The following is a 57195-nucleotide window of genomic DNA, read 5'->3' on the forward strand; positions in this document are numbered from 1 at the left end:
CTACTGGGGCGGGATCTATCCGAACTCGTGGGCGGAGCCGTCCTGGGGACAGTTGGCGATGGCCTCGGTGTTCGCGGTCATCGCCTGCCTGTCCGCCGGCACCCTCCTCGGATCCCTCGCCGCCACCCACGGCACACCGGCCGGACAGGCCGCACCGCCAGGCCGGGCCCCGGCGGTCAGCCTCGGCATCCTGTCGGCGATGTCCCTGGGCACCGCGATCGCCGCCCTCTACGCGGTGGTCGCCGCCCAGTACCTGCAGATGCAGATCGGCCCGTTCCTCCGCTGGGCCCTGCTCCCCATCCTCCCCGTCGCCGTTCTCGCCCTCGCCGCGGCGGTGGTCGCCGCCCGCCAGTGGCGCACCCCACCCGGCGGCTGGTCGGCCCTGCTGCTGTTCCCGGTCGGCTCGGTCCTCGCCGCAGGCACCGGCATGGGCCTCGTCCAGTACTCGGCCACCGCCGACCGATGGCCCGACATGGTCCTCTGGATCGACCTCGCCGGACGCGCCGGCGGCCTGCTCATCGGCGTCGGAGCGGTCACCGCCCTGACCCGCCCCTGGATCCTGCGCCTGGTCATCGGCGCACCCCTCGCGGTGATCACCGCCGCGATCGCCTCCCCGAACACCATCGGCATCCTCGCCGGCATCTACGCCACCGCCGTCACCACCTGGTGGATATACCGGCTCTGGACCCGCCTCGTCCGCACCCCAACCGCAGCCCATGCCCCACAACCCTGACCCGCAGCCCGCCGAACACCCCCCACCTGGGTGGGGGTGGGAGCGGTGAGATGGCCCCGACAGATCGCCTCAGCCGCAGGAATCCTCGCCATCCTGACCGGCCCACCCGCCGTCCTCGTCTACGGCATCGGCTGGCCGTTGCCCGCCCGCCCCGACCGGCAGCAGTGGGAACAGTGGATCAGCCAACCGCTGACCGAGGACACCATGATGGCCGGCCTGGTCCTCCTCGCCTGGGCCCTCTGGCTGCTCACCGCCACCATCACCCTCCACACCACCGCCGTACGCGCCAAAGCCACTATCCGGCGGCTGCGGCGGATGCCGCTGCCCACCCCGATGCAGGCCACCGCCACCGGCATGGCCGGCGCCGCCGCCCTCTGGACCCCCACCACCACCGTCACCATCGACGAACCCGCCGCCCCCACCACCAGCACCGGCGACCTCCACCACCCGACCCGGACAGCCCAGTCAGGCATCGACGTACCAGGCGGATGGATCCCCACCCACACCGCAGACCAGATCGCCGCCGCCGGCGCCCTGGTCTGGCTCCGACGCCGCCGCGCCTACCAACCCCCACCCGCACCCCGCGACGACCGCGACCTGACACCGCTGCCACCCACCGTCACCGCCGTCCAAGCCACCCTCGCCACCAACCCCACACCACCGGACCACGAACCCGCGGTGGAGTTCCCCCTCGGCGGGATCGGACTGAACGGACCCGGAGCCGCCGACGCCGCACGCGGCATCCTCATCACCACCCTGCTCCAGGCACTGCGCCCCACCGAACACCCCACCACCGTGCTCGTCACCAGCCGCCCCGACCTGACCACCCTCCTCGGGAACCAGCCCCTGGCCCTGGACGGCCTGCCCGGACTACACATCACCGACACCCCCGACCAGGCCCTCACCGCCCTCAGCCGGCCGGACCAACTGCCCGGACCACCGACGCTGCTCACCCACACACCCACCGACCCCACCACCGCCGCCCGGCTCCACACCGCCCTCACCGGAACCAGAGCGGTCCTCATCGGAACATGGGGCCACGGCACCGGCTGGCGGGTCGAACCCGACGGACACACCGAGCGGGGCCGACTCTGCGTGCTCACCACCACCGCCGCCCGCGACCTCCTCACCGTCCTCACCCCAACCCCCGCAGCGTCACCACCGGTGGCCGTGCCCCCGCAACGACCTCCTCAGCCGCCCCCGCCGCGACCACCGGCGCGGAGACCGCTCAGGCTGCGGGTCCTCGGCGACATCACCCTTCACGCCGACAACGAGCCGGTACCGATCCGCCGCAGCGCCGCCCTCCAGATCCTCGTCGCCCTTGCCGTCCACCCCGAGGGCCTCACCGCCCGCGCCCTCGCCACCACCATCTGGCCCGGCCTACCCCCACACACCGTCACCCGCCGCCTCTACACCACCCTCAGCGACCTGCGCACCACCATCACCACCACCGGACAACCCGACCCCATCACCCACACCAACGACCGCTACCACCTCCACCACCAGCACACCGACGTCGACCTGTGGCACCTCAACGCGGCGATCACCCACGCCACCGCCGCACTCACCAACCAGGACCACGCCCACCAAGCCGTCATCGACCACTACACCGGCGACCTCGCCACCGGACACACCTGGCCCTGGCTCGACCCCACCCGCGAAACCCTCCGACGCCACCTCATCGACGCCCACACCACCCTCGCCCACCACACGCCCGACCCCCAGGCCCGACTACGCCGACTCCAGGACGCTCTCCGCCTCGACCCGTACAACGAGCACCTTCACGACCTTGCCGCCGACACCCTCACCACCCTCGGCGACCACCACACCGCGAACGCGCTCCTCACCCGCTACCGGCAACGACTCACCGACGCCGGCCTCGCCTCGGCCCGCCACGGCACCTCACCGACCGGCTTCGTCGTCTGACCGTCTGCGACCATCAACTGCCGCAGTGGCTCGCCGAGCGCCACCTTCACCCACATATTGCTCCACCCGGTCCGGTCCCACCTCGGGAACCACCGCCGCACGTTGCCGCTGAGATCTTGTCGGCCAGTGACTTGGCAAGACGGGGTGTCACCCTGTTTGATGGGACCAGCCCGGCTGCAGGGAAGCCACGTGGGGCTTCATTCTTGCTGTGGCGGCGGTAGGGTACCGGGGATGGTTGTGGACGAGCGTTCTATTCGCAGCGCCCAGGCGGGGAGCGACGACGATCCGCTGACCAGCGTCGAGTTGTTCACCGGCACCGGGGGGCTCGCCGAGGGTCTGCATCTAGCAGGTTTTCGCCACCTCTTGGCCGTTGAGTCCTATCATCGGGCCTGCGAATCTCTCCGGTATAACCGCGCGGTAGATTGCGCTAATCTTGCCGCCGCCGCTAAATCGGTACCGGCGGCCAGCGATCCGTGGCCGCTTTATGAAGGCAAAGTCCAAGATGTAAATTTCCATCCTTTCTCTGGCAAAGTTCATGTTCTGGCCGGCGGAGTCCCATGTCAGCCGTGGAGCATTGCCGGAAAATCACAAGACATTGAGGAGAAGATCGGTGGGGAGCGCAATCTTTGGCCAGAGATGTTCCGCGCCGCACACGAGGCTCGTCCCGACGTCGTCATCGCCGAGAACGTGATTGGCCTAACGCGTCCATCCTTCAAGGATTACTACGAATACATCCTCGATGGCCTTCGCGTACCCCACGAGGAACGTCTCGAAGGCGAGCACTGGCGGCACCATCACGAACGCCTACGGAAGCGGATAAAGGCGAAGGACGTCCCTGACGAGGATCGCTACATAGTGAAGGGCGTTCCCCTCAACGCTGCCGACTATGGCGTTCCCCAGCTGAGGAAGCGCCTTTTCATCGTCGCATTCCGGGCGAGCCTCAACGTGGAATGGATCCCGCCAGAGCCGACACATAGCCGCTCAAGCCTGATCCGAGACCTTCTTAACGGTGAATACTGGGTAAGGCATGGGGTTCCTCCTCGCAAGGGGCTAGCCGATTCATTGACGGAGATGCTGCCTGACGACAAGGCACCATGGCGGACCGTGCGGGACGGAATCAAGGGCCTTGACGAGCCCGCGCTGGACCGGAAGCACTCCGGCGGCCCGCTGCATCACGTCGGATGGCCTGGGGCGAGGATGTATCGGGGCCATCAGCCCAGCGATCTTGACTTGCCATCGAAGACGATCAAGGCCGGTGTCCACGGGGTCGCCGGTGGTGAGCTGACCGTCATCGACCGGCTGGGGCGATACCGGTACATGACCGTGCGTGAGGTGGCACGGTTGATGACCTTCGACGACGAGTGGAAACTTGACGGTTCGCGGGGTCCGCAGATGCGCCAATTGGGGAACGCGGTGCCTGTGGCCTTGGCGAAGGTCGTAGGCGATTCCGTGCGGGCTCAGCTCAGGCCAAAGGGGTGACGAAACGGCTGAAAGCGCGGACTTCACAACCGTGACGCGGCTCGACGCTAGCTCTCTGCCGTCGCCAGCCGCGTCGTCGGATGCGATCACACGGGTAATGCGCGGAAATCGTGGTCGTGATACTCAACCGGAGATGCGCGTTCGCCGTGCGGTCTGGTCGATTGGCCTGCGCTACCGTGTCGGCATCCGCCCCTTACCGTCGATGCGGCGCACTGCGGACCTCGTCTTTACGCGGGCGAAGGTCGCGGTGTTCGTAGATGGCTGTTATTGGCATGGCTGTCCGGCGCATTACCGGCCCGCGCGCCTGAACGCGGAATTCTGGGCGTCGAAGATCGAGGGCAATCGCAGGCGAGACGTAGAGACAGATCTCCGGTTGCGTCAGGCGGGGTGGACGGTCCTGCGGATCTGGGAACATGAGGAGGCCGCAGTTGCGGCTGACAGGGTGCGGGCCGCAGTCGCAACGGCCCGCGCCCTGTCGAATCCTCTTTAGCTTACTAGCCTGAGGTAGCCGTTTGGACCTAAGAGGGTCCCACGGTGAAGGTAGCGGTTGAAGTGCCCACACACCGGTTCGCCCAGGTGTGCGCAGGCGTGGCAGGCACCGCCGTTGCGCTCGCAAGCGGGGTCGAGGGGGCAGCGGTGCTCGGCGTTGACGACGGCGTCGAGGAACGTCTGCAGGTCGTTCTCGAATACCGCCTGCAGACCGCCAAGCACGAAGTCGCCCCGCGCGGCGGCGAACACGAAGAATACTCCGTGACTGGGCAGGAGGTATTCGCCGAGGCTCTCGCGGTCCACGCCCGCGAAGACAGACAGCTGGCGTATAACCCGGTGCGCGTAGGAATGCACTAGTCCCAAAAGTTCCGAACCAGGCGTCGGCTGGCCGGTGTGTTCATTGAATCTATCGGGAAGATCAATGACACTGGCGATCGCGGCGCGTGTGCCCCGGTCGTCGGGAGCGGTGGGCACATCATGTCCCCGTTGACGCAGCCAGCGGGCGACAAGCGTGGGGTTCAGCCGAAACATTAGGGCCTCGGACTGTTGCGGGTCGGCGTAGATTCGGCGACCTCGCTTCCCGCTGAATAGGTTGAGGTTCACCGCGCCCGGCACAGTGCCGCCACGAGTGAAGCCGTAGACCGCGCGCATCACGGGGAAACGGTCGGCGAGCTCGACCGTCTCTAACCCTGCACGCTGCATGGCCTCGGGGTAGACGTTTGTGTATCGGTCCCGCACGGCAACAGGCACGCTGTCGCTGAGCAAGTCCTGTATTCGGACCCGCCCATCGAACGTGGCCAGCGCGAGGTCAACCGCCTCGCGTTCAGCCTGGAGCAGCCGTTCGTGGGGCGCGGCGGCGAGAGGGCCGAGGTCGTCCTCGCTCGTCAGTTCACCGTGGCTGGCGGCCACCCCGGCCATCTGTTCAGCGACCGCACGGGACACACCGCTCGCGACGAGCTGGTCGACCAAGGAACTGGTCGTGTGCTGGCGTTCGCTGGGACGATCTTCCCGCATGCCATTGAGAACCCACGTGAGCGCACGACGCGGGCCACCGGACTCAGTGATCTCGATGATGCGGCGTTTGGTCCCCGGGTTGATCAGTACGAAGCTCTGCGGTGCGTAGACGCTGGCGGATCGGTGCACGGTATAAGCCAGAGCGTGGGAGTCTCGTTGGGGCCAGCGGCGGCCACAGGGACAGCGGCGGTATGAGAAGCCGCGTTGCAAGGTCGCTTTGCAGATTGGGCATTTGAAGAGGATTTTACTCGCGTCGATTGTTGGCTGGTACTCCATGCGCACCTGGTTGTGCTGTTCACAGCGAGGAATGCGGGGGGCCTCGAGACGGCCACACTCGTGGTAGCCGACGAAGTGGCTCTGCTGCCAGCTCTTCTGCCCGCACGCGCAGTTCCTGTCACGTACCGATTCGACGCGCCGGCAGTGACGGCAGATGTAGATTTCGGGATACCGCTCGACCTTGACACCTCGGGAGTCGTTAACCTTCACGACCTCGATGTCGAGGGTGCGGGAGGCATTGACGGCTCCGACGTCTCTGGTCCAGCCGAGGATCTCGGTTTCTAGGCGTCGACGGATCGCCGCCTCATCGACGTCGACCTTGATGGGGTCTCGCCACTCAACCGACTTCCAGATTCCGCCCTGCAGGTCGGCGGTCTGCTCGGGCAGCAGGCCGTAGAGCACCTGGGTGCCGCTGCGCTTGTCCTTCACAGTGGTGTGCTCCCTAGTCGTCGCTGATCGGGATCTGGGTTTCTACATCTCGCAGGGAGGTCATTGGGCGGCGGTGGAGGATGTCGTGGGGCCACTTGGCACCGGAGCCAAGGTCGTTGAGTTTGGCGAAGTAGATCTCCACGGCGCGGCGTAGGTCCTCGTCGAGAAGGTGCTCGTCATCGCGGATGCCGAGCATCTCGCGTAAGGCCTTGGTCTCGTCGTCGACGGTGGTGACGACCGTGCGGTGGTGGGCGCGCAGTAGGTCGGCCGTGGTGAGTTTGAGCCGTTCGGAGCGGGGTTCGTGGAAGAACAGTCGTCGGGCCTCGATCGCTGCGGCACTCGTTAGGTCGAGGACGCGCCGGCTGCTGCGGGTCACGGGGATCGGCTCAACGAGGCGGTCGCCGTGCTCAACGAAGGCCTGGAAGTGGCTATAGACGCTGGCGTCGCGTTCACGTCCGATCTTGTGGACGACATAGACGAGGCCAGGGTGGGTACGGCCGACGCGGGCGGTGGTCTGGATGAACTCGGCCGTGGTGAGCGGCACGCCGAGGACGGTCATGATGTTCAGTCGGTCGATGTCCACCCCGTGCGAGAACATGGATGACGCGGCGACGACGTGGACGCGTTCGTCGAAGTCAGCCGGTGGTCTGTCGAGTTCGGCGATGGCCGTGCGCACCTCGTCGAAGGGGGTCTGTCCGGTCAGGGAGACGGTGTTGAGCGGGTTGACGTCTACCTGGGTACCCATGGATCGGCGCGCGGCCTCGACATCCTTGACGGTGTTGCCGTAGATCACGTTCGTGCCATAGAGATCCAGGAGTTCGGGCACGTGGACTGGCTTGATCCCGGCCTGGGCGCACACTACTTCGGGCTCGCTGAGCAGTCTCCGTACGGATTGCTGCAGGACGGTGATGGTGCGGTCGGACACCCATTCGAGGGTCACTCCGCGAGGCCAGACGGCGACGTACCGGCGCAATGTCCCCGGTGTCGCGGCGCTCCAGTAGCTCTCGTGGACCGACGGTCCGAGCGCCGGGAAGACTCGTCCGCGCCGGCCATAGAGCGTGAAGGTCTGCCTCTGGTAGCCCGACAGGGTGGCCGAAGAGGCGATGATCTTAGGCGGATCGGTGTCAGTGTTCTTGACCTGAAGGTCGTCGAGGATCGACTCGTAGTGTGAATCGACCGCGCCGAGGGAGTCCCGCAGCAGATGCAGCTCGTCCTGCAGCCGAAACGACGGGGCGAACATCGCTCGATCGTGTGCTTTGATGGTCTCGCTCGGATCTTTACAGCCGGGCACGAGGCAGCCCGATGGTCTGCTGCCGCGCTTGGCATAGGTGAAGCCGTGGCCGGGGCGCCGGCATCGTCCGGCGGGGCCGTGTATGAAACCGCGCATGGCGGCTTGCATGGAGATCAGCGCGGCCTTGTCTAGGGTGCCGATCACGACGCTGGGCAGGAAGCGATAGATCTCGCTGTCGACCACGAACAGCGGCAGCGCCTCCCCGGTCGACGGGCAGTCGAGCGCGGAGCAGAAGTGTTCGAGGCGCCAGTGCCGCCGGTTGAATCGGGTGGAAACGTTGCGAGCCGTGCAGAAGGGGCAGCGCAGCAGCACGTTGAAGCGTGCTGGCATGGTGTCGTCCTCGACATCGATGGGGTTGTCCTTGGTTGGCTCCACCGGGATGTCATTAGGGGTGCTGCTCTTGCCGACGTAGTAGCCGAGTGCAATCGGGTCGCCGGGTACGCGGTGCTCTCTACGCACCAGCTCGGCGGCACCGAGCGCGTCGGCGAAACGTTGGGTCTGCTGCAATGACAGCAGGCGTAGGGGGAATCGGGACCAGGCGGTGATACCGGAGTGTTTGCCGCGGAGCCGATCGTGGAAGACAGCGAGGACCAGCAGACCAAGGTAGGTCTCGGTCTTGCCACCGCCGGTGGCGAACCAGACGATCTCGACGATGTTCCAGTCGCGTCGGCCCTCGACGAGGCTGGGTAGTACACCTAGCAGGAAGCCCACCTGGAACGGACGCCAGGACGTGATGCCGCGGCGACTGGCCGTGCGTCCCATGGCCTTGTTCATCAGGCGGTAGGACCGTAGTAGCTGTGGTGAGGACTCCAGGGCCGCTACGCCGCAGCGCAGCCGATCGAGTTCGGCCTCGTACGCAGCCCGTCCACGGTTGGCCTCGGCGATCATTTCCGGTGTCCACGCCGGTCCGTCACCTTGCAGCCGCGCCAGGGCCTCGGGTGACCAGGCGGCCTGGCCCCACTGGGCGTATCCCTCGACGAGCTGGCGTAGCCGGGGAAGGGGGTCATCGGTGAGCCCGATGAACGACAGGTCCAGTTTGTCCTCGGCGGTGTAGCCGAAACGGAACGTAGGTCGCTTGGTCGACACGACCACCGTGTCCGTTGTGACGAACGTCGTGCCCCGCATCTCGACGCCGCAGTTGATGCCCAGTGCTGGCATCTCGCGCTCGTAGCGGAAACTGTCTGGCAGCGATTCGAGGATAAAAGGGGCGCTGGGGAGTCCCTCAACTGCGAGCTCTACCTCGAATAGGTAGCGCTCGCCCTTCGGCTGGCCCGACTCGGTTGTGGTGTTCACCACCGTCACGACGAGTTCCGCAGTGCCCCGCCAGGACTCGTCTGACACCTGCACTACAGCGGTGGCCGTGCCGATGCCAACTCGTCGAAGGGCCGCCGTAAGCAGGTCGGCACCGAAGTCAGTTGGACGCATACCCGCGTTTGCCGTGACGTCGATCGTCGCCTCCGCAGCTGCGGATTTCGCCCACTCCTCAGGGGTGTCGAGATCCTTAGAACCGGCCGTGATCCGGTTCCATCCCCGAGCGCGTACCCGCACCTGGAACGACCACGGTCCAGGGGTCGCGGGTTTGAACCGTATTCCGACGGAGCATGGGTCCATCCGTCGCTCTCTGCGAGTCTCTGCCATCGCCTCCTTTTCGGGCGCGAGGCGCCCCAGCCAGAACACGCCGGAAGGGTCGACGGTGCTGGTCGTATCGTCGGTGCCCAACCCGGCGCCGGTGACCCGCTGGTCCAGCCATTGGACGAAGCGTTCTTTGTGGTCGGTCATTTGCCCTCCCGTGAGGTGGTCGCCTTGGCGCGCGTCGGTCGACCGGACGAGGTCGCGACGGCCGCGCGCTTGGCGGCGGGTGAGTTTGGTTGTGGTCGAAGGCCCCAGGACCGGGCAAGTTCCGAGATCACGTGATCGGATGACAGGGCCATGAGCAGCTTCCGTTCGAGCTGTCGCACGCGTTCGCGGGTGACTCCGTGGACCTGTGCAATCTCCTCGAGCGTCGCGGGCTCGTCGGTGACGAGTCCGAATCGGCGCTCGATGATGTCGACCGAGCGAGGGTCGAAGTTCGCTTGGAGTACACCGGTTATTTGTGCGGAGACGTTTTCGGCGGTAACGACCTCGTCCGGCGCGGGCATTGGATCATTCATCAGGTAGTCACCCAGTGTGCTTACTCCATCGTTATCGCCTACCGGTGTGTCAAGTCGAATGAGGGGGCGTGAGATGTCCAGCAGAGCCTGAACGTCGGCGGCATCCATCTCGGTCCCCTCGGCGAGCTCTGACAGAGATGGAGGACGGCCGTTTCGGGATTCGAATGAACGCGCGTAACCATTAATCTTCCGAACTTTCTCACAGATGTGTACGGGAAGGCGGATAGTGGAGCCGGTCATATCGATCCCGCGACCGATAGACTGCCTGATCCACCACGTCGCATAGGTGGAGAACTTATATCCCAGAGCGGGATCGAACTTCTCGGCCGCGCGCTGAAGCCCGATGGTCCCTTCCTGAACGAGGTCATCGAGTTCGAGATCGCCCGCGCTGGGGCCGTACCTTTGGGCGATGCTGACCACCAGCCGCAGGTTCGAGCGCACCAGCTCGTCGCGAGCCTGACGCCCATCATCGACTAGGCGCCGCGCCGAGGCGTCGTCACCGTCTTCCTCGAGCCGCTGCTTAGCCGCCATACCGAGCTGAATCCGCCGACCGAGGGCCACCTCCTCCTCCGCCGTCAAGATACGGTGACGTCGCATCTCGGCGGGCAAACGCCAAGAGCGTGCGAGCTCGGGCGACTCGTCGAGCTGCCGATCCTCGTCGCGTTCGCGCTCGACGTTCAAGCCGTGGCGCGCGAGCTCGGCGAGGGTGCTGGACACTTCGTGGGCATCGAGCTGTCGCCGACTGGCGATGCCTACGAAGTGGTCCCAGGTCAACTCGCCAAGGCGATCAGCGTCCTCGGCGAGTACCTCGACAGTTCTCGCGACCAGCTCCTCACGCATGGCTAGCCTCCGCATCTTCGCGACTGTCCTTAGGCGAGTGATCAGAGCACACAGGTGCGACAACATTCGCCGGCGGGGTGCCCTGAAGCAGTTTCACTAGCGTTAGTCCAAGGACGGATCGAATTGTCCGATTGAAGGCGTATGGCGCTTTTTGTGGTGAATGCTTGACCAACTCCGACCCGGCTTGTTAGTCTCTAGCCGCAGGCGTGATTCAAGAACCGCATACAATTTTGAGGGCATACGCCTTCGTTGCTGCGGCTACTCTTCCCGCCACCCCGATTGAGATGCGCGCCGACCGGGTATCCGATACGCTCCCCACTGGGTCGGCGTCGATATCGATCGACGCGCCCTTCGTCTCGCCCGCCCCTGCGGGCATGATCAATTCGGGGGTGTGAGTGGCGATCGAGGCCATCGACGTAACACCGGATCCGCGGATCCTTACGGTCCTGGGTGACATCGAGTTCAGCCCGTGGCAGTGCTTGGCGGAACTGATCGATAACGCCTTCGACGAGTTCCTCTCCGCTGGCCACGCTGGCGGTGAGAGGCCGGGGGTGCAGATCTCCCTGCCGCCGAAGGGCAGCGACTTGAAGAGCTCCGAGGTCTGGGTCGTCGACAACGGTCGCGGCATGGACCTTGCGACGTTGAACAACGCGATCCGTGCCGGCTGGACCTCCAACAACGCGCACGGGGCGCTTGGCCTCTTCGGTATGGGCTTCAATATCGCCACTGCTCGGCTCGGTCAGCGCACTCAGGTGCGAACCACCCGCGCCGGGGACCCACACTGGACTCTAGTCACGCTCGACCTGCCGAGTCTCAGCACTGGTAACACCTATGACGTTCCGGTGACCTACGAGCCCAAGGACGACCTGGCCGACCACGGCACGAAGGTCATCATCAGCGCGCTGCGCCCCGAGCGACTGGCCCTGCTACAGGGGCACCAAGCCATCCGCACCAAGCTTGGTGACGTCTACAGCTACCTGTTGCGTGAACACGAGTTCGATCTCACTGTCAACCGGCGGAAGGTCGAACCGCGGCGGCCCTGTATCTGGGGCGAGGATCGGTACGTCACCCGCAACGGTGTCGACATCCGTGCCGTGCAGCGCATCGACGTCACGATGGGCACGATGAAGGCCTGTGCCGTCTGCGGAAAGTGGCAGGCCGCCGACCACGAGGTCTGCGTGTTCTGCCCGAACGGCGGCCGGCTCGAGATCCGCGAACAACGCATCCACGGATGGATCGGCATCCAGCGCTACCTGCACTCCAGCGACTACGGCATCGACTTTCTCCGCAACGGCCGTAAGATCCTCCTGCGGGATCACAACATCTTCGACTGGGTCGACCCCACCGGAAACGAGGATCCCGAGAAGGAGTACCCCGTCGACAACCCTCGCAATGAGGGTCGAATCGTCGGCGAGATCCACTGCGACCACGTCGCCGTCAACTACCAGAAGACCGCCTTCGAATACGACACCCGCGAGTGGAAGAAGGTAGTCCGGACTGTCCGCGGAGAGGCCCCGCTACGACCGAACATCGCGAGAAGGCGCGGCTTCGAGGAGAACCGCAGCCCTCTGGCCCTGCTGTTCACCGGTTTCCGCACCGACAAGCCTGGCCTGAAGTATCTGATCCCCGGCAACGGCCAGACGGCCCTGCGCGACAAGGTCACCGACTGGGTTGACCGTTTCCGCAAGGGCGACCCTGCCTACCAGAGCGATGACATCTGGTATCAGGCGGCCGAACAACATGACAAGGGCCTTACCATACCCACCCCCCGAGAGGCTGGAGACGTCCTCGACGAAATGGGCCTGACCGAGCCCCCGGCGGGTAGCGGCTCAACTGGTACACCGGGGATCTTGAGCAACGACAGGCCCACAGGCTCCACCAACGGTCCTTCGCCGACACCTGCGATGTCTCCCGGTCGGCCGGAGACCGTCGATGAGCGACTGAGCCGTTACCGCGAGGCCGCCACGCTAGCGCCCGCGCTCGGTGGCAAGTTCGACGCCGCCGAGCTCGGAAAGGCTGATGTCACCGTATACGCTGCGGACAAGGCCGAGCTGGTCGACCCGACCGGCCGATCGGTAGCGATCTTCGCTCACCTCACCCGGGCGCCCCGCGTAGAGGTCTACCTCGCCCGCAGACACCCCATGCTGACCGACTTCGGTGTCGACCTCACGGAGCTGGTCCAAGTTATCCTCGCCGAGTTCCTTATCGCCAGGACGCCCGGCGCGCGGCAGCCGCTGATCACGGTCCTCGAGAAGATCAAGCTTCGTGCTTCCAACGATCGTCGGATCACCGTCGACTCTCTCGCGAAGCGATCGCGCGACTTGCTTGACCGCATCAGGAGCCTCATGTTGCAGGAGATCAAGGGTTCGCCAACCGGTTACTGGGAAATGCTGCTGCCCGGTGAGACCGCCGAGGCCGAACGTCGATTCGCCCTGGAACGCGTCAGTGGCGGTTGGGAGGACGCGATCGACACCGGGGAGTTCGTTCATTACGTACCGGCGTCGGCTATCGTGCGTCTCATCGAACGACGACCCGACGCCTTCCTCGACGGCCGTGTGTTCCGCCGGCGCTTCAGCACCCTTACCGACGAGACCGCCCGCGCGCTCGGCCTATCCCGGGTGACTAGTCTCGTCAACGAGATCGCCCTCATGGCCGATCACACACCACGTCTGGAGGTCGACGAGCTGCAGCGCATGCGGCTCAGCTGTGACCTCGTTGAACGTGAACTCGACGCAGCGTAGACGGACCCGTGATGAACTTCATGGACGCCTCCTTCCTGCGCGACGTCGGACCACGTCAGTTCCCCCGTCAGGTCGAACGCCTCCTGATGCACCTCGGCTTCACCGATCTCGCGACCATCGACGGGTCCGGTGACGGCGGCGCCGACGTCCTCGGCTGGCACGGCGGCCGCAGTTGGGTACTGCAATGCAAGTGGAAGCTGAACGGACCCGTCGGCGCCGAGGCCGTCGATGAGGTCCAGCGCGCCCGAGAACTCTACGGAGCCGATGAGGCCGCAGTGGTCACGACCAGTGCACCCGGCCCTAAGGCGATCCGCCGCGCCGACGAACTCGCCGCGATCACCCGCCCCATCAAGTTCTGGACTGGGGAGGTGCTACGTCGCGCGTACGACCGCGCTCCCACCCATCTCGCACCAGTCACACTGCGTCCGTACCAGCACGAAGCTGTCGCGGCCATCAATGCTGACCTGGCTAACCGGCGTCGAGCCATGCTCATCCTGGCCACCGGCATGGGCAAGACTGTCGTCGGCGGCTCCGTCATCGCCGAACACCTGCGGCACGCAACCAGCGCCAACGTTCTGGTGGTCGCGCACACCCGCGACCTGGTCGCCCAGCTTGAACGAGCCCTGTGGACCCACCTTTCAAAGCATGCTCGAACCCGGCTACTCACTGGCGACGATCGCCCCGACGACCTCGGGGGGTTACTTGCGCCACGGTCGCCTCAGCGCTCGCTGTCGTCCGGATCGGCTACAAACCTGACCTTGTCATGGTCGACGAGGCGCACCACATCGGTGAGAACGGCCAGTTCGCCGAACTCCTCGACCGGCTCGCGCCAGCACGGCAGTTTGGCGTCACCGCCACCCCCTGGCGCGGCGACCGTTACGACCTGACCACGCACTTCGGTGAACCCAGCTACACGCTGGGCATCGAAGAGGGCATGCGCCGTGGCTACCTCGCCCAGGTCGACTACCGGCTCTTCGTCGACAACATCGACTGGGACGTCGTCCGCACGGCCAGCGAGTATGGGTACAGCCTCAAAGAGCTGAACGCCAGGTTGTTCCTGCCAGAACGCGACGAGGCAATCCGCGACGAACTCGCTACCACGTGGAACCGCACGCCACGACCCCGTGCCCTGGTCTTCTGCCGCACCATCGAGCACGCCGAACGTATGGCTGACATGCTCAACGACTCACCGCCCTGGGGCAGCAGCCAAGCTATCCATGCCGGCCTGCCGATGCGAGAAAGACAGCGGCGGCTGCTGGCTTTCCGAGCAGGTGAGACCCGAGTCCTCACCGCCGTCGACATCCTCAACGAGGGTGTGGACATTCCCGACGTCAACATCCTCTGTTTCGCCCGCGTAACGCACAGTCGGCGCATCTTCGTCCAACAACTCGGTCGCGGTTTGCGACTACGAGAGGGCAAGGATCGCGTCGCCGTACTCGACTTCGTCAGTGATCTGCGCCGTGTCGCCGCCACCCTGAAACTGCGCCGCGACATAGACGCCAGCGACGTCGAGACGCTGCCGCTGGGCCATGAATCCACGATCACCTTCTCTGATCAACGCGTTGAATCGCTGATGGAGCAGTGGATCAAAGACGCGGCGAGCCTCGAGACCGCGTACGACGAGCATCGCCTACAGTTTCCCGCCACGCTTGAGACAGGCAGTTGAGAGATGCCGACAGCACCGAACATACCGCCTAGCGTCCGCGACGAGGTCGTCAAGCTTCTCTATGCCGACGCTGACCACGTTGACTGGGAGCGCCTGCCCGCGCAAGCCAAGACGGCCCAGTACAACCGCTGGGCCGAGGACCCACACATAGGCGGCCTCCTCGCCCGGTTCATCCCGAACCCACACCTTTGGATCAAGGAGGTTCCCCTCAAGGAATACGCTCGAGCACTTGAGAACATGGGCAGATTCGCACAGTTCACCGTGCTGCATTACTCGCCGCCATCCGATTTCATTGGGCCAGCCTTCGGACGAGACTGGAGGTACATTCCCGGCAGTCAGGCAGACAAGCCGCCACACTGCCTGGCGACGGACGGACGGACCAACCGCTACATCTGCTGGGGATCTCCCAACCATTTAAAGGATCTTCTCTGGGCTTCCCTGACCGTCGGCGTCAGGGAACAGGGGTGTCCTGGCGTCGCCCTATCGGTCCGCACCGATGCTGAAATCGACGCTAGCGACAAGCGGCGGCATCAGGCCATAGGGGAAAGATGTGGCATCGAAGTAAAGTACGTGATCCGACCGCTGCGTCGACGCCCCTAAGGCTCAAGCAACGTGCTGACCGGGCAGGGCGTGGGTGGGGGATTACAAGAAGGGTAGCCGGCCAATGCGAAGCGGCCTGCTGGAGCTCGATCTCCGCTCGACGTAGCCGATCTCCCCAAGGGACGTCTCGTAACTCGTGAAAGCGTTGCCTGTCAACGGTGCTGGTGTCACCCGAGCATGATGATGTTGTGGAGGTGGGCGATGCCGGATGCGGTGTCGGTCAATGTGTGGGCGGCGCGGTGGTAGTCGCGCAGGATCTTGAAGGGTTTCATGCGGGCGAGGGCGTGCTCGACCTGGGCTCGGACGGTGCGGTGGTGCTTGTTGAGGTTCTTCTTCCAGTCGGGTAGTTCGCTGCTGTCGGTGGGTTTGCGGTAGGGAATGATCACGTCGGGGTTGCCGCGGTAGGCGCCGTCGGCCATGACCGTTCTACCTGCGAGTTTTTGGTCGATGCCGGAGGTGCGGTAGACGATGGTGTCGTTGCGGTTGCCGTTGCGGGTCGCCGAGGGCGACGACGAGGTGGGTGTGAGCGTCGATGGCGACCTGCAGGTTCGTGCTGTAGCGGTAGTTTTTGCTCGGGTCGGCGAGGCGGTGGTCGCGGGTCGGGATGAGGGTGCCGTCGACGATCGTGATCTGGTCGACCCGACGCCGGTGTACCGGTGCCAGGGCGAGCAGCGGGCCGAGGGTGTCGATGACTCGGTGCGCGGTCGAGTGCGACACCCCGAACAGCGGACCGATCTGCGTATCGCGTCAGGTTCGTCCGCCAGTACGCGGCTACCAGCAGCACCCGATCGGCGAGGTCAAGTGACCACTGCCGGCCTGGTCGTCCGTCCGCGATCGCGTCCCCGCCGCGCTCGGCGACCAGCCTGACTAGTCTGCGGAACTGGAAGGGCTGCAACCCGGTGAACGGGAAGATCCACTCCGGGCGGGACGCCGAGATCACCTGTACCCGAAAATGCCACCATGGACTCAACACCGAGTTACGAGACGTCCCTTAGGCTCGGGCCACTGTCCCGTGAGAGGCGACTCCAGACTCGCGAGAATGAATCGATTCCTTAAACCCCGTGTTGCAATAGGGGTGAGTTAGCTGCGCGTTTTCGCGCGTTCCGGAGCCCCCATCAGCTCTCCGTACGATATGGTCGAAAGATGCCGCGCTAAGCGGTAGGCGCGCGCCGCATATTCTACACTTGGGGGCCGTATCGATAATTTCTTTCAGAATAATCACGTTCTTAGTCTCCGTTGAGAAGCTTTTTCCACGCCCACCTCCGACGCCATCCACTTCCCTTAGGGCCGTCCTTAGGTCCGGTTGATTTTTGAGAATGTTGACGATCTGCGGCGTATCTTCACCTTGAGTCAAAGATTCAAAGGTGGTTTCCAGCATAACAGTTATGGGCGAAACGGACCGCGTCAGACTACCGTGTCGTCGCACAATATGGTTCAGGAAATACTTATGTGTGACCAGAAATTCCTCGAAGTCGGCCCGAATGGCCATGAATTGGTTGAGGTGCCGCCGGTTTACCAGGTTCGTCACGAAGCTGATTGCAGAAAGGAAAGCGGCGGGCTGAAACCGCCCCGTCGCGCTATAGAAGTAAACGGCAGGGTGGAGTCCAAGCGAGGCGGGATCATTTCCAGCAATGCGCGAGGCAGCCTTTCGGACCGCTCTCATGAAGCGTAGGGTGTTCTCGCCGTCGTGATCGTCAGCTAGTTCAGCTCTACCGGCGGCCTCCGAGCCAGGCTTAGTCGTAGAAACTTTGCCCCTACGCCAAGTTTCTGGCGAAATGCCATTTACGAAGTTTACGAGCTCGAAAACCATCTTCACGCTATCCGATGAGTACCCGCGACCAGCCACAGGAAGATCCGCGCTGCGTATCGAAGTATCCAGCGAGGGCTTAAAGATTAGGTCGTAAACTTCTTTGGCGATTTTCTCGATCTCAGAGCGTGTCTGAGCGCCAAACGATGACCAGTATTTGTGCCCGGTTCCTGCTCTGATAAAGGCGCGAGCCGCTACAGCGTTCGGCTTGCGCCTCGCTTTAATCATTTCCAGCTCAGCCTGATCGATAGGAGTTGCCTGTTGATTGATGCGGAAGAACGAGCTCTCCGCCTTCTCGGCTTCGCCCATCACCCATTGAAGGCTTACTGCGAAGGCGCTCAGGTTGCGCGCCAAGCGAAGGTGCTCCTTGTGGACAGCCTCTGGGTTTCGTAGGGCTACGCTGAGGTCCCGATACGAACCGACTGTTTCCGCGATCAAAGAACGGGTCGCTTCGGCTGCTTTCCGCTGTTCGACCGGAATTACGTTATTGAAAAATTCTGATGAGGTCTGCCGGTCACCATAGTCATCGTGAGCCCAGGCGACCAATGCACTCAAGCGATGTGCTCCATCGATGACGAAAATGCTACCACTGATGGGCGATCGCCACATGATGACGGACGGTATGAGGTCCCCTTCCAGGAAACTTCGGACCAGTTCCGCAACCTTGTCCGGCGGCCAGCTGGCTGTCTCCCGTTGGAAGTCGGGTTTTCTCAGTACATTGTAGATGAGACTCTCAGCCACGAGATCCGTAACCTTTAGACTTGTACTAAGGATCGACGGCTGCGTCAGTGGCTCGTTGCCAGCAAGCTCAAAGTCCTCGCGGGGAATCAGGGCATCAAGGTTTACGTGGTGTGTCGGCATTTAGCGGATCCTCCAGGTCGAATGTAAGCCCGCTCCGCCTGCCAGGCGATGTCGATGGTCTCGCCTAGATTACCGACACAGGGCTCGCTGCGGGGCCCTCCAAGATCGGGCATCCGTGTCCGCAAGTCGACATCCGTGGTCCTCGTGGTCCTCGTGGTCCTCGGGTTCAGGGTTACATGGCTGGCAATCAACAGTCCGCACGACAGGCGGTAGGTCCGCTCGGTACGGGAGCAACCCGAGCTGGCGGTGTTCGACGGTGGCGGCCACCGTCACGTCCGCTCGGGCGGGAGTGGCGGCTGGCGTCTTGACCACGATGGTGAGTTCTTCGTCGCCGATCAGCGGTGCGCCGCTCTCCTCCTGGAAGCGCCATTCGGGGTCGCTGTCGTGCTCGCCCATCCCGACGACGAACAGTTCCTCACCGCTGCCGTCCGGTGCGTACTCGGTGGTTGATTCGATGATCGCGAGTTTGGCGGTGAGTGAGACCCGGCCGGTCCGGGGCACGGCGTGGGAGCGTCGCTTCGGGTCGATGGACCAAGCGATCGGCTGCCGATCCGCGGGCGCGTCCGGTACTTTCAGATGCGCCCCGACGGCCGCGTCGACGATTGAGTCGCTCGACCGTGGCTTCGACCCGCGCATCTTCGCCGACGCTCTCACACAAGCCACCCAGCTCGATCCCGACGACTTCGCCCAGTACAGCGTCACCGGCCGAGCGCTGGACGATCTCCGTAGCAGGTTCGCCGCATGGCGCCGCGAACTGCTCGACGACGAGGAGGGATGATTCGGCGGCAGCGTACAACGGTCCCGTGTTCAACGGCGGCAGTGCCGACGGGGCGCAGTTGGCCTGGAACAACCGGTCGGTGACCCAGAACAACACCCGGGTCGAAAAGATCGCCCCGGGATATGAGGCGCTCGCCAAGGCGCTGACCGAGATGCTGCGAAAGGTCCCGGCTATGGGCCTGTCCGAGGAAGCCCGGGAGACACGGAAATCGCATGAAGGTGACCTGGACCTACGACCGAGGCGACCACCGCGACAACCACGAGACCGACGTGACCGAATCCGCCGCCCTGGAAACCCTCCTGGCCGAGATCCACCAGGCCGGCGAGCCCGTCGTGGTCACCATCCTTTCCGACACCGCCGACGACCCCGACGACCTGCCGCCCGGCCTCCAGGTCGGGCTCGGCCACCCCACCCACGCCTTCGCGGTCCACATCGCCGACGACGGCGGCTACCTTCACGACCGGTCCGTGGAGGCCCCGGCCCGAGGGATCCGCTTCGATTTCGGCGGAGTGCCCACCGAGTACCCCGCCGAGCATCTGCGTCTACGTCCGGGGACGGCCATACGGGTCGCAGGTACCTTCCTTGCCACCGGCGGCGACCCGCCTCACGTGCCCGCCGTCAGCGGGTAGTCGCACGGCAGGCCGGGTGGCGTCGGCCGGCAGCGCAGGATCGGCCGTTCAGGTTCGACCGACAGCACCGCACGATCGACCAATGGGTGTGTCGGAGTGCTGGCAGCATGGCGTACACGGAGTCCGTCATCTGCATACTTGAGTCTGCAGATCTATCCCCGAGCTGCTGGCCGGCGATTCCCCGCCGGGTGCGCTGTCCTGGGTCGCGTCCAGGCGGATCGCGGGGGAGCGGGCGAAGCCCGCCGACGTCGCGGACCCGTCCGTCGCCGACAACCTGGGACTGCTGCTGGCCCGGATCCACGACGCGCCGGCCGGGCTGGACGGGCTCCGGCCATTCCGCCGCCGTCCGCCGAAGGGCACCTTCGGTCTTCCCCCGGCTGGCCTCCGGGACCGCGACGGCGGCCAGGAGTGCGAGGACGGCTTCGTGCACGGTGACTTCTCCGCCCGCAACATCCTGGTCTCGCACGGCGAGATCTCGGGAATCGTCGACTTCGAACGCAGTGGCCGGGGCTGCCCCGTGCACGACCTCGCGTCCGTCTACCTGCACGAGGTGCTGCTCGGCGAGATGGACGGATCCCGGTTCCTCACCGGGTACGCGGCTGCCTGCGGCGCCCGGGAGACGGTGGACGACCGTCATCTGCGCCGGCACCTCAGGGAGTACGTGTGTTGGGTGCTCAGCTGGGCACCGGCCGTCTGGCCATGCAGGTGATGCGGCTGGCTCCTCAGCTCGAACGGGAGGACACGTCCTGAAATGCCGTCGTCCGGCAGTGATTGACTACGGTGCGGAAATGGCCGCGTACCGCAGCGGGCAGAAGGTTCGAGAAGGGAGCGGCGTGGACAAGGACGACATCACCTGGACCGATGAGGCGGGGTCGTTCAAGTATCGAGCGGCGGCCGCTGTCCGCCACGACGACAGATTGCTCGTCTGCGCGGTCGAGCACATCGACGGGTGGTTCCTGCCGGGCGGGAAGGTGCATTTCGGCGAGGGTTCGGCAGCCGCGCTCGCTCGTGAGCTGCACGAGGAGATCGGCCTGGAGTTCGCCGTTGGCGACGAGCCCCTGCTGATCACCGAGGCCATCCGGGATGACGACGGAAAGCCGCACCAGGAGGTCTGCTTCTACTACTCGGTTCTCTGGCCGGACGACGTGCCGCCGGGTGTGGTCGACGACCTGGACGGCCACAGTTTCCGCTGGATCCGATTCGCCGATCTGGCCGAGGAGAACTTCGTGCCGCCGGAGATCGTCAAAATCCTGATGGACGGGAGCTCCGCCCTCCGACACCTGACCTACGACCGTCGCCGGCCGTGACGGGAGACGATCTGGACGCCCGACTCGCCGACATCGCGCGCCGGTGCGGACTCGGCGCTCCCAGGACGATGGCCTGGCCGCCGACCAGAAGATCAGCGTGCTGCGCGGGATGGTCGCCGAGCAACTCACTCGACAGGGCCTGAGTCTTCCCGAGCAGGCCGCACAGTTGACCTGCACCGAGGACCAGGTGGCGGATGCGGTGGTGGACTTCGCGATGTGGTCGCACGCCGGCTACCTGCTGCCACCGACGGCGTCGACCGAGTCGCCGTGCCCGGTATGGTGCGATGGGACGTGTCTTTCGAGGACGGCGTCCGCCTGCACAATCGACACGTCCTGGCCGTGCACGGCCAGGACATCGATGCCGCCGACGACACCGAAGTCGTGACGGTCGACCTTGAGGCATTCAACACGCCCGACGGGGACGGCGACCAGCCGCCGTCGGTGACACTGGCGATCAACAATCCGGAACCACGCACTGCCGACACCGGAAGCTGGACGGGTTGGACCCCGCGATGGTCCGGGGCTTGGCCGCGTCGCTGCTGTCGGGCTGCGGGGAAGGCGCGGCGGTCCGGCTCATCCCCCAGAAAGCGGCGGAACTCGGCGCGTCACTGATCGCCGCGGCCCGCGCCACCTCCGAAAGCGCGACCGCCAGAACCTGACCTCGACGAGGCGGTCAATGGAGTAGCCCGGACCCCGGCACCATGAGGTCCGGGCGGCTCGCCCGGAGTGCGGCCATCAATGGGGTCATTCGGCACGATCTGACCATGGAAGCCCCAGTCGGCGAGGCGGAGCGGGGGCGAGTCAGCGGCCGAAGATGCTCAGTCGACGGGGGACTCGGCGGGCATTCAGCAGCCGATCACAGCAGCGGCATCCATCGATTGTTTTCTCTCTAAGAGACGCTTCGATCCGCAGGTCAATCATATATGCATAGACGCCCGACGATTCTTAGGAAACCGATGCTCTATCCCCTGAGCTACGGGGGCGCGAGGGCCCAGTCTAGCGACCTGCGGGTTCGCCTCGGGTGGCAGGGAGTGACCCGAGTTGACCTCGGGTGCCCGGGCCGGGTTCGGTCGGGGTTGGGCCAGGTGGGAGCACGTCCGGATCACACGTACCCCGGATTTCGACCTGATCTTGGTCGGGGTTGGCTGGTAGTGGCCTGGGTTGTCCGGGGGTGGCTTCCGCTGAAGAGCACACGCCGCACACATCACCCCGCATCCGCCCACTGCGCCGGGCTGTGGGCCTTCAGGTCGGCCCAGAAACGGTCGTGGTGGAACGGGCACCTCATTTCCCTGGTGGTATCAGCGCGACCTCGGCGAGGTTCGATTCGTTGTTCGCCGTGCCGATGCGACCGAGGCGCTGCGTTGGCCGCAGCCCCGTACCAGGGGCAGGAACACTTTGTCCACGATCTCGACGAGCACCTCGTCGGGGACCGAGGGGATACCGCGCATCGCGTACTCGGCGCGTAGCAGCATTATCGGTGTCGTCGCCACCCGGGGATGGGCGGCCGCTGCCGGTGCCTCGCCGCGGGCTGCGGCCCGTTCGAGCATTCCGAGCCAAGCGCGGTCCATGGTGTCTGCGCCGGACCGCTCGCGCATGAGGGTGAGTAGCTCGGGGTCGTCGGCTGCGGCGGCGAGCAGACCGCGCAGGACTGTTCCGTGTGGCGACGACCATGTCTGGTTGGCCTGTCGGAGCATCTCGAGTGCGTCGCCTCGCAGGGTGCCCGTGTCGGGGTTTGGCATGGCGGCGTCGGAGAGGTGGCGATACGCCGCGATGCCGAGGGCTGCCCGGTGCGGCCATCGGCGGTAGATGGCGTTCTTGTTGGTCCCGGCGCGGGCGGCGACCCGGTCCATCGTCATGCCCGGGTAGCCGGACTCGCGTAGTTCGTCCGCCGCGGCGTGCAGGATCGCCCGCTCCAGTTCTTCGCCCCGGCGCCTGCTGCTCATGCCTTGTAGGGTACTGGACGGACCCTATAGGGTACGTTGCGTACCGTAAGAGGGAGAGGAACTCTTGATGCGCGTCTTCGGCATGAACTACGACACCGGCTTCGTGAGCGCCGGATCCACCACTCATGAGCCGTTCGACCCCGACACCGTGCGGAACGACCTGCGTGTCATCCGCGACGAGTTGCACTGCGACGCAGTCCGTATCACCGGCGGTGTCCAAGACCGGCTGGAGCTGACCGCGCGACTCGCGGCCGAGATTGGGCTTGAGGTGTGGTACTGCCCGTTCACCAACGGCCTCGACCGCGACGGGCTCATGGCGTTCGTGCTCGACGGCGCCGAGCGGGCCGAACGGCTGCGGCGCGGCGGCGCCTCGGTCGTGTATCTCGCCGGTTCGGAGATCTCGATGTTCACCGACGGTTTCCTGCCCGGCCGGGACCTGGCGGAGCGGATGGCGCTGTTCACCGATCCGATGCGGATGAGGGAGGCGATCCCGGCCGCCCGGGCCGCCGTGCGCGAATTCTTCGCCGAGGCGGTGCCCGCGGTGCGCGAGCGGTTCGACGGCCTGGTCGGATACGCCTCGATCCCGCTCGAGGACGTCGACTGGGCCCAGTTCGACATCATCGCCAGCGACGCCGGCTACCGCGACGCGACCAACTCCTCGGTGTTCCCGCAGACCCTGGCGGCGGCGGTGGGGCAGGGCAAGCCGTACGCTGCGACCGAGTTCGGCTGCTGCACGTTCCGGGGTGCCCCCGACGTGGCGGGTGGGGCCGAGCCGGTGACCTTCGACGAGCATGGCCGTGCCGTGAAGCTGACTGCGGAGTTGGAGCGCGACGAGGAAGGCCAAGCGCGCTACATCGTCGATCTGCTGCGCGACTACGAGGATGGCGGAGTGGAAGCGGCGTTCGTGTACACCTTCGCGAATCGGCACCTACCGACCACCGGCGATCCTGAACACGACTACGACTTGGCCGCGCGTGGGATCGTGCGAGTGCTGCCGGACGGCTCCTGGACGCCCAAGGCCGCTTTTCGCGCCCTCGCCGAGTACGGGCGTTCCCGCACGCTGAGCCGGTCTGCCTCCTAGACATCGGACTTCAGCATGTCGGTGACGCCTCAGTCCGGGAGTTGGTTCCTGCCAAGAAGGTGAGGTGACCAAGCGGCCTGACCTGGCGGCCGGTATGACCCCCTCGCCGGCACCGTCGCCTGCGGACAGGATGAACACCCGGTTGCCGTCGGGGCGTCTGGCCCCGCGTAGACATTTACCGTCCACCGCGATGGCGGCGCGGCTGGTCGCCCGCGGCGGCGTGGTGGGCGCGACGCTGTTCCCGCTCACCGACACCGTCCGGGGTCAGCGGGGCGGTCGCGGTGCGGGCCAACGCGGCTCCATGATCCACAGGCGTCGTGCTCGCCCCTCACTCGGGCACGGCCCCCAGCACAGCATCAGGCCAAACAGGACATTCGCGGACTACTCCGGGGCCCCGGGGTGGTACTTGAGTACCACCCGGTCATGCGCCGTGCGTGGTGGCGTCGACCGCGAGCGGCACGATGTCGGTGCGCAGCCACGTCTCGTAGTAGTCGTACGGAACAAGGGATTTGTCCCAGGTGGTGGAGCGGATCCGCAACAGCGGTGTGGTGGCCGGGATGTTGAGATGCTCCGCGATCACCGGGCCGGCCGCGACCGCGTGCATCACCCGTCGCGCCCCGGCCGCCTGGTAGCCGCCGGCCTGAAGCGCGGCTGTCAGCGACGAGGTCCCCTTCCGGACGCCGGTGGCGGCGGCGACCACCCCGGCGACGGTGGGCGGCGTCCAGTTCGTACTGAACAGGGCCGGTTGCCCGTCGACACTCCGCACCCGTTCCAGGACGAATCCCACCGATCTACGGGGGATCCGGAGGGCGGCGGTGATCTCGTCCGGGAGCGGCTGCTCCCCGGAGGACACTACCGTCGTCGTGATGTGCGGATCACCGTGCAGCAGACCGTTCTCCAGGAAGCCGCCGAGCCCCTCGATGTGCCATCCCTGCGGCGAGTTCGGCTCGGCCACGAAGTAGCCGCGGCGCGCCACCCGCTGCGCGTAGCCGTTCGACTCCAGCATGTCCAGAGCCTGGCGGACGGTCGGACGGGACAGCGCAAACGTACGATGCAACTCGCTCTCACCGGGCAGCTTCTCGCCTGCCGGCAACTCGCCCGACTGGATGCTGCTGAGGAGTACCTCGTACAGCTGCACGTAGTAGGGCACCGGGGAAGCGCGCTCGATGTTCTTCATCGCTCCTCCTAGGATTTTCCGCGAATCTTACGAATGCCTGCCGGACGAGGGAGCATCAGGCTGGTGTCAACGCGGCGTCGTAGGACATGGCGCTGCGTGCGGCTCGGTGCTGGTTCATGATCACGGCTTCGGTGGGGGTCGCCGGGACCTCGCGGACGGTCGGCTGCCAGTCCGGTATGGTGCCGGTCAGCGCCCCACCGGCCTGGGCCGCGGCGCCGATCGCCACGTATTCCCCCGGCTCGGGGATCAGCAGAGGGACGTCGATGATCTGGGCCAGCACGGTCTGTACGGCGGTGCTGCGGGCCGCGCCGCCGATGAGCAGGAGCTGGTTGACCGGCACGCCGCAGGCGCGGGTGGCGTCGATCATGACGACCTGGCTGGCCAGCATCCCCTCGACCACCGCGCGGGCGAAGTTCGGCCGGGTGAAGTTGGCCAGGGTCGCGCCGTGCAGGGACGCGGTGGCGTCCGGCAGGTCGGGGGTGCGCTCGCCCTCGAAGTAGGGCAGCATCGTCAGTCCTCCGGCGCCCGGTGGCGCCTGCAGGGCCAGGGCGGACAGCTCGCTGTAGTCGCAGCCGAGCAGGGCGATCCCGGCGTCCAGGTCGCGGGCCGCGTTCAGGGTCGCGGCCAGCGGCAGGTGGTCACCGGTGGCGTCGGCGTAGCTGCACACCACCCCGGAGTAGTCGTGGACCGGCCGGGTGCTGCGGCTGTAGACGACTCCGGAGGTGCCGAGCGACATCACCGCGTCGCCGACCTGCAGTCGTAGGGCGAGCGCGGCCGCGGCATTGTCACCACTGCCGGCGCCGATCGGCAGTCCGGCGGGGATGCCGGTGATGCCCGTGCCGGTGACGCCGGCCCGGTCCAGCGGGCCGAGCACGCGGGGCAGGATGACCTGCTTGCCGAAGGCGTGTTGCACCAGGTCGGTGCAGTAGTCGCCGGTCTCGCCGGACCAGTATCCGGTGCCGCTGGCCTCGGACCGGTCGGTGACCAGGCGGCTGAAGTCGGCCCGGCCGGGGCCGTGGCCCATCAGCAGCCAGGTGAGCCAGTCGTGGACGACGGCGACCGCGGCGGTACGGCGGGCGCTGTCCGGGTCGGTGTCGCGCAGCCAGCGCAGTTTCACGACGGTGTCGGAGAGGCTGATCGGCAGGCCGGTACGCCGGATCCACTCGCGGAAGCCGAGCTCGTCGTTGAGTGCGACGACCTGGGGGTGGGATCCGTTGTCGTTCCAGAGCGGCGAGTCACACACCACTGCCCCGTCGGCGTCGAGGAACACCGGCGTGTGCTGCTGGCCGCTGACCGACAGGGCCGACACGTCGTGCAGGCCACCCGCGCGGTCGACGGCGAGGAGCAGGGCCTTCCACCACTCGTACGGGTCAATGATCTTCTGGGGTGGGTGTGCCGCCCGGCCCGCACGCACGAGCCGGCCGGTCCGCAGATCGCGGACCTCGACCTTGCAGCTCTGCGTGGACGAGTCGATGCCGGCGACGAGAGTGCGGCTCACCATGAGAGTTGCCCGAGGTTGTGCACGACGGGGCGGACCGACTCGCGCCATTCCTGCAGGCGGGCGTGCCGGGCCGGGTCGGCCAGGACCGGTGCGGGGTCGCAGGACTCCCAGTTGCCGGCTCGCCCGGAGGCCAGGGCCTGGGCGCCGCGGGACACGACTTCAGGGAACTCCGAAACGCTCAGGTCGGCGTCCAGGATGTCGGCTTTGAGGTGCAGCCAGAGCCGGTTCTGGCTGGCCGGGCCGATCACCTTGATGGTGGTGGCGTCGGTGCGGAACAGTTCGAGGACCTTGGCGAACTGGATGGCCAGGCCGAGGAAGCAGCCGAACACGATGTCCTCGGCCCGGACGTCGTTGCCGAGGTTGGCGATGATGCCGCGGGCCGACGCCGACTTGTCCGGCGGCGGGCTGCCCCGGAACTGCGGGATCACGACGGGTACGCCGGCCAGGTCGATCTGCCCGGACAGGTAGCGTTCGCTCAGCGCCGCCACGCAGGTCGCCAGCATCGACTCGGACATGCCGAGCATCCGCTGCAGGGTGGCGAAGGCCGAGCCGCCGGTGGGAATCGAGGCGAACAGGGTGTACGCCGAACCGTCGCAGGCCAGCCCGTTGGCGAGCATGGACCGGGCGGAGTACGCGTCCAGGCTCGGTCTGTCGTTGAGCAGGAGCACACCCTCGGTGGTGCCGGTGGAGTTGAGCACCTCGCCCTTGCGCAGGCCTGCGCCGACCGCGCCGACCATGTGGTCGTGCCCGGCGACGTGCACGGTGACCGTGGCCGGCAGGTTCGCCTCGCGGGCGAACCCGGGCGTGATCTCCTGGCCCTGATCGGCACGGCACAGCTCGGGCAGCAGCGCCGGGTCGAGGCCGGCCAGCGTGCACATCTCCGGCGACCACTCCCCGGCCCGCAGGTCGAGGGCCATGGTGCGGCTGGCCAGCGAGTACTCCGCCCAGCGCCGGCCGGTCATCCAGGCCGCCACGTACTCGGACACGTTCAGCCACCGCAGGTCGCCGGTGGCGTGGCCGGTGCGCGCGGCGGCCCAGGCGATCTTGGACAGCGAGTAGTTGGCGTTCGGCGGCAGGCCGGTGAGCTTGTAGATCCGGGTCCGCTGGCTGCGGTCCAGGCCGTCGATCATGGCCGCGCCGCGCTGGTCGTGCCAGAGGATCATCGGGGACCGCAGCACCAGGTCCGGTCCGACCAGTCCGCCGGACTCCCCGACACCGGCGATGGCGATCCGCTCCACGCTGTCGCGGTGACCGGGATCGAGATTACCTACGAACCGCACGATGATCGCCAGGAGGGCGTCCACGTCGTAGACGCTCCCCCACGAGTCGGCCATGCTGGGAGTGGGCTGTTTGTCCGACGCCAACTGGTCGCCGCCGGCGTCGAAGAACCCGAGCTTGACCCGGGTCGTACCGATGTCGATCGTGATCGTGGGTTTCATCGAACTGGTCCTCAGCCGAGCTTCGGGTTCAGCGTCCGGATCCGGCTCTCCACCACGTCGGTGATCGCCGTGACCGCCTTCTGCGACACCCGGATCAGGGCGTACTCGTTCGGGTTCGCGGCATAGGCCTCACCGAACGTCCTGATCATGGCGTTGCGCAGGTCGCTGGCGATGTTGACCTTGACGACCCCGTACTCGGCGAGTCGGCTCAGCTGCTCCCGGGGCAGTCCCGAGCCGCCGTGGACGACCAGCGGCACCGCACTGGCCCGCTGGACTCTCCGGAGCAGATCCATATCGATCCGAACGCCGGGGGCGTAGCCGTGTACGTTGCCCACGGAGACCGCGAGCATCTCGCATCCGGTGGCGGTGACGAAGCCGGCGACCTGGTCCGGGTCGGTGGTCGCCTCCCTCTCCGGGCCGAGGTCGTCCTCCTTGCCGCCGATGCTGCCCAGCTCGACCTCGAGCGCGTACTCCGTCGGGGTCAGGTCCCGGGCCTGCCGGGACAGGTCCACGTTCTTGTCGTACTCGTAGCCGGAGGCGTCCATCATGATCGAGGTGAAGCCGGCCGCCAGGGACTGCTTCACGTCGTCCAGGGTGCGGCCGTGGTCCAGGTGCAGGGCCACCGGTACGTCGACCTTCGCCAGCCGGCGGCTGACCATGTCGTGGATGTACTCGTACCCGGAGAGCACCGCGTTGGTCGGGGCGACCTGGATGAAGGTCGGCACCCGGGTGTTCTCGACGGCCTGGACGATGCCCATCGTCGTCTCGATGTTGGTGGTGTTGAAAGCCCCGGCCACCAGCCCCCGGGAAACACACTGCTCGATGACCTCAAGCCCACTGACCAGGCCCATGTTCCTACCTTTTTCTCTGGAAGGACCCGTCAGAGGGTCTTGGCGCCGGTCATGATCGCGACGCCTTCGGTCATGTCGTGGCTCGACGGGGTGATGACGCCGGCGCAGCTCCCCAGCCGCTGGATGTGGATCCGGTCGGCGATCTCCCACACGTGTGGCATGTTGTGGCTGATCAGGATCACCGGCAGCCCGCGGTCACGCAGGGCCCGGATCGCGTCCAGCACCAGACCCGACTCGCGGACGCCCAGGGCCGCCGTCGGCTCGTCGAGAAGCACCAGCTTGGAGCCGAACGCGGCCGCCCGGGCCACCGCGATCGCCTGACGCTGGCCGCCGGAGAGCGTCTCCACCCGCTGGCCCGGGTTCTGGATGGTGCGGATCCCCAGTTGCTGCAACGCGGCCATCGACTTCTCCCGCATGGCCTTGCGGTCCAGCATCCGCAACACCGATCCGAGCGGGCCGGGCTTGCGGATCTCCCGGCCCAGGAACATGTTCGAGGCGATGTCCAGCGCCGGCGACATGGCCAGCGACTGGTAGACGGTCTCGATGCCCATGTCCTTGGCGTCCTGTGGGCGCTTGAACGAGACCGGCCTGCCGTCCAGTTCCAGGGTGCCGCTGTCCGGCACCAGGGCGCCGGTCAGGCACTGGATCAGCGTCGACTTGCCGGCGCCGTTGTCGCCGATGATCGCCAGCACCTCGCCCGGGAAGACGTCCAGGTCGACACCAGCGAGGCCGACGACCCGGCCGAAGGTCTTGCGGATGCCCCGGGCGGACAGCACCGCCGGCTTCTGCATGGTCTCGGTCATGTCCGGACCTTCCTGATCCACTGGTCGGCGGCGACCGCGGCGATCACCAGGGCACCGACGGCCAGGACGCGGTACTCGTCGTCGAGACCGGCCAGGGTCAGGCCGATGGCGAAGCTCTGCACGATCAGCGCGCCGAGCACCGTGCCGATGACGCCACCGCGGCCGCCGAAGAGGCTGGTGCCACCGATCACGACGGCGGTGATGCTGGCCAGGTTGGCATCCACGATGCCGTTCGGCGAGGCCGCCCCGGCCCGGCCGATCAGCACCCAGGCGGCGATGCCGTAGATGACACCGGCGACGATGTAGACGCTGAGCAGGACACGGCCAACCGAGATACCGGCCAGGCGGGCGGCCTCGGGGGCGTCACCCACCGCGTAGACCCGGCGGCCCCAGGCGGTGAACCCGAGAGCCAAGCCGACGGCCAGGTAGACCAGGCCCACCACGATGATGCCGAGGTTCAGGTCCAGCCCGAGAAACGGGACCCGGGTGCCGGCGGCGGTCATCGCGTCCGGCATGTCCCGGCCCTGGACCGTGGATCCGCCGGTCAGCATCAGCGTGAGCGCGGTGAACACGCTGAGCGTGCCGAGCGTGACGATGAACGGCGGCAGTTTCAGCCGGGACACCAGCGCCCCGTTGAGCAGGCCGCACAGCGCGCCGATCAGGATGCCGACGGTGATCGCGGCTGGCGCCGGCAGGCCGTGCTGTGACGCCAGCAGCGCCGAGGACATGCAGCCCAGGATCGCCGCCGCGCCGACTGACAGGTCGATGCCGCCGGTCAGGATGATCAGGGTCTGGCCGACCGCGAGAGCGGCGACCACAGCGGTCTGCTGCAACAGCAGCGAGATCGCGCGGGGCTGGGCGAACGCCGGGTTCAGCAGGGTGAACACCGCGATCGACAGCACCAGCAGCGCTAGTGGGCTGACCCAGGGGCGCTCGTGCAGGAAGTGCTGCGCCCGGAGGACCCGGGAGGCCCCGCGGCTCGTGGCCGCGGGTGCCTTCGGGGCGGTTTCGGGGGAAGTCATCGTCACCAGCAGGTCTTCGAGCCGTCGGCGGTGGTGGTCGCGGTGACACCGTCCTTGGCCTGGTCGGTGATCAACTCGGTGCCGGTGTTGTAGAAGTCCAGGCCGTCGGAGACCGCCGGGAGCGCCTTGCCGGCCACCTTGTCGGCGACCGCCTTCACACCCAGCTCGGCCATCTTCACCGGGAACTGCATGGAGGTGGCGGCGATGACGCCGTCCGCGACGTTCTTGACACCGTCACAGGAACCGTCGATCGAGACGATCGTGACCTTGTCCTGCACTCCGGCGGCCTGCAGCGCCTTGTACGCGCCGGACGCCGACGGCTCGTTGATCGTATAGACGAGGTTGATGTCCTTGTTCTTGGTCAGGCAGTTCTCCATGGCGGTACGGCCCCCGTCCTCGGCGCCGGTGGTCGGCTCCTGACAGGCGATCGTGTAGGTGCCGCCGTCGTAGTCGCCGGTCTTCGCCTCGTCACCCTTCTTCGTCCGGTCCGCCAGGTTGATGCCCATGCCCTCCAGGAAGCCCTGGTTCCGGTTCAGGTCGGTCTGGATGGTCCGGTCGCTGAACTGGTCGAGCAGGGCGATCACCACGGGCTTGCCGGCCAGGTGCGCCTTCGACCACTGGCCGATCAGCTTGCCGGCCTCGAAGTTGTCGGTCGCGAAGGTGATGTCCGCGGTGTCGATCGGGTCCGGCGGGGTGTCCAACGCGATCACCGTGACCCCCTGGGCGCGGGCATCGGTCATCGCCTTGTTGACCGCGGGGCCGCTGGGCAGGATCAGGATGCCGTCCTGGCCCTTGAGCACGGCGCTCTCGATCTCGTCGATCTGACCCTGCTCGTCGCCGTCCTTCTTGGCGGCCACCACGGTCAGCTCGACGTTGTTCTTGGCCGCCTCGGCCTTCGCGCCGTCGGCGAGCGCGGTGAAGAACGGGTTCTGCAGATCCTTGAGGATCAGGGTGACCTTGGCCTTGCCATCTGGGTCGGTGCCGGCGTCTGTGCCCGAGTCGCCACAGGCGGCGAGGCCGGGGATCAGGAGGGCGGAGACGGCAAGGGTGGTGAGGGCGCGGCGGTACCAGGAGGTACGAGTCATTGAGGTGTCTCCTTGAACGGAGGCTGCGGGGCCTCACGAGTTGACGATGTGACCTTAGGCCCGCCATCCCCTAGATGTCGATACTGTACGTACAAATATTACGAGCATGTTTTCCAGGCGGGCTCCAGGTGCCGCCCATATCGGGCGTTGCACCCGTAAAAGGGTCAGAGTCGGTGGTGGTGAAAGTGTCGGCGGGCCATCGGTTCGTCGGGCCGCACGGTTCGGGTTTCATGGTGGTCGGCGTCGCCGCCGCTCCACCCCCGGCGTAGGTGTTGCGTTGCGGCAGCGCCGGGGTGGCTCCCCGCGGTTCGAGCGCCCAACCGCCCGCATTTCGAACATGTCACCTGCCGCAGATCGAACGCATCTGGCCTCGCAGATCGAAACCCCCCGGCGATCGCCTCGCCGAGCGCCGTGATCTCGACCGGGCGCAGGACCGGGCGGCGGCGATCGCCGATCCGGTCGGGTTCGTGGACTCGCCCGAACTCCTGGTCATCGACGAGATCCAACGCGCTCCCGAGCTGCTGCTGGCCATCAAGGCAGCCGTCGACGAGGATCCCCGCCCGGGCCGTTATCTGCTCACCGGCTCGTCTCGCCTCTTCGGCATGGTCGCCGCCCCGGACGCGTTGCCCGGCCGGATGGAAACCGTCGAGCTCTGGCCGTTGTCCCAGGGTGAACTCGACGGCGAGCCGGACGGATTCGTCGACGCCCTGTTCGCGCTCGGTCCGGACCTGCGACACGAGTCGGACGTGACCCGCGCCGACTACGCGGCCAGAATCGTGCGCGGCGGCCTACCCGAGGCCACCACCCGCACCGACCCGCGCCGCCGCCAACGGTTCCTCGACGCGTACGTCCAGGCGCTCGTCGACCGCGATGTCCGTCAGCTGTCCGACATCCAGCACAAGAGCGAACTACGCAAGCTGGTACGCCTCCTCGCGGCCAGATCCGCGACCATCATCGCCGCCAACTCGCTGGAATCCGCCCTCGGACTGAGCCGGCCAACGATCGCCCGCTACCTCCAAGCTCTGGAAGAGATCTTCCTGATCAAGCGGATCCCCGGCTGGTCCCGTAACCTCGGCACCCGCGCCACCGCCGCCCCTAAGCTGATCTTCGTCGACTCCGGCATCGCCGCCAACGAAACCGCGACCGACGCCCGGGCGCTACTCCGGCCCGGCGCACCGTTCGGGCCACTACTCGAATCATTTGTCCTCTCTGAACTGTCTCGCCAGCTCACCTGGTCCGACCAGCTCGCCGACCTGTCCCACTACCGCGACCAGAGCAAGTACGAAGTCGACGCGGTGCTCGAGAGCCGATCCGGCCAGGTCGTCGGGATCGAGGTCAAAGCAGCCACCACCGTCGGGCCCGACGACTTCCGTGGGCTACGCCGACTCGCCGACCGCCTCGGCGACGACTTCATCGCCGGCCTCGTCCTCTACACCGGCACGTCGACGCTGCCGTTCGGCGACGAACTTCGCGCCCTTCCCGTCAGTGCCTTGTGGCAGGTTCCCGCCCCGCCAGCAGGCTGACCTCGCACCCTCCGCAGGTCGCTCCCAGCCAGCGATGATCCTGTTATTCGCAGGCGATGCCGTCGCCGTCGCGGTCCAGTTCCGGTCGGTACCCGGGCTCGCCCTCGAACAGTGGTGCCTGTCCGGCGGCCCGTACGGCGTCGCAGTTCTTGTAGTACGGCGCCGGTCGCCGGGTGGTCGGTTTCGGAGCCGGCTTGCGGGTGGCCGGCTTCGAGGCCGTCCACTCCCTTGCGTGCCTGCGGGCTCATCAGCCGGGAGGCGCGAATGCTTCTCAGGTCGTTTCCGGGGCCGGCACCGCCTGCTCGGCGGCGCGGCTTACCTGCTCCCAACCCGCCCAGGTCTCCATCCGCCGCCGGGAGATATCGAACGCCAGGTCGTACACCATGTTCCCGAGCAGCAGCCGCAGCGGTGGGTCGTCGCTGTCGACCAGTCGCAGCAGGGCCTCGGCGGCCAGGCGGGGCTCGCTGTCGACCGAGCCTTCCGCCCACTGTTGCTCCAGCTCGGCGCGGAGCGGCGCGTACGTGTCCATCGGGTCGGTGGCGCTGACGCCTGTGTAGAGGTCGGTCCAGTAGCCGCCCGGCTGGACGATGCTGAGCTTGACGTCGAAGGCCGCGGCCTCCATCGCCAGGGACTCGCTCATGCCTTCCAGGGCGAACTTGCTCGCGCTGTACAGGCCGGTGCTCGGGAAGCCACCGAGGGCGGCGATGCTGGAGATCTGCACGAGGTGGCCGGACCGTTGGGCGCGCAGGTGCGGCAGCACGGCCTGGCTGACCCAGAGCGCGCCGAAGAGGTTGACCTCGAACTGGGCTCGCGCCTCGGCTTCGGTGAACTCTTCGATCATGCCCATGGACAGGGTGCCGGCGTTGTTGACGACGATGTCGAGCCGTCCGAAATGCTCGACCGCGGTGGTCACGGCGGCGACGACGGCCGCCCGGTCGGTCACGTCGAGGGTCAGGGTCAGCAGCCGGTCGCCGTGCCGCGCGTCGAAGTCGTCCCGGGTGACGGTCCGGGCCGCGGCGACCACCCGGTCACCACGGTCGAGCGCGGCTTCGGCGAACGCGCGGCCCAGTCCGCGGCTGGCCCCGGTGATGAACCAGGTACGGGGTGTGGCGTCGGATGAGGTCGGCATGTCGGCGTCTCCCTACCTAGAATGAGACGAGACGGTCCGTCTCGCCACGAGATCGAGGCTAGCTCCCGATGAACCCCATCGTCAAGACGGTACGTCTCGTCTCGCCGTTGGTACGGTGCTCTCATGACGCCGCCGAACACGGGCCGCCGGAGCGAGGCCTCCCGCCGTGCCGTCCTCACCGCCGCCCTCGACCTGTTACAGGAGGTCGAGTACGCGAAGATCAGCATCGAGGGCCTCGCCAGCCGCGCCGGCGTCGGCAAGCAGACCATCTACCGCTGGTGGCCGTCCAAGGGTGCGGTCATCTTCGACGCTTTCCTCATGCTCAGTGAGGGCGCCGAGGGTGGGCCGGTGCAGCTGCCGGACACCGGCGACCTGGCAGCCGACCTGACCGAGGTGCTCCGCGCCACGGTGACCGAACTGAACGAGCCCCGGTACGAGCAACCGATGCGCGCGCTGGCCACCGAGATCGCGCACGACCCCGAGCTGGCAGCGATCTACGCCGAACGACTGGACGGGCCACTGCGGGAGGCCAAACGGCAGCGCCTCCGCCGCGCCCAGCGGGCCGGACAGCTCGCCGAGGACCTCGATCTCGACGTCGCGGTGGACCTGATCTGGGGTCCCCTGTTCCAACGATGGCTCCACCGCAGCGGACCGCTCACGACCGAGTACGCCGACCGCCTCGTCGCCACCGCCCTCGACGGGTTACGACCCCGACGGTGACGTGCATCGTCCGGGACCGCCATGTCCGGGCGCTGACGGGAGTCGATTTCCGGTAGTGTTTCTCCACCACACTGCCCGCGCGTACCGAAGGGTCTGCCATGAGCTCTGGTCGTCGGCGGCTGTCGCGAACCGTCACCGCCGCGCTGCTCCTCCTCCTCGCCGGGATGGCTGTCCCCGCCGGTCCCGCCGAGGCGGCGAAGAAGGGGCCGGACCTCACGGTCGACGTGTCCGGAACGACGGTCTCGCGGGGGACCGAGCGGAAGGTCATCTATCTGAAGGTCAGCAACCTGGGGGACGAGACCCCGGGCGACGTCGTCGTCAGAGTCCACCAGCCGCCGGAGGGCCCTGGCCCCATGCCGGTCGGCCTGCTCTGGCATTCACGGGGTGGGGTGGGCGAGTGCGACGGCGACTTCGGTGGGTTCTACTGCCGACTGCTGCCGGAGTTGATTCCGGGACCGGGCGAAACCGTCGACGTTCCCATCGACGCAGTCGTCTACGGGGCTGCGGGGCCCTACCAGGGCAGGTTCGAAGTTTCGGTCACCATCAAGCCGGAAAAGGACGCGAATCCGGCCGACAACACCAGATGGTTCCCGCTGGCGCTGGTCGACCAGCCACGTGCCGACCTCTCGTTGGTGGCCCAAGACGTGAAGCAGTCGGTGCGGATCGACGCTGACGGCACACCCGAGCCCACCGGGACGCTGAACCCGGGTGAGCCGGGTGCGGTGTGGCACACCGTCGCCAACCAGGGCCGGAAGGCGGTCAGCGGAGTGCGGGTCACGCTGCGCCTGCCCGAGGGCGTGACCTTCACCGGGCAGCCGACCCAGTGTGCGCTTGCCGACGCCGGGCGGTCGGCGGTCTGCACCTACGAGAGCCTCACCCTCGTTCCGGCCGTCGAGGACACCGATCCGAACGACACCATCTACTCGGCGGTCAAGCTGTACAACCTGGTGACGACTGCGGCATCCGCCACCGCGCCGGCGGCGCTGCGGGGCGGAACCGTACAGGTGGAGGGCCTCGCCGAGCGGTCGACGAACGAGCGCGCCACGCCTGCGCGGACCGATCTGCCCGGGAACGCCGTCGCCGTACGGGTGGCCGACGGGGACCACAGCGACAATCAGGACGGCTTCGCCGTGCTGCTGGCCGCGAGGAGCGACGACGGCGACGGTGGCGGCGGTGACGGTGGCGGCGGTGACGGTGATGGTGGCGGTGGCGGCGGGTTGCCGGTCACCGGGCCGCCGGCCGGGCTGATCGGCGGAATCGGCCTGGCGGCGCTGGTGGCCGGAGGTGTGCTGCTCCTCGCTGCCCGGCGTCGCGGCATCTGAGGACGCCTACCCGCTCACCGACAAGCCGCCGACCAGGGACACTTCGCGGCTTCCGTCCACAGAAGATCGAGGTGTTAGGTTGCTGCCGTCGGCTGGAGCACCCAGGAACTCGCCGATCTCGCCGACACCACACCATCCGGCACTATCACCGGCTCGGACTGCGCGACGAGCCGGATCGCCGGCACAACGGGTACAAGATGTACGGCGTACCGCATCTGATCTGTCTGTTGCGGGTCCGGCGCCTCGTCGGGCTGGGGGTGCCGCTCTCCGAGGTCGGCGGGGCCCGGACGAACGGGGACGTGTCGAGCGAGGTGCTGGAGCGGGTTGACGCCCGGCTCGCGGCTGACCAGCGGCGAGCACACCACCAAGCAGACGTTCATGGCCGCCATCTACACCCCCGCGCAACTCGACGTGTTCACCCGGGCCAGTTTCCTCGCGCGCCGGCAGATGGGCCTTGATCCTCCGGCCGAGGACGACTCCGGGCGCGGATGAACGCCCGACGAACCGGCCCAGCCCCGATGTGCCGGGCCGGTTCGCACCGGGACACCGGTGGGCGTGCCGCCGCGGGTCACGGTCGGTTGCGACGCAGGACCAGGGTGACGAAGCCCAACACGTCGCGGTACCCGCGTAGCCACTGGTCCCGGTGTTCCCGGGCGGCGGCCAGCGCCTCGGCGGCGTCCGGATGCCCGGGATTGTCAAGCGCCCACCGGGTGAGCGAGCCGACCCACGACCACTCGTAGTCGTCCCACTCGGCGGCGTCGCTGACGTGGGCGTACACCGGCGTCCAGCCGGCCCGCTCGGCGACGTCGACCAGGCCGGGCAGGTCGGTGAACTCCGTGGACTCCACGTCCAGTGCGGCGAGCGCCTGCGGTGTCGGCGGGAGCTGCCAGAATGCCTCGCCGACCAGCAGGATGCCGTCGACGTTCACGTGCCGGCCGGCCGACTCCAGCGTCGGTCCGAATCCGCCGAACGCGTGGGTGGACCCGACGCACAGCACCAGGTCGTAGTCGCCGTCGGGCACGTACGTCCGCGCGTCACGCCGGTGTGGCGTGAACCGGTCGGCGAGGCCGCGTTCGGTGGCGGCGCCGACGGCCTGTTCGAGCGCGTAGGGGCTGATGTCGACGCCGTCGGCGTGCCCGTCCGGGTAGTGGGCCAGGGCCTGTAGTGCCCAGGCTCCCGCCCCGCAGCCGAGGTCCAGGACCCGGGCCGTCGGCTGCCGGTCCGCTCGGCGCAGGAGTCGGTTGATGGTGACCCCGGAGACCGGGGCCGCGACCGGGTGGTGCGAGTGCGCGATGCTGCTGAGGCGTTGACGATCCACCGCACGAGTCAACACGAGCCGACCCGCTGCCGCACCCGGCTGGGTCGACGGTCGCCTCGACACGATGCCGGTGTGTCAGGACGCCGGCGTTCGACCTGGATCCTCCGGTGCGGCACGTCATCCACACCGTCGGACCGGTCTGGGCGGGCGGCGGCCAGGGGGAGGCCGACGTGCTGGCCTCCTGTTACCGCAGGGTGTTGCAGGTGGCCGACGGGATCGGCGCCCGTACCGTCGCCGTTCCGGCGATCGCCACCGGCGTGTACGGCTTTCCGCCCGAGCAGGCCGCCCGGATCGCCGTGGCCACCGTCAGGTCCACGCCGACCGCCGTCGAGGTGGTACGCCTCGTCGCCTTCGACGAGGAGACCCGGGGCTGGCTGCGGGCGGCGTTGACCACCAGCGACTGACCCGCCCACCAGGTCGGGCTAATATCCCTATCGACAAGATAGGGAATTCGCCGAAACGGCGATCTGCAGGCCTGAGGGTGGGCATGACCGGTAGTGGTAGGCAGGCGCGGGGCCGACCGTGACGTCCTTCGGCGAGGTGGTGCTCGCGATGCTCGCCGGGGCCGTGGTGGCGGCGATCGGCACGCCGGCCGGCGTGTCCGGGGCGGTCTTCCTGCTGCCGGTGCAGATCAGTGTTCTCGGGGTCACCGGGCCGGCGGTCAGCGCGACGAATCTGCTGTTCAACATCGTCTCCACCCCGTTGTCGCTGCGTCGGCTCAGCCGTCGGCCCGCCGTGGACTGGAGTCGCCTGGGCCCGCTGATCGCCGTCGGCGTACCGGCCGCCGTCGCGGGTGCCCTCGCCCGGGTGACCGTGCTGGCCGATCCCGGCCGGTTCCGGCTGCTCGTCGCCGCCGTGTTGCTCCCGCTGGGGTTGCGGCTGTTGTGGCGCTCCCGCCGGCCCCGGCCGGCCCCGGCCCCGATCGCGGCCGGAGCGCCGGCCCGACCCGGCCGGGTCACCCTGGCGGCGCTCGGCGCGGTGGCGGCGGCGGTCGGCGGAGTCCTCGGCATCGGCGGCGGGTCCCTGCTCGCGCCCGCGCTGGTGGCCATGTTCCGGCACCCCACCAGCCAGGCCGCGACGCTCGCGCTGACCATCACGCTGACCACCTCCGTAGCCGGCCTGGCCGCGTACACCTTCTTCGACGCCGCCGGCATCGGCACCGCCCCCGCCGCCCCCTACTGGGACGTCGGTCTTGCCCTGGGCCTCGGGGGTCTCGTCGGTGGACTCGTCGGCGCCGCCCTGCAGCACCGGATCGACGAACGGTTCCTGGTCGCGGTCCTCGGCACCCTCTCGATGGTCACGGCGGTCAGCTACCTCGCCCGGGGTTGACCTGCCCCCGCGCCGAGGTCACTGCTGGATCCACTGCCCGTCGTTGCCGCAGACGTAGCCGGCGACTATGCAGTTCTGCACCCGGAACCGCAGCGCCTCGACGTCCCAGGCGTTGATGAAGTCGCCGTGGAAGGTGTGGCCGGGGGCGTCGGTCACGTTGGCCCCGTTGCGGGTGCCGGCCAGGGTCAGTCCGCCGCCATGGACCGGATACGTGATGAGCAGTTCCAGCCGGGGCAGTGGCGTCGGGTGGCTGGTCGGGCAGGTGCCACCGATTCCGCCGAGGCCGAACGCCAGGTGGCCGCGGTGGTCGGCGCTGTCCAGGTTCCGTCCGTCCCAGCAGGTCGGGAAGTCGAGATAGGTCTCCAGCCTGGAGCCGGCCGGGCAGGTGGGGAAGTCGCGGCTGGACTGCGGGTAGCCCCGGCAGGACCACCGGGCCGCCGGGTTGGCCTCGGGCGAGGTGGCCAGGGGGTTGCCCACCAGCATCTTCAACCCCTGCGGGTACGGCTTGACGTTCAGCCGGTCGGTGATGCCCTGGTAGTAGACCGTGACGTGTTCCGGGGCGACCGGCACGCCGTACTGGTACAGCGTCGGCACCCAGTACGCGGACCGGTCGGCCTGCGGGTTGCAGTTGGTCCCGCCGTTGATCAGCGACGCCAGGTTGGTGTAGGCGTTGGTGGTCGTGTTGCCGAAGAACTCGTGCACGTGCGACGCACCCGGCTGGCCGGGTCGCACGATCGGGTCGTCCGGTCCGCGTCCCTTGCTCGCGCAGTCGGCCCGGAACTCGGAGCCCCGCACCGGCGCTGCCTGGGCCGCCGGACCGCCGACCGGGCCGGCCTGGCCCCCGGCGCCGTCCGCGGCGGCCTGGACCCCGGTGCCGTCCGCGGCGGCCTGGACCCCGGTGCCGTCCGGGGCGGCCTGGGCTCCGGTGCCGCGTAGGGCGCTCTGCAGGGCCAGCGCGGCGGCTTCCTGCTCGGGGCTGAGCAGGTGTCCGTGGTCGGCGTGGCTGCCGGCGGGGGTGTCGGTGCCGGCCTGGGCGTCGACCGGGCTGCGGCCGGTCAGCACGCCGGCGGCGACCACGGTCAGCAGGGTGACGCCGAGCGCGGCGAAGCGGCGCGGGCGGGCGCTGCCGCCCCGGTCGGTGAGCCGCATGGTTCCTCCTCGCCTCCGGTGGCGGGGATCGCCCGGCCGGCCGGGGCCTCGACGGAATGGATGGAGAGCGCTCTCGCCGACCATTGATAACCGTCCGTAGCGACACATGTCAATAAGAGTGAGATTTTTTCGGTCCCGGTGCCAGATGCCGGACCGGACGGGCTTGACCTCGTCCGTGGTTGACGAGATCTGATCGGGGCATGCGTGCGATTCGACTTCACGAGTTCGGTCCCCCCAGCAACCTCGTCCTCGACGACCTGCCCGACCTGACCGCCGGCCCGGGGCAGGTGCGGATCCGGGTCGAGGCCAGCGGCGTGCACCTGCTCGACACCGCCCTGCGCCGGGGCGAGCCCGGTGGGCCGATGCCGTTGCCGGCCCTGCCCACCGTCCCCGGGCGGGAGGTGGCCGGGACCGTCGACGCCGTCGGTGCCGGCGTCGCGGAGGCCTGGCGGGGCCGCCGGGTCGTCGCCCACCTCGGCATGGTGCCCGGCGGGTACGCCGAACAGGCCGTCACCTCGGTCGACACCCTTTTCGAGGTCCCGGAGCGGCTCAGCATGGCCGAGGCGGTGGCGGCGGTCGGCACCGGGCGTACCGCGTTGGGGATCGTCGAGACGGAGCCGCCGACCGCCACCGACGTCGTCTTCGTGCCCTCGGCGGCCGGTGGCCTGGGCTGGCTCCTCGCCCAGGCGGCCCGGCACGCCGGAGCCACGGTGGTGCTGGCCGCCCGTGGCGAGCGGCGGACCGCCCGGCTGGCCGAACTCGGCGCGGACCTGGTCGTCGACTACGGCCGCGCCGACTGGATCGACCGGGTCCGGTCGTGGACCGACGGGTTCACCCTGGTGTACGACGGTATCGGCGGTACGGTCGGCCGGGAGGCCCTGGAACTGCTCCGCCCCGGCGGCCGGTTCGTGATGTTCGGCTACTCCGCCGGGACGCCCACCCGGTTCGACGTCGACGACGTGGTGTCGCGCTCGCTGACGGTCGGTTGGCTGCTTGGCGAGCGGATCCGGAGCCGGCCCGGCGGCATCGCCGGGCTGGCCGGTCGGTCGGTGCGGCTGGCCGGTCGGGGCTGGTGGCGACCGCTGGTCAGCACCTATCCGCTGGCCGACGCGGCCACCGCCCACGCCGACCTGGAGGGCCGCCGGGCGCTGGGCAAGGTCGTCCTCACCCCGGCCCGGTGAGCGGCCCGGTGCCCCGCGGGCTCACCCCGGGTCGAGTTGCCCGGCGTGCGCGATCACCTGGTCGATCAGGCCGTACTCGCGGGCCTGCTCGGCGGTGAACCAGCGGTCCCGGTTCCAGTCCTGCTCGATCTCCTCGGCGGTGTGCCCACTGTGCTCGGCGATCAGCTCCCGCATGGTCCGCTTCACGTGCAGCATGTTCTCGGCCTGGATGTTGATGTCGGCCACCGTGCCACCGAACCCACCGGACGGCTGGTGCATCATGATCCGCGAGTGGGGCAGCGCGAAGCGCTTGCCGGCGGTACCCGCGCAGAGCAGGAACTGTCCCATCGATCCGGCCATGCCGAGCGCCAGTGTGACCACGTCGTTCCGGACGTACCGCATGGTGTCGTAGACGGCCATGCCGGCGCTCACCGAGCCGCCCGGCGAGTTGATGTAGAGGAAGATGTCCCGGTCGGCGTCCTCGGCGGCGAGCAGCAGCAGTTGGGCGCAGATGACGTTCGCGGACCGGTCGGTGACCTCGGTGCCGAGGAAGATGATCCGTTCCGGCAGCAGCCGATGGAACACCTCGTCGCCGAAGGTGGGCCGCGCCTCGTCGAGCAGGCGGATGTCGTACCTGGTCATGGGGTTGTCCTTCAGTTGCCGGCGGGCGACGTCGGACGCCCAGGGGACCGGCTCCCAGCGTGCGGCCGGCGGCGGTCGGGCTTCCAGCACTTCTGCCCGGGGCAGATCCGCCGACAGCGGATCGGCCGACAGCAGAATCGCTTGCGCCGTCCGCCGGATGTCGCCGGACCGCTTGCGCCGTCCGCCGGTGTCGCCGAACCGGCCGCGCCGGTCGCCGGCCGCCGGGCCGGCCTACGCCCGGGGAAGTCGCCGCCGGCCCGCTCCGGCTGACCGCCGGGCCAGCATCAGGGTGGTACGCGGGCCGGGGACCCGGCGCAGGGGCCGGAGGCGATGGGGCGGTTCGTCCGGTGCGCCGAGGCGGGCCAGCGGCTCCGGCCGACGCGGGCCGACCAGGGCGGCGGTGTCCCGTCGGCTGGCCGGCACCCGGGGCCGGACCCCGGGGTTGAGCGGCGCCGGGGGTCGCACCCCGGGGGTGGCCGGCACCGGGGGTTGGCCCCGACGCAGCTCGTCGCGGGCCTCCTCCAGCAGTTCGGCCAGGTCGATCCCGAGGGCCCGGCAGATCGCCGCCAGCACCTCGGAGGAGGCCTCCTTGCGCCCCCGCTCCACCTCGGACAGGTACGGCAGGGAGACCCCGGCGACGGAGGCCACCTCACGTATCGTGCGACCCTGCTGCCGCCTGATCCGGCGCAGCACGTCACCGATCACCCGTCGCAACAACGACATGGCACTCACCCCCGCGGTCGCCATCTCCGGACACCCCCATCATGCCCGTTGTCGGCCGTTTGGACCGGCCCGCCCGGCGGGGCGAGGGGAACCGGGCCGAGGAGGGGATGGAACCCGGCACCGCGCGTCGGGGCGCCGGACCACCGGCTATGTTGTGCTCGTGCAGGTGACGACAGCCGGTCAGGCCCGGTCGTGATCCATTTTCCGGCGCAGCGGCGTGGCCCGCTCAGCGCCCTGAGTCTGCGGCTGGCCGCCGCCGTCGGCCTGGTCTTCGCCGTGGTCGGGGTGGTCTACCTCGACCGGGCCGGTTACCGGGACGTCAACGAGGACGGCATCACCCTGCTCGACGCCTTCTACTACGCGGTGGTGTCGCTCTCCACCACCGGGTACGGCGACATCACCCCGGCGAGCGAATCGGCCCGGCTGACCAACGTCCTGCTGGTCACCCCGGCCCGGGTGCTCTTCCTGATCATCCTGGTCGGCACCACCCTGGAAGTCCTGACCGAGCAGTACCGGACCGGCCGTCGCCTGTCGCGCTGGGGGAGAACCGTGAAGAACCACGTCATCATCTGCGGGTACGGCACCAAGGGGCGCAGCGCGGTCTCCGCCCTGCTGGAGAACGGTCTGGACAAGTCCCGGATCGTGGTGGTGGAGCGCAGCGGCGCGGCACTGCGACAGGCCACCTCGGCCGGGCTGGTCGCCATCGAGGGCTCGGCCACCCGGTCGGCGACCCTTACCGAGGCGCACGTGCACAGCGCCAAGGCAGTGATCATCGCCACCGACAGCGACGACGCCTCGGTGCTGGTGGCGCTGACCGTCCGGCAGTTGACCGCCGGCCAGGTACGGATCATCGCCGCCGCCCGGGAGGCGGAGAACGCCCCCCTGCTCAAGCAGAGCGGCGCCCACCACGTGATCGTCTCCTCGGCGACCGCCGGTCGGCTGCTCGGCCTCTCCACCTCCGCGCCTCCGTTGATCGACGTGGTCGAGGACCTGCTCACCCCCGGACAGGGCATGGCGTTGGCGATGCGTTCCGCCGAACGCGACGAGGTGGGTCGCTCCCCGCGTGAGCTGGAATGCCTGGTCATCGCCCTGGTCCGGCGGGGCAAGGTGGTCACCCTGGCCGACCGGGCCGGCGCGGTGATCGAGACCGGCGACATGCTGGTACACGTCCGCGACGACCGCCCGCAGCCGGCCACCACGCCCTGACCGCAGGGTGCGCGGGTGCCGTCTCCCCAGGGCAGGATCATCGCCCCGGGTCTATCCTTCACCGTTCGGTGCTTGCTAACGTGTGCCCACTTGGCATACCAACCGGAGCGCGACCTCGACGCGGTCGTCGTCGTTGCCGAAGTGGTCACCAGGCACGGGGGATCGGATCGGCGCGCGGGGAGCACACGGCCCCGGCGTCCGTCGCTGTCTGCCGTCCAGGGCCGACCATCGGTGTCTCAAGTGATTCGTCCACCGAGCGACGGGACAACAATCAGTGGCAGAAGTGGCACACTCCGCACGAGCCGGCCGACGTCGGATCGCCGGGATCGTGGCCGGGCTCGCCGTGCTCGGCGCGGCTGCGCTCAGCCCGGTCGGCAGCGCCCAGGCGGCACCACCGGCCGGCGGTGCGCCGAGCGCGTCGAGCGACGTCCGTACCCCCGCCAAGACCAAGCCCAACCTGCGTAAGGGCAAGCTGCAGCTGCCCACCCCGGGGGCCAAGGGGCCGCGGTTCCAGGCCCGCACCACCGAGAACGGCGCCTCACCGCGGGTCGTCAACGGGACCCTCGCCAACGCGAGTGAGTTCCCGTACATCGTCGGCATCGTCACCAGCTACCAGGACGGTTCCGACTTCTACTACTACTGGTGCACCGGCACGATCATCGCCCCGAACAAGGTCCTGACCGCCGCGCACTGCACCGCCGACGGTCCGGGCACCACCCGGGTCATCGCCGGCAACAACCAGCTCCTCGACTCCTCCGGCACGATCGTCGGCGGTAGCGGGTACGTCGCCGAGGTGGCCTCCACCTGGGCCCACCAGAGCTGGAACATCGCCGCCCAGTACGACGGGACCGCCACCACGATCCTCGACGACGTGGCCGTGCTGACCCTCAAGCAGAACCTGCCCACCGCGTACCCGCCGGTGACGCTGAGCGGGCAGGGCGACCAGACGCCGTACGCGGCCGGCACCAGCGCGCAGATCGTCGGCTACGGGGTCACCTCCTCCAGCGACCCGGGTGACACCCGGCTGCGCAAGGCCACCGTCGCGATGCAGAGCGACGCCACCTGCGCCGCCCCCGGCGGGTACGACCGGAACCGGATGATCTGCGCCGGTGACGTGGCCAACGGGGTGGACACCTGCGGTGGCGACTCCGGTGGACCGCTGCTGGTCGCCGGTAAGCAGGTGGGCATCACCGACTGGGGCTTCGAGCCGTGCGGCTCGAAGCCGGGCTACTACGAGCGGCTCAGCTACTACGCCGACTCGATCCGGCAGGACCTGACCCGTCCGGCGCTTGTCAACTCCGACTGGACCGGTGACGGACACACCGACCTGATCGGCCGGGACTCCGCCGGCAAGCTGTACCTCCACACCGGCAGTGGCTTCGGCAACGACGGGTACGGCGGGTTCTGGAGCCGACGGCAGATCGGCACCGGGTTCGGCAGCGCGACCTACAAGCAGGTCTTCCGGGTCTACAACTGGAACGGCGACCGCAAGCCCTCGGTCATGATGGTCAAGACCAACGGTGAGCTGTTCATCTACGACAGCGACGGCGCGGGCAACTTCGTCGGCAGCGCCCGGCGGATCGGCACCGGCTGGGGTGGCTTCACCGCCCTGATGGTGACCAACAACTGGCTGGGCAACAACCGTCCGAGCCTGCTGGCCCGCAAGTCCAACGGGGAGCTGATCCGCTACACCAGCAACGGCACGGGTGGCTGGGACAACCCGGCGGGCACCCGGATCGGCACCGGCTGGAACATGTTCAACCTGTTCCTCACCCCCGGCGCCTGGAAGGGTGACGGCCTGGAGGTCATCATCGGCCGTAAGCCCACCGGCGAGCTGGTCCTGTACCAGAGCGACGGCAGCGGCGGCTGGACCAACCCGGCCGGCACCCAGATCGGCAGCGGCTGGGCGAACTACCGGGACATCCTCACCCCCGGCGACTGGAACGGCGACAACATGATGGACCTGCTCGGGGTGAACAGCAGCGGCAACGTGCGGCTCTACACCACCAACGGGTACGGCCAGTGGCTCGACGCCAGCGGTAAGCAGATCAACACCGGCTTCCAGGCGTACAGCCCGGTCTTCTGACCGGCGGACGACAGCCAGCGGGGCCCGCGACCGATCCGGTCGCGGGCCCCGTGCACGTCCGGGGTACGGCGGGCCTAGACGATCGTCCAGGTGTCACCGGAGTTGAGCAGGCCGGCGAGCTGCTGGTCGGGCGACTCGGTGACGGTGGCCTTGGCGGCGGTCACCTGCTCCTGCACCACGCTGTCGTAGGTGGGACGCTCGACCGAGCGGAACACCCCGATCGGGGTGTTGCGCAGGTCCAGGCCGGGCAGCCGGGAGAGCGCGAACGCGTACGCCGGGTCGTTGACCGTGGCGTCGTGCACGACGATCTCCTCGGGGCGTACCGAGGCGGTCTCCCGGACCTCCAGGCCGAACCCGCCGGGCGGGTGGACCACGCAGAACTGACCGTCGCGGTCACCTACCTGGCTGTCGGGCAGCCCGGTGGCACCGAAGACGATCGGCTTGCCGTGCTCCAGCCGGATCAGGTAGTCGTCCCGGGTGCCCGGGTCCTTGAGCTGCTCGAACGCGCCGTCGTTGAAGATGTTGCAGTTCTGGTAGATCTCCACGAACGCCGAGCCCTGGTGCTCCGCTGCGGCCCGCAGCACCGACTGGAGGTGCTTGCGGTCGGAGTCGATGGTCCGCCCGACGAAGGTCGCCTCCGCGCCCAGCGCCAGCGACAGCGGGTTGAACGGGGCGTCCGCCGAACCGGTAGGCGTCGATTTGGTGATCTTGCCGACCTCGGAGGTCGGCGAGTACTGCCCCTTGGTCAGCCCGTAGATCCGGTTGTTGAAGAGCAGGATCTTCAGGTTGACGTTCCGGCGCAGCGCGTGGATCAGGTGGTTGCCGCCGATGGAGAGCGCGTCACCGTCGCCGGTGACCACCCAGACCGACAGGTCCGGCCGGGACACCGACAGGCCGGTGGCGATCGCCGGGGCGCGGCCGTGGATCGAGTGCAGCCCGTAGGTGTTCATGTAGTACGGGAAGCGCGACGAGCAGCCGATGCCCGAGACGAAGACGATGTTCTCCCGGGGGATCTTCAGCTCCGGCATGAACTGCTGCACGGCGGCGAGGATGGCGTAGTCACCGCAGCCGGGGCACCAGCGCACCTCCTGGTCGGACTTGAAGTCCTTGGCGGTGAGCTTGAGGGCGACGGGCTCAGACATTCTTCAGGACCTCTTCCAGCATCGTCTCCAGCTCGGCGGCGGTGAAGGGCAGGCCGCGGACCTGGTTGTAGGCGATCGCGTCGACCAGGTAGCGGCCCCGGATGACCTGGGCGAGCTGCCCGAGGTTCATCTCCGGCACCACCACCCGGTCGTAGGAGCGCAGCACCTGCCCGAGGTTGGCCGGCATCGGTGCCAGGTGCCGCAGGTGCGCCTGGGCGACCGACAGGCCCCGCTGACGCAGGCCCCGGCAGGCCGCGCCGATCGGCCCGTACGTCGAGCCCCAACCGAGCACCAGCACCCGGGCGTCGCCGTCCGGGTCCTCCACCTCGATGTCCGGCACCGGGATCGTCTCGATCCGGGTGGCCCGGGTCCGCACCATGAAGTCGTGGTTGGCCGGGTCGTACGAGATGTCACCGGTCTTGTCGGCCTTCTCCAGGCCGCCGATGCGGTGCTCCAGACCCGGGGTGCCCGGCACGGCCCACGGCCGGGCCAGCGTCACCGGGTCACGCAGGTACGGCAGGAACGTGCGGCCGTCCTCGTCGTTCGGCGCGGTGGCGAACTCCACCCGCAGGTCGGGCAGGGAGTCCACGTCGGGTAGCAGCCACGGCTCGGAGCCGTTGGCCACGTAGTTGTCCGACAGCAGGAGCACCGGCGTGCGGTAGGTCAACGCGATCCGGGCCGCCTCCAGGGCGGCGTGGAAGCAGTCCGAGGGGGACTTCGGGGCGATCACCGCGACCGGGGCCTCGCCGTGCCGGCCGTACAGGGCCATGTTGAGGTCGGCCTGCTCGGTCTTGGTCGGCATGCCGGTGGACGGCCCGGCCCGCTGCACGTCCACGATGACCAGGGGCAGCTCCAGGGCCACCGCCAGGGAGATGGTCTCGCTCTTGAGCGCGACCCCGGGACCGCTGGTGGTGGTGATGCCCAGCGCGCCGCCGTACGACGCGCCGAGCGCCGCCCCGACGGCCGCGATCTCGTCCTCGGCCTGCATGGTCACCACGCCGAGCTTCTTGTGCTTGCTCAGCTCGTGCAGGATGTCCGAGGCCGGGGTGATCGGGTACGCGCCGAGGAAGACCGGCAGCCCGGAGCGGACCCCGGCGGCGACCAGGCCGAGCGAGAGCGCGGCGTTGCCGGTGATGTTGCGGTACGTGCCGGGCTGCATCTTCGCCGGCTTGACCTCGTAGCGGACCGCGAAGTCCTCAGTGGTCTCGCCGAAGTTCCAGCCGGCCCGGAAGGCCGCGATGTTCGCCGCGACCAGCTCGGGGCGCTTGGCGAACTTGCGCTCCAGGAACCGGATGGTCGACTCGTAGGGCCGGGAGTACATCCAGGAGAGCAGGCCGAGGGCGAACATGTTCTTGGCCCGTTCGGCGTCCTTCTTGGCCACCGACAGCTCGGCCAGCGCGCCGACCGTCATCGAGGTCAACGCCACCGGGTGCACCGCGTACCCGGCGAGGGAGTCGTCGTCCAGCGGGTTGCTGGCGTAGCCCACCTTGGCCAGGTTGCGCTTGGTGAACTCGTCGGTGTTGACGATGATGTCCGCGCCCCGGGGCAGGTCGGCCAGGTTGGCCTTGAGCGCCGCCGGGTTCATCGCCACCAGCACGTTCGGCGAGTCGCCGGGGGTGAGGATGTCGTAGTCGGCGAAGTGCACCTGGAAACTCGACACGCCCGGCAGGGTGCCGGCGGGTGCCCGGATCTCCGCGGGGAAGTTGGGCAGTGTGGAGATGTCGTTGCCGAGCTGCGCCGTCTCCGAGGTGAACCGGTCGCCGGTCAGCTGCATGCCGTCGCCGGAGTCACCGGCGAACCGGATGACCACCCGGTCCAGTTGACGGATCTGCTTGGTCACGCCTGCACCTCGCTTCGCTGTGCGCGGTCCCCCGGGCGGCTGAACTTGATGGTGACCTCGCCTTGCCCGGCCACGTGACCTCCTCGACGCCCCGCTGTGCCGGCCCGCCCGTGGCTGACCGGCCCGCTGTGGTTTTCCTCCTCGGAGAGCGTACGTCCCGCGACGGGTCCGCAACCGGTGGAGGTCCGCCGACTGGGACTGGTAAGCAGAAGTTTTACTGCTGTTTTGCCAGGTTTCGGGGCCCTCGGCGTAATTCAGATCACCACTCGCAGTTGGTCATTTCGGCCCGGCCCGGCCCGGCTCAGCCCAGGCGGGTCGGCCCAGGCGGGTCGGCTCGCCTCGGCCGGCGGTGGCTGGTCGGGACCGCCTGGCTCCGGGGAGGCGACGGCGACCCCGGTGCCTTGGGAAGCCGCCGTCGCCTCGTCCGGAGCCAACACCACGTCACCAGCGGCTCCGTGACCATGGGATGGAGCCTCATTATTCGAATAGTTCCCGCCGGGCGGTAGTCCCGTCGGAAACAAATGCGTAACGTGTTCGGGACGGCTGCACTCCGCGGCCGGTAGGCTGACCCACCGTGACCGGTCATCTCGGCTCGTACGCCACGTTGGGGTTGCTCCTGATCGCCAGCGTGGTCTTCTTCGTGGTGGCGTTCACGGCCAACCGGGTGCTCCGCCCCGCCCGCCCGGCCGACCCACCCGCCAAGCGGGCCAGCTACGAGTGCGGGCTCGATCCGGTCGGGGCGGACTGGGCACAGATGCAGATCCGCTACTTTGTCTACGCGTACCTGTACGTGCTGTTCGCGGTGGAGGCGGTGTTCCTCTTCCCCTGGGCGGTGGTCTTCGACCGGCCCGGCTTCGGCCTGGTCACCGTCGCCGAGATGGCCGTCTTCGTCGGCGTCCTGGCGCTCGGCATCCTCTACGCCTGGCGCAAGGACATCCTGCGCTGGACCTGAGGTGGCTCAGGCCAGCCCGCGCCGGGTGAGCGTCGGCGGCCGGTCGCCCCGGATCGAGGCCACCATGTCCAGCACCCGCCGGGTGGGCCGTACCTGGTGGGCCCGGAACACCCGGGCGCCCAGCCAGGCCGAGACGGCGGTCGCGGCGAGGGTGCCCTCCAGCCGTTCGGTCACCGGCAGGTCCAGCGTCTCGCCGACGAAGTCCTTGTTCGACAGGGCCACCAGCAGCGGCCAGCCGGTGCCGGCGAGCTCGCCCAGCCGACGGGTGATCTCCAGCGAGTGCCGGGTGTTCTTGCCGAAGTCGTGCGCCGGATCGATCAGGATCCCGTCGGGGCGTACCCCGAGGGCGACCGCGCGCTCGGCGAGCCCGGTCACCGTGGCCACCACGTCGGCCACCACGTCGTCGAAGGCGGCGCGGTGCGGCCGGGTACGGGGGGCGAGCCCGCCGGCGTGCGAGCAGACCAGCCCGGCGCCGGTCTCGGCGGCCACCCGGGCCAGCGCGGGGTCGGCGCCCGACCAGGTGTCGTTGAGCAGGTCGGCCCCGGCGGCCACGGCCTCCACCGCGACCTCGGCCCGCCAGGTGTCGATCGAGATGACCACCTCGGGGAAGGCGGCCCGCACCGTGGCGATGGTCCGTACCGTGCGCCGGATCTCCTCGGCCACGTCTACCTCGGCACCCGGGCCGGCCTTCACCCCGCCGATGTCGATGATCTCCGCGCCCTCGGCCACCGCCTGCTCCACCGCGCGCAGCGCATTCTGCGCCGCGTACGTCGCGCCCCGGTCGAAGAACGAGTCCGGGGTGCGGTTGACGATCGCCATCACCACCAGCTCACCGGGGGCGAAGGTCCGCCCACCCAACCGGAGCGCCTCGGCCATGCCCGCCTCCTGATCTCGGTACCACCGGGCCGGAGGTGCCGCCGGCCGCCGCCGACGCTAGCCGGTGCGCCACCGCCGGTCGCGCGTCGGGCGGGACAAAGATCCGGATCCATCGGCAGGGAGGGCTCGCCCCCGGCGGGTCGGCATGCCACGATCTGTCCATGGGTCAGGTACTCCTGCTGTTGGTCGTGGCGTTGACCGTCGCGGCGGTGGTGTTCGGCGTGACGGTGCTGGTCTCCGGTCGGGACCCCGGCCTGGTGCCGGTCGAGCCGGACGGTCGGTCGGCGCCGTTGCCGGGATCCCGGCCGCTGCGCGAGTCCGATGTGGGTGCGGTCCGCTTCGACACCGCGTTGCGTGGGTACCGGATGGCCCAGGTCGACGAGGCGCTGCGCCGGGCGGCCTACGACATCGGGTACAAGTCCGAACTGGTCGAGGTGCTGGAGGCGGAGATCACCGCATTACGAGAGGGACGGGTCGCCGACGCCGACGCGTTGCGCCTCACCCGGGACCGGGCGCTCATCGCCGCCACCCGTCCGGCCGGCTCCGACACCCCGACCTCCGAGGAGCCCGGCCCGGACGCCCCGACTTCCGCGCCCGGGCCCGCCGCGGCCCAAGCGCCCGAGACCGCCGGGGCTGCCGGCGGGGCCGAGCCGTCGGCTCCGACCGCCACCGAGCCACCGGCGACCGGCCCGGTCCGCTCCGACCTGGCCGCCCGGCCGGAGCCGGCGTGACCGGGACCCCGTCCGGCGACGACGGGCAGTCCGGGGCCGCGGACGGGTTCCGCGAGGCGGCCCGGCCCGGTGCCGGTGAGGTGACCGCCACGGTGATCGTCGACGCGCCGGCCGCGCGGGTCTTCGCCGCGCTCACCGCCTGGGAACGGCAGTCGGAGTGGATCCCGTTCACCACGGTCCGGGTGGTCGAGGGCGACGGCGGCGAGGGGAGCCTGGTCGAGGCGGTCACCGCGATCGGCCCGGCCGTGGTCCGGGACGAGATGCGGGTGGTCCGGGTGGACGCGCCGTACGAGGTGGGCGTGGTGCACTGCGGCAAGCTGCTGCGGGGCCCCGGCGTGCTGCGGTGCACCCCGTTGGCCGAGGACCGTACCCAGGTGGTCTGGCACGAGTGGTTCCACCTGCCGGGTGGCACGGCCGGTCGGGTCGCCTGGCCGGTGCTCTGGCCCGGCTCGAAGGTCAGCCTGACCCAGGCGTTGCGGAAGTTCGGCCGGCTGGTGGAGCAGGGCCTGCTGCCCTGAGCCGTGGGCGGGTCGTGGTGCTGTCGGTGGGTTGGCCTAGCGTGTAACCGTGAGCGACCTGGTGATCGGTGCCGACGGGCTGGCCCGCTGCGGTTGGGGGGCGAGCACCCCGGACTACGCGGTCTACCACGACCAGGAGTGGGGCCGGCCGCTGCGCGGCGACGACGCGCTGTTCGAGCGGATGACCCTGGAGGCGTTCCAGTCCGGGCTCTCCTGGCTGACCATCCTGCGGAAGCGGCCGGCGTTCCGGCTCGCCTTCGACGACTTCCACCTCGCCACGGTCGCCGGTTACGACGAGTCCGACGTGACCCGGTTGCTGGGCGACGCCGGGATCGTCCGCAACCGCGCCAAGATCACTGCGGCGATCGGCAACGCCCGGGCCGCGCTGGAGGTGCCGGAGGGCCTGTCCGCGCTGCTCTGGTCCTTCGCTCCGCCGCCCCGACCGGCCCGACCCGGCACGTTCGCCGACGTTCCGGCCCTCACCGGGGAGTCCACCGCGTTGGCCAAGGCGCTCAAGAAGCGCGGCTTCCGGTTCGTCGGGCCGACCACCGCGTACGCCCTGATGCAGGCCACCGGCATGGTCGACGACCACCTCGCGGGCTGCCATGTCGCAGCCGGTGCCGACGACGTGATGGGATTGACGGCATGACGCAGACCGACCACCGTGGCAACGGCCGGCACCGGGCGGCCGAGGACATCGGCGGCGCCTGGGCGGTGCTGCTCCCCGCCGACCGGCTCGACGCGGAACGCCTGGTGCACCACGACACGCTGGAGCTGTCCGGCCCGGACGGCACCGCCCGACCCGGCCCCGGTGAACCGGTGGCGGTGCTTGTCGACTCCCCGCCCCGCCTGGTGGCGCTGGGCCGGGTCGCCACCCCCACCGACCAGCGCCGGGAGGATCCGGACGATCCCCAGTCGGAGCCGAGCCCGGCGTCGCTGGTGGTCCGGTACACCCGCCGGGCCTTCGACGAGCCGCTCCCGGTCGACGGGGTGACGATCGACGGGCCGGTCAGCGCACTGGCCACCGCCACCTGGCAGGAGTGGGCCGACCGGCTCGGCCCGCCACCGCAGCGGCGCACCTGGCTGGTCAGCCTGGATCTGCCGATCGAGGCCGGCTCACCGGCGGAGGCGGTCCGGCTCTTCTGGTCCTACGTGCAGGAGCTCGGCCCACGGGAGCTGCCCGCCTTCGTCTCGCCCTCCGGTGACGAGCTGGCCATGCAGGCATTCGTGCTGGGGGCGGAGGCCAACCAGGACCCGGAGGAGGAGGACTGACCTCCCCGGGTTTGCCTCGCCGGGATCCGGGCAGACCGCCTCGGCAAGGGGTCTGGCCGGGGTAGGGGAGGGCTGATGCGGTTCCAGGACAGGGTGGCCTTCATCACCGGTGGTGCCTCCGGTCTCGGCGCGGCCGCCGCGCGGCGCTTCGCCGCCGAGGGGGCCCGGGTGGTCATCGCCGACATCAACGCCGAGGGCGCCGAGCGGGTCGCCGACGAGCTGCCGGACGCGTTCGCGGTCACCGTCGACACCAGCGAGGCCGCCTCGGTGGAGCAGGGCATCGCGGACGCGATGCAGCGGTACGGCCGGATCGATGTGATCTTCAACAACGCCGGTATCGACGGCAAGCAGCAGCCGCTGCACGAGATGGACGTGGAGAACTGGGAACGCGTCCGCAAGATCAACGGCGACGGCGTCTTCTACGTGCTGAAGTACGGCATCGAGGCGATGCTGCGGGGCGGCGGCGGGTCGATCGTCAACACCTCGTCGACGACCGGCCTGGCCGCCCAGGAGAACATCTCCCCGTACACCTTCAGCAAGGCCGGCATCGTCGGCCTGACCCGTTCCGCCGCCATCGAGTACGCGGCGCGCAACATCCGGGTGAACGCGGTGGCCCCGACGGTGGTGTTGACCCCGCTGGTGGAGAACTTCATAGACACCGCGCCGGACCCGGCGCAGATGCGGCAGCGGATGGAGTCCTTCAACCCCAAGCCGGGGCTGCCCACCCCGGACGACGTCGCCGGCGTGGTGGCCTTCCTCGCCTCCGACGACGCCGCCTGGATCACCGGGCACACCATCCCCGTCGACGGCGGCTACGTGGCCCGCTGACGCCCTCAGCGGCCCTCGAAGACCGGCTTCTGCTTGTTGACGAAGGCGAAGGTGGCCGCCCGGTGGTCGGCGGTGGCCCCGCAGATCGCCTGTGCCTGCGCCTCGGCGGCCAGCGCGTCGGCGAGGGTGCCGGCGGCGGCCACGGAGAGCTGCCGCTTGATCGCCCCGTACGCCACCGTCGGGCCGGCGGCCAGTCGCGCGGCCAGCTCCTGCGCGGTGGGCAGCACCTGCTCGTCGTCGTCGAGCAGGGTGTTCAGCAGCCCCATCTGGTGGGCCCGGGTGGCCGACACCGGCTCGGCGAGCATCAGCAGCTCGACCGCCCTGGCGTGCCCGACCAGCCGGGACAGCGACCAGGACGCGCCGGTGTCGGCGGCCAGTCCGACCCCGGCGAAGGCCATCAGGAAGCGGGTCTTCGGCCCGCCGATGCGGAAGTCGGCAAGCAGGGCCACCGAGGCACCCGCCCCGGCGGCCATCCCGCGTACCGCGGCCACCACCGGCTTGGGCAGGTTGGCCAACCGGGCGGCGATGGGGTTGTAGTGCTGCTGGACCGTGTCCAGCGGGTCGGCGCTGCCCTCCAGCGTCTGCACGTGCTCGCGCAGGTCCTGGCCGGCGCTGAACGCGCCACCGGCACCGGCCAGCACCACCGCCCGGCACGAGCGGTCCTGCTCCAGCTCGGTCAGGGCGTCCCGGAGCGCCTCCTTCAGGGCCACGTCGAACGCGTTCATCGCGTCCGGGCGGTTCATCGTGAGGGTGACGACGGCATCGGTGCGGTCGACGAGCAGCGGCTCGGGCACTGGCTAACGCCCCTTCTGTCGGGTGAGACGGTTGCCGGCGTCGAGGCACTGCTCGACGTACCGGTCGGCGGCCGGCCGCAACCGGTTGGCGTGCCGGTCGAAGAACCTGGCCGCGCTGGTGCCCGGCCACCTGTCGGGCAGCAGCGCCGGTGGCAGCTGCGGGTCCCGGAAAAGGAAGGTACGCCACGCGTGCACCAGCCGGAACCGGGCGGCGTACGCCTGCTCGTCCGGGCTGCGCCCGGTCACCGCGCTGAGCAGGGGGCGTTGCTCGGCGACGAACTGTTCGTACGCCCGGCCGATCTCGACGAGGTCCCAGGCGCGGTGGACCAGGCCCATCGCACCCGACACGCCGCCGTGGTGGGTGGCGGTGAAGCGCTGGCAGGGCACTCCCGCCTCGGCCAGCAGCGCCTCCACCTCCTCGGCGGCCCGGGGGGCCACCCAGGTCTGCTCGTCGAGCGTGCCGTAGCCGAGGAAGGCCAGGTTGGCGGCGAGCCGTTGCCGTTCGCGGCGGCCGGCGGGCAGTTCCAGGATGAGCAGATCGAACCGTTCGTCCCAGCTGATTCGACCGGTCCGGTAGATCCGGGCGGCCGCTTTGTCCAGTCGCCGGGCGGCTTTCGGAGTGATCGAATACCCCGGCCCGGAGGCCAGTCTGGCCGGATCCAACCAGCCCTGGCGCACCATCCGGGACACGGCGGTACGCACCGCCGGGGGAGCTACGCCCAGCGGCGCGAGCAACTTGACCAGGGAAGCGACCGGTGCACAGCCACCCTTGTTCCGGAGATGGTCGCCGTACAGGTCGAAGAGAGCCGACCGTGCCTGCATGACCGCACATTGTGACAGGCCTTTTCAAGATATGCTAGACGCTGTTACATCGTTGCTGTTTCGGTTTGGGTCCGGCGGTGTTCATCAGGGAAAATCGTTGGTCGAAACCCCCGCGAAGGCTGCGGTGGTCATTGCGATAGAGGCTGTGGGGCAACCCACCGACCCTGGTGTAGGTCTGAGGGGAGACAACATGGCGGCGATGAAGCCGCGGACGGGCGACGGTCCGCTGGAAGTCACCAAGGAGGGCCGGGGCATCGTCATGCGGGTCCCGCTGGAGGGTGGTGGCCGGCTCGTCGTCGAGATGACTCCCGACGAGGCCAACGCGCTCGGTGACGCGCTCAAGGCAGCCGCGGGCTGACCGACGGGCGGTCCGGGCGGCGCGCGTCGTGCGGACGGTTCGCCAACCCCTGAGCCACCGGCGACGCCGGTGGCTCAGGGTCTTATCCACCCCTGCCCAGGGGGCGCGGTCCGTGCGTTCCCCGCTCTTTCCTGGAGGTACGGACCAGCGTGCTGGCCTTCCGACTGGTGGCCGAGCCGGAGCGGCTCGACACCCTCGTCCTGCCCGTCCGAGCCGAGTCCGGGTCCCCGACCGGGGCCGAGCAGGCCACCGGCTCGCTCCCGGGCACCGTGCCGGCCCTGACCGACCAGGTACGGGACGAGGTCGTCGCGCTCCTGCCGGCGGCGAAGTTCACCGGTCGGGCCGGCGAGACCCGCGACCACCTGCGCCCGTCGGGGACCCCCGCCCGGTTGCTGCTGCTCGGCACCGGTGCCGGCGACGAGGCGGCCTGGCGGACCGCCGGGGCGGCACTGGCCCGCGCCGCCGCCGCCCAGCCGCACCTCACCGTCGCCACCCCGGCCGACGTCACCCCGGCGGCGGTCCGGGGACTTGTCGAGGGGTTGCTGCTCGGCTCGTACCGGTTCCGCCTCACCGACGCCGGTGAGCGGCCCGCGCTCGCCGACGTCGACATCGTGCTGGCCGACCCGGACGCCTGCACCCGGGACGCCGACGTGGCGCAGATCACTGCCCGGTTCACCAGGTTCGCCCGGGACCTGACCAACACCCCCTCGTCGGTGAAGAACCCGCAGTGGTTCGCCGACCAGGTGGCGGCCGAGGCTGCCAATCGGCCCGACCTGCGACTGCGGGTCCGCGAGCCCGCCGAACTGGCCGCCGAGGGGTTCGGTGGCCTGCTCGCGG

The 57195-nt window shown here is 68.7% G+C and carries 51 protein-coding genes and 7 pseudogenes (2 of these 58 running past the window's edge); 33 read left to right on the forward strand and 25 right to left on the reverse strand.

Going from position 1 to position 57195, the window contains the following annotated elements:
• The 4 genes from GA0070617_RS04905 to GA0070617_RS04920 form a co-directional block, all read left to right on the forward strand.
• On the forward strand, positions 1–733 hold the end of the coding sequence (locus GA0070617_RS04905) for an Hsp70 family protein (protein WP_091434362.1). It extends 1109 nt beyond the left edge of the window; only the last 733 of its 1842 coding nucleotides appear in the window; its start codon lies beyond the left edge, outside the window; it ends in the stop codon at positions 731–733.
• 45 nt (positions 734–778) lie between these two features.
• On the forward strand, positions 779–2659 hold the full coding sequence (locus GA0070617_RS31980) for an AfsR/SARP family transcriptional regulator (protein ID WP_091434364.1): 1881 nt from the start codon (positions 779–781) through the stop codon (positions 2657–2659).
• 231 nt (positions 2660–2890) lie between these two features.
• Positions 2891–4138, forward strand: a complete 1248-nt coding sequence (locus tag GA0070617_RS04915; protein ID WP_091434365.1) for a DNA cytosine methyltransferase — start codon at positions 2891–2893, stop codon at positions 4136–4138.
• 31 nt (positions 4139–4169) lie between these two features.
• Positions 4170–4628 carry a very short patch repair endonuclease gene (locus GA0070617_RS04920; RefSeq protein ID WP_268239627.1) on the forward strand — a complete coding sequence of 153 codons (459 nt, stop codon included), beginning with the start codon at positions 4170–4172 and terminating at the stop codon, positions 4626–4628.
• Here the strand turns inward: GA0070617_RS04920 and GA0070617_RS04925 are convergent.
• The 3 genes from GA0070617_RS04925 to GA0070617_RS04935 are packed head-to-tail and all read right to left on the reverse strand — an operon-like array spanning position 4625 to position 10627.
• Positions 4625–6346: a hypothetical protein gene (locus tag GA0070617_RS04925; protein WP_091434369.1), complete on the reverse strand. Its 1722-nt coding sequence runs from the start codon at positions 6344–6346 to the stop codon at positions 4625–4627. The genes GA0070617_RS04920 and GA0070617_RS04925 overlap by 4 nt on opposite strands.
• A 13-nt stretch (positions 6347–6359) precedes the next feature.
• Complete coding sequence (locus GA0070617_RS04930) at positions 6360–9416, reverse strand: helicase-related protein (RefSeq protein WP_091434371.1); 3057 nt, start codon at positions 9414–9416, stop codon at positions 6360–6362.
• Entirely contained in the window at positions 9413–10627 is a 1215-nt protein-coding gene (locus GA0070617_RS04935; RefSeq protein ID WP_175440441.1) for a sigma-70 family RNA polymerase sigma factor, read from the reverse strand. The genes GA0070617_RS04930 and GA0070617_RS04935 overlap by 4 nt, the downstream gene beginning before the upstream one ends.
• 395 nt (positions 10628–11022) lie before the next feature.
• Here GA0070617_RS04935 and GA0070617_RS04940 point away from each other — a divergent pair, with 395 nt between their 5' ends.
• From GA0070617_RS04940 to GA0070617_RS29645, 4 genes are read left to right on the forward strand one after another with little or no spacing between them, the layout of a single operon-like run.
• Positions 11023–13368, forward strand: coding sequence for an ATP-binding protein (locus GA0070617_RS04940; RefSeq protein WP_091434374.1), 2346 nt, complete (start codon positions 11023–11025; stop codon positions 13366–13368).
• Positions 13369–13379: 11 nt separating this feature from the next.
• The gene (locus GA0070617_RS31300; RefSeq protein WP_280519206.1) at positions 13380–14255 is read left to right on the forward strand and encodes a restriction endonuclease; all 876 of its coding nucleotides are present in this window, start codon (positions 13380–13382) and stop codon (positions 14253–14255) included.
• Positions 14153–15034, forward strand: coding sequence for a DEAD/DEAH box helicase (locus tag GA0070617_RS31010; RefSeq protein ID WP_280519281.1), 882 nt, complete (start codon positions 14153–14155; stop codon positions 15032–15034). Before GA0070617_RS31300 ends, GA0070617_RS31010 begins: the two co-directional genes overlap by 103 nt.
• Positions 15035–15037: 3 nt before the next feature.
• Positions 15038–15634: a hypothetical protein gene (locus GA0070617_RS29645; protein WP_139135581.1), complete on the forward strand. Its 597-nt coding sequence runs from the start codon at positions 15038–15040 to the stop codon at positions 15632–15634.
• A gap of 167 nt (positions 15635–15801) precedes the next feature.
• Here GA0070617_RS29645 and GA0070617_RS04950 read toward each other — a convergent pair.
• Positions 15802–16604 (reverse strand): annotated as a pseudogene (locus tag GA0070617_RS04950) (transposase family protein).
• 21 nt (positions 16605–16625) lie between these two features.
• Positions 16626–18302 carry a GmrSD restriction endonuclease domain-containing protein gene (locus GA0070617_RS04955; RefSeq protein WP_091434376.1) on the reverse strand — a complete coding sequence of 559 codons (1677 nt, stop codon included), beginning with the start codon at positions 18300–18302 and terminating at the stop codon, positions 16626–16628.
• A gap of 613 nt (positions 18303–18915) precedes the next feature.
• On the opposite strand from GA0070617_RS04955, the pseudogene GA0070617_RS32320 reads away from it, so the two are divergent.
• The 6 genes and pseudogenes from GA0070617_RS32320 to GA0070617_RS31985 form a co-directional block, all read left to right on the forward strand.
• Positions 18916–19080: pseudogene (locus tag GA0070617_RS32320) on the forward strand (nucleotidyl transferase AbiEii/AbiGii toxin family protein); the annotation flags it as partial.
• 212 nt (positions 19081–19292) lie between these two features.
• The gene (locus GA0070617_RS04970; RefSeq protein WP_091434383.1) at positions 19293–19709 is read left to right on the forward strand and encodes an Imm1 family immunity protein; all 417 of its coding nucleotides are present in this window, start codon (positions 19293–19295) and stop codon (positions 19707–19709) included.
• A gap of 316 nt (positions 19710–20025) precedes the next feature.
• Positions 20026–20418 carry a phosphotransferase family protein gene (locus GA0070617_RS31305; protein WP_268239635.1) on the forward strand — a complete coding sequence of 131 codons (393 nt, stop codon included), beginning with the start codon at positions 20026–20028 and terminating at the stop codon, positions 20416–20418.
• A 79-nt stretch (positions 20419–20497) separates the two neighbouring features.
• Positions 20498–21016, forward strand: a complete 519-nt coding sequence (locus GA0070617_RS04980) for an NUDIX hydrolase (RefSeq protein ID WP_091434388.1) — start codon at positions 20498–20500, stop codon at positions 21014–21016.
• A 43-nt stretch (positions 21017–21059) separates the two neighbouring features.
• Entirely contained in the window at positions 21060–21401 is a 342-nt protein-coding gene (locus GA0070617_RS04985; protein ID WP_091434389.1) for a hypothetical protein, read from the forward strand.
• Between the two features lie 139 nt (positions 21402–21540).
• Positions 21541–21675, forward strand: coding sequence for a hypothetical protein (locus tag GA0070617_RS31985; protein WP_268239626.1), 135 nt, complete (start codon positions 21541–21543; stop codon positions 21673–21675).
• Between the two features lie 639 nt (positions 21676–22314).
• Here the strand turns inward: GA0070617_RS31985 and GA0070617_RS04990 are convergent.
• Positions 22315–22959, reverse strand: coding sequence for a TetR/AcrR family transcriptional regulator (locus tag GA0070617_RS04990; protein WP_091434391.1), 645 nt, complete (start codon positions 22957–22959; stop codon positions 22315–22317).
• Between the two features lie 67 nt (positions 22960–23026).
• On the opposite strand from GA0070617_RS04990, the gene GA0070617_RS04995 reads away from it, so the two are divergent.
• The gene (locus GA0070617_RS04995; RefSeq protein WP_091434393.1) at positions 23027–24040 is read left to right on the forward strand and encodes a glycoside hydrolase family 113 protein; all 1014 of its coding nucleotides are present in this window, start codon (positions 23027–23029) and stop codon (positions 24038–24040) included.
• Positions 24041–24151: 111 nt separating this feature from the next.
• Here the strand turns inward: GA0070617_RS04995 and GA0070617_RS31310 are convergent.
• From GA0070617_RS31310 to GA0070617_RS05030, 8 genes and pseudogenes are all read right to left on the reverse strand, one after another.
• Positions 24152–24362: pseudogene (locus GA0070617_RS31310) on the reverse strand (ISAs1 family transposase); the annotation flags it as partial.
• Between the two features lie 99 nt (positions 24363–24461).
• On the reverse strand, positions 24462–25217 hold the full coding sequence (locus GA0070617_RS05000; protein WP_091434395.1) for a GntR family transcriptional regulator: 756 nt from the start codon (positions 25215–25217) through the stop codon (positions 24462–24464).
• A 55-nt stretch (positions 25218–25272) separates the two neighbouring features.
• The gene (locus GA0070617_RS05005; RefSeq protein ID WP_091434398.1) at positions 25273–26718 is read right to left on the reverse strand and encodes an FGGY family carbohydrate kinase; all 1446 of its coding nucleotides are present in this window, start codon (positions 26716–26718) and stop codon (positions 25273–25275) included.
• Positions 26712–28157 (reverse strand): FGGY-family carbohydrate kinase, encoded by a 1446-nt coding sequence (locus GA0070617_RS05010; RefSeq protein ID WP_091434400.1) that lies wholly within the window; start codon positions 28155–28157, stop codon positions 26712–26714. Before GA0070617_RS05010 ends, GA0070617_RS05005 begins: the two co-directional genes overlap by 7 nt.
• 11 nt (positions 28158–28168) lie before the next feature.
• The gene (locus tag GA0070617_RS05015) at positions 28169–29008 is read right to left on the reverse strand and encodes a class II fructose-bisphosphate aldolase (RefSeq protein ID WP_091434402.1); all 840 of its coding nucleotides are present in this window, start codon (positions 29006–29008) and stop codon (positions 28169–28171) included.
• Positions 29009–29037: 29 nt separating this feature from the next.
• Positions 29038–29811, reverse strand: coding sequence for an ATP-binding cassette domain-containing protein (locus tag GA0070617_RS05020; RefSeq protein ID WP_091434404.1), 774 nt, complete (start codon positions 29809–29811; stop codon positions 29038–29040).
• Positions 29808–30833, reverse strand: coding sequence for an ABC transporter permease (locus GA0070617_RS05025; protein WP_091434406.1), 1026 nt, complete (start codon positions 30831–30833; stop codon positions 29808–29810). The genes GA0070617_RS05020 and GA0070617_RS05025 overlap by 4 nt, the downstream gene beginning before the upstream one ends.
• A 2-nt stretch (positions 30834–30835) precedes the next feature.
• Positions 30836–31918, reverse strand: coding sequence for a substrate-binding domain-containing protein (locus GA0070617_RS05030; protein ID WP_091434409.1), 1083 nt, complete (start codon positions 31916–31918; stop codon positions 30836–30838).
• Between the two features lie 389 nt (positions 31919–32307).
• On the opposite strand from GA0070617_RS05030, the pseudogene GA0070617_RS05035 reads away from it, so the two are divergent.
• Positions 32308–33441: pseudogene (locus tag GA0070617_RS05035) on the forward strand (ATP-binding protein); the annotation flags it as partial.
• A 43-nt stretch (positions 33442–33484) separates the two neighbouring features.
• Here GA0070617_RS05035 and GA0070617_RS31315 read toward each other — a convergent pair.
• A pseudogene (locus tag GA0070617_RS31315) lies at positions 33485–33583 on the reverse strand (excalibur calcium-binding domain-containing protein); the annotation flags it as partial.
• Between the two features lie 129 nt (positions 33584–33712).
• On the reverse strand, positions 33713–34570 hold the full coding sequence (locus GA0070617_RS05045; RefSeq protein ID WP_091434411.1) for an SDR family NAD(P)-dependent oxidoreductase: 858 nt from the start codon (positions 34568–34570) through the stop codon (positions 33713–33715).
• A gap of 123 nt (positions 34571–34693) precedes the next feature.
• On the opposite strand from GA0070617_RS05045, the gene GA0070617_RS05050 reads away from it, so the two are divergent.
• The 4 genes and pseudogenes from GA0070617_RS05050 (at position 34694) to GA0070617_RS31320 (ending at position 37104) form a co-directional block, all read left to right on the forward strand.
• Positions 34694–35290, forward strand: coding sequence for a TetR/AcrR family transcriptional regulator (locus GA0070617_RS05050; protein WP_091434414.1), 597 nt, complete (start codon positions 34694–34696; stop codon positions 35288–35290).
• A 98-nt stretch (positions 35291–35388) separates the two neighbouring features.
• Entirely contained in the window at positions 35389–36612 is a 1224-nt protein-coding gene (locus tag GA0070617_RS05055; protein ID WP_091434416.1) for a hypothetical protein, read from the forward strand.
• Between the two features lie 71 nt (positions 36613–36683).
• Positions 36684–36875: pseudogene (locus tag GA0070617_RS32130) on the forward strand (MerR family transcriptional regulator); the annotation flags it as partial.
• A 61-nt stretch (positions 36876–36936) separates the two neighbouring features.
• Entirely contained in the window at positions 36937–37104 is a 168-nt protein-coding gene (locus tag GA0070617_RS31320) for a hypothetical protein (protein WP_229688144.1), read from the forward strand.
• A gap of 76 nt (positions 37105–37180) precedes the next feature.
• On the opposite strand, the gene GA0070617_RS05060 is transcribed toward GA0070617_RS31320, so the two are convergent.
• Positions 37181–37930, reverse strand: a complete 750-nt coding sequence (locus GA0070617_RS05060) for an SAM-dependent methyltransferase (RefSeq protein ID WP_091434418.1) — start codon at positions 37928–37930, stop codon at positions 37181–37183.
• On the opposite strand from GA0070617_RS05060, the pseudogene GA0070617_RS05065 reads away from it, so the two are divergent.
• Together GA0070617_RS05065 and GA0070617_RS05070 are read left to right on the forward strand one after the other, a co-directional pair.
• Positions 37915–38334, forward strand: a pseudogene (locus tag GA0070617_RS05065) (macro domain-containing protein); the annotation flags it as partial. The gene GA0070617_RS05060 and the pseudogene GA0070617_RS05065 sit on opposite strands and share 16 nt — an antisense overlap.
• Before the next feature lie 118 nt (positions 38335–38452).
• On the forward strand, positions 38453–39259 hold the full coding sequence (locus tag GA0070617_RS05070; protein WP_217628771.1) for a TSUP family transporter: 807 nt from the start codon (positions 38453–38455) through the stop codon (positions 39257–39259).
• 18 nt (positions 39260–39277) lie between these two features.
• Here GA0070617_RS05070 and GA0070617_RS05075 read toward each other — a convergent pair whose 3' ends face one another.
• Positions 39278–40408 (reverse strand): DUF1996 domain-containing protein, encoded by a 1131-nt coding sequence (locus GA0070617_RS05075; protein WP_175440442.1) that lies wholly within the window; start codon positions 40406–40408, stop codon positions 39278–39280.
• A gap of 200 nt (positions 40409–40608) precedes the next feature.
• Here GA0070617_RS05075 and GA0070617_RS05080 point away from each other — a divergent pair, with 200 nt between their 5' ends.
• Entirely contained in the window at positions 40609–41589 is a 981-nt protein-coding gene (locus tag GA0070617_RS05080; protein ID WP_091434423.1) for a zinc-binding dehydrogenase, read from the forward strand.
• A gap of 21 nt (positions 41590–41610) precedes the next feature.
• On the opposite strand, the gene GA0070617_RS05085 is transcribed toward GA0070617_RS05080, so the two are convergent.
• A complete protein-coding gene (locus GA0070617_RS05085) occupies positions 41611–42210 on the reverse strand; it encodes a ClpP family protease (RefSeq protein ID WP_091445906.1) in 600 nt (199 codons plus the stop codon).
• A 231-nt stretch (positions 42211–42441) separates the two neighbouring features.
• The gene (locus tag GA0070617_RS05090; protein ID WP_091445907.1) at positions 42442–42933 is read right to left on the reverse strand and encodes a helix-turn-helix domain-containing protein; all 492 of its coding nucleotides are present in this window, start codon (positions 42931–42933) and stop codon (positions 42442–42444) included.
• Positions 42934–43125: 192 nt separating this feature from the next.
• Here GA0070617_RS05090 and GA0070617_RS05095 point away from each other — a divergent pair, with 192 nt between their 5' ends.
• Together GA0070617_RS05095 and GA0070617_RS05100 are read left to right on the forward strand one after the other, a co-directional pair.
• Entirely contained in the window at positions 43126–44139 is a 1014-nt protein-coding gene (locus GA0070617_RS05095; protein WP_091434425.1) for a potassium channel family protein, read from the forward strand.
• 283 nt (positions 44140–44422) lie between these two features.
• Positions 44423–46225 (forward strand): trypsin-like serine protease, encoded by a 1803-nt coding sequence (locus GA0070617_RS05100; protein WP_175440443.1) that lies wholly within the window; start codon positions 44423–44425, stop codon positions 46223–46225.
• 74 nt (positions 46226–46299) lie between these two features.
• On the opposite strand, the gene GA0070617_RS05105 is transcribed toward GA0070617_RS05100, so the two are convergent.
• Positions 46300–47367, reverse strand: coding sequence for a 2-oxoacid:ferredoxin oxidoreductase subunit beta (locus tag GA0070617_RS05105; protein WP_091434429.1), 1068 nt, complete (start codon positions 47365–47367; stop codon positions 46300–46302).
• Positions 47360–49207 carry a 2-oxoacid:acceptor oxidoreductase subunit alpha gene (locus GA0070617_RS05110; RefSeq protein WP_091434431.1) on the reverse strand — a complete coding sequence of 616 codons (1848 nt, stop codon included), beginning with the start codon at positions 49205–49207 and terminating at the stop codon, positions 47360–47362. The genes GA0070617_RS05105 and GA0070617_RS05110 overlap by 8 nt, the downstream gene beginning before the upstream one ends.
• 574 nt (positions 49208–49781) lie before the next feature.
• Here GA0070617_RS05110 and GA0070617_RS05115 point away from each other — a divergent pair.
• Complete coding sequence (locus tag GA0070617_RS05115; RefSeq protein ID WP_091434434.1) at positions 49782–50159, forward strand: NADH-quinone oxidoreductase subunit A; 378 nt, start codon at positions 49782–49784, stop codon at positions 50157–50159.
• 6 nt (positions 50160–50165) lie between these two features.
• Here the strand turns inward: GA0070617_RS05115 and folP are convergent, their stop codons facing one another.
• A complete protein-coding gene (folP, locus tag GA0070617_RS05120; protein ID WP_091434436.1) occupies positions 50166–51035 on the reverse strand; it encodes a dihydropteroate synthase in 870 nt (289 codons plus the stop codon).
• 161 nt (positions 51036–51196) lie between these two features.
• On the opposite strand from folP, the gene GA0070617_RS05125 reads away from it, so the two are divergent.
• The 5 genes from GA0070617_RS05125 (at position 51197) to GA0070617_RS05145 (ending at position 54384) form a co-directional block, all read left to right on the forward strand.
• Positions 51197–51766, forward strand: a complete 570-nt coding sequence (locus GA0070617_RS05125; protein ID WP_091434440.1) for a DivIVA domain-containing protein — start codon at positions 51197–51199, stop codon at positions 51764–51766.
• Positions 51763–52284 (forward strand): SRPBCC family protein, encoded by a 522-nt coding sequence (locus GA0070617_RS05130; RefSeq protein ID WP_091434443.1) that lies wholly within the window; start codon positions 51763–51765, stop codon positions 52282–52284. Before GA0070617_RS05125 ends, GA0070617_RS05130 begins: the two co-directional genes overlap by 4 nt.
• Before the next feature lie 49 nt (positions 52285–52333).
• Complete coding sequence (locus GA0070617_RS05135; RefSeq protein ID WP_091434445.1) at positions 52334–52933, forward strand: DNA-3-methyladenine glycosylase I; 600 nt, start codon at positions 52334–52336, stop codon at positions 52931–52933.
• On the forward strand, positions 52930–53556 hold the full coding sequence (locus tag GA0070617_RS05140; RefSeq protein ID WP_091434447.1) for a hypothetical protein: 627 nt from the start codon (positions 52930–52932) through the stop codon (positions 53554–53556). Before GA0070617_RS05135 ends, GA0070617_RS05140 begins: the two co-directional genes overlap by 4 nt.
• Positions 53557–53631: 75 nt before the next feature.
• Positions 53632–54384 (forward strand): SDR family NAD(P)-dependent oxidoreductase, encoded by a 753-nt coding sequence (locus tag GA0070617_RS05145; protein WP_091434449.1) that lies wholly within the window; start codon positions 53632–53634, stop codon positions 54382–54384.
• A gap of 5 nt (positions 54385–54389) precedes the next feature.
• On the opposite strand, the gene GA0070617_RS05150 is transcribed toward GA0070617_RS05145, so the two are convergent.
• Both GA0070617_RS05150 and GA0070617_RS05155 read right to left on the reverse strand, forming a co-directional pair.
• Positions 54390–55178, reverse strand: coding sequence for an enoyl-CoA hydratase-related protein (locus GA0070617_RS05150; RefSeq protein ID WP_091434452.1), 789 nt, complete (start codon positions 55176–55178; stop codon positions 54390–54392).
• A 3-nt stretch (positions 55179–55181) separates the two neighbouring features.
• The gene (locus GA0070617_RS05155) at positions 55182–56000 is read right to left on the reverse strand and encodes a PaaX family transcriptional regulator (protein ID WP_091434454.1); all 819 of its coding nucleotides are present in this window, start codon (positions 55998–56000) and stop codon (positions 55182–55184) included.
• A 190-nt stretch (positions 56001–56190) separates the two neighbouring features.
• Here GA0070617_RS05155 and GA0070617_RS05160 point away from each other — a divergent pair, with 190 nt between their 5' ends.
• On the forward strand, positions 56191–56358 hold the full coding sequence (locus tag GA0070617_RS05160) for a DUF3117 domain-containing protein (protein WP_007455245.1): 168 nt from the start codon (positions 56191–56193) through the stop codon (positions 56356–56358).
• Between the two features lie 149 nt (positions 56359–56507).
• Positions 56508–57195, forward strand: the 5' portion of a protein-coding gene (locus GA0070617_RS05165; RefSeq protein WP_091434456.1) for a leucyl aminopeptidase family protein. Its footprint extends 794 nt past the window's final position; 688 of the gene's 1482 nt are visible here — the first part of the coding sequence; the start codon lies at positions 56508–56510; its stop codon lies beyond the right edge, outside the window.

Origin of the sequence: Micromonospora yangpuensis (assembly GCF_900091615.1) — a bacterium.
GTDB classification, from domain to species: Bacteria; Actinomycetota; Actinomycetes; order Mycobacteriales; family Micromonosporaceae; genus Micromonospora; species Micromonospora yangpuensis.

Bases quoted from the DNA above. Each gene is read 5' to 3' on its own strand.
- GA0070617_RS04915 (WP_091434365.1), top strand. From the start codon at position 2,891: ATGGTTGTGGACGAGCGTTCTATTCGCAGCGCCCAGGCGGGGAGCGAC.
- GA0070617_RS04930 (WP_091434371.1), bottom strand. From the start codon at position 9,416: ATGACCGACCACAAAGAACGCTTCGTCCAATGGCTGGACCAGCGGGTC.
- GA0070617_RS04935 (WP_175440441.1), bottom strand. From the start codon at position 10,627: ATGCGTGAGGAGCTGGTCGCGAGAACTGTCGAGGTACTCGCCGAGGAC.
- GA0070617_RS31300 (WP_280519206.1), top strand. From the start codon at position 13,380: ATGAACTTCATGGACGCCTCCTTCCTGCGCGACGTCGGACCACGTCAG.
- GA0070617_RS29645 (WP_139135581.1), top strand. From the start codon at position 15,038: ATGCCGACAGCACCGAACATACCGCCTAGCGTCCGCGACGAGGTCGTC.
- GA0070617_RS04955 (WP_091434376.1), bottom strand. From the start codon at position 18,302: ATGCCGACACACCACGTAAACCTTGATGCCCTGATTCCCCGCGAGGAC.
- GA0070617_RS04970 (WP_091434383.1), top strand. From the start codon at position 19,293: ATGAAGGTGACCTGGACCTACGACCGAGGCGACCACCGCGACAACCAC.
- GA0070617_RS04980 (WP_091434388.1), top strand. From the start codon at position 20,498: ATGGCCGCGTACCGCAGCGGGCAGAAGGTTCGAGAAGGGAGCGGCGTG.
- GA0070617_RS04990 (WP_091434391.1), bottom strand. From the start codon at position 22,959: ATGAGCAGCAGGCGCCGGGGCGAAGAACTGGAGCGGGCGATCCTGCAC.
- GA0070617_RS04995 (WP_091434393.1), top strand. From the start codon at position 23,027: ATGCGCGTCTTCGGCATGAACTACGACACCGGCTTCGTGAGCGCCGGA.
- GA0070617_RS05000 (WP_091434395.1), bottom strand. From the start codon at position 25,217: ATGAAGAACATCGAGCGCGCTTCCCCGGTGCCCTACTACGTGCAGCTG.
- GA0070617_RS05005 (WP_091434398.1), bottom strand. From the start codon at position 26,718: ATGGTGAGCCGCACTCTCGTCGCCGGCATCGACTCGTCCACGCAGAGC.
- GA0070617_RS05010 (WP_091434400.1), bottom strand. From the start codon at position 28,157: ATGAAACCCACGATCACGATCGACATCGGTACGACCCGGGTCAAGCTC.
- GA0070617_RS05015 (WP_091434402.1), bottom strand. From the start codon at position 29,008: ATGGGCCTGGTCAGTGGGCTTGAGGTCATCGAGCAGTGTGTTTCCCGG.
- GA0070617_RS05020 (WP_091434404.1), bottom strand. From the start codon at position 29,811: ATGACCGAGACCATGCAGAAGCCGGCGGTGCTGTCCGCCCGGGGCATC.
- GA0070617_RS05025 (WP_091434406.1), bottom strand. From the start codon at position 30,833: ATGACTTCCCCCGAAACCGCCCCGAAGGCACCCGCGGCCACGAGCCGC.
- GA0070617_RS05030 (WP_091434409.1), bottom strand. From the start codon at position 31,918: ATGACTCGTACCTCCTGGTACCGCCGCGCCCTCACCACCCTTGCCGTC.
- GA0070617_RS05045 (WP_091434411.1), bottom strand. From the start codon at position 34,570: ATGCCGACCTCATCCGACGCCACACCCCGTACCTGGTTCATCACCGGG.
- GA0070617_RS05050 (WP_091434414.1), top strand. From the start codon at position 34,694: ATGACGCCGCCGAACACGGGCCGCCGGAGCGAGGCCTCCCGCCGTGCC.
- GA0070617_RS05055 (WP_091434416.1), top strand. From the start codon at position 35,389: ATGAGCTCTGGTCGTCGGCGGCTGTCGCGAACCGTCACCGCCGCGCTG.
- GA0070617_RS05075 (WP_175440442.1), bottom strand. From the start codon at position 40,408: ATGCGGCTCACCGACCGGGGCGGCAGCGCCCGCCCGCGCCGCTTCGCC.
- GA0070617_RS05080 (WP_091434423.1), top strand. From the start codon at position 40,609: ATGCGTGCGATTCGACTTCACGAGTTCGGTCCCCCCAGCAACCTCGTC.
- GA0070617_RS05085 (WP_091445906.1), bottom strand. From the start codon at position 42,210: ATGACCAGGTACGACATCCGCCTGCTCGACGAGGCGCGGCCCACCTTC.
- GA0070617_RS05090 (WP_091445907.1), bottom strand. From the start codon at position 42,933: ATGTCGTTGTTGCGACGGGTGATCGGTGACGTGCTGCGCCGGATCAGG.
- GA0070617_RS05105 (WP_091434429.1), bottom strand. From the start codon at position 47,367: ATGTCTGAGCCCGTCGCCCTCAAGCTCACCGCCAAGGACTTCAAGTCC.
- folP (WP_091434436.1), bottom strand. From the start codon at position 51,035: ATGGCCGAGGCGCTCCGGTTGGGTGGGCGGACCTTCGCCCCCGGTGAG.
- GA0070617_RS05125 (WP_091434440.1), top strand. From the start codon at position 51,197: ATGGGTCAGGTACTCCTGCTGTTGGTCGTGGCGTTGACCGTCGCGGCG.
- GA0070617_RS05140 (WP_091434447.1), top strand. From the start codon at position 52,930: ATGACGCAGACCGACCACCGTGGCAACGGCCGGCACCGGGCGGCCGAG.
- GA0070617_RS05145 (WP_091434449.1), top strand. From the start codon at position 53,632: ATGCGGTTCCAGGACAGGGTGGCCTTCATCACCGGTGGTGCCTCCGGT.
- GA0070617_RS05155 (WP_091434454.1), bottom strand. From the start codon at position 56,000: ATGCAGGCACGGTCGGCTCTCTTCGACCTGTACGGCGACCATCTCCGG.
- GA0070617_RS05160 (WP_007455245.1), top strand. From the start codon at position 56,191: ATGGCGGCGATGAAGCCGCGGACGGGCGACGGTCCGCTGGAAGTCACC.